Genomic DNA, 45834 nt, shown 5'->3' with positions numbered 1-45834 from the left:
CTGTGCTATTGTTAATATTTGTTTTGGATATTGATACATAAAACACCCCATAAATAAAAAAGTCCCACCGGGTTGCGCATGAAAAAATCAGAGGCGTGGTGGGTTCTGTTACTATCAGTATACAACTTTTATTGCGGCTGTCAATATTCCTTTTCGAAAAAGAATACAAGCTCCCATTATTTTTTGCAGTACATACCCCATATTTCCCAATACGTCGTTCTTCTTCCAGCAGATCCGAATGTGAAATGTAGTAGTCTCCAACCAGAACATAATCAATCTCATTTTCTCTGATTCTATCCTTCCGCGGATTATATCGGAAAGATATAGGCATCCAATTCTTTATTGAGCCCCTCCCAAAAATTTCAGTCAAAAACCGGCGGAAAATCACGGCTTCTGCACCGCCATTCCCCGCCGGCATATTTATTTACATGCAACTAAAATTCATACCTGAGCACAGCACAGTTTTCCACACCGAAAGCCGCGTACTCTGCATTGGTCATATCAAAGAAATACGACTGGACAACTCTGGCAATCCCGTTGCGGGCCACCAGGATATAGGTTTTCTCATCCGCCTCCTCCCGGATCTCATCCAGGAGATTGTAGACTCTCTGAGCCAGCTGCAGCATGGACTCACCGCCGCCATTGCGGCAGCAGAACTCTTCTTTTGCCTTCTTAAATTCTGCCCCATGACGGGAAGTGGACTCCCACTTTCCAAAATTCTGCTCCTTCAGCCGAGGCTCCATCCGGGCCGGTATTCCGGTGATCTCCGAGATATGCCGGGCCGTCTCCGCCGCTCGGACAAGAGGAGAATACAGGATTTCATCTGCCCGGATTCCCTCTGCTACTATCTTTTTTCCGGTCTCAACAGCCTGCTGATGCCCCAGCTCCGTCAGCTCGATATCCGTGGCGCCGCAGATCTTGTCCTCCACGTTCCATACGGTCTGCCCATGCCGGACAAAATACACACATCCCATACGGCTCTATTTTACCTCCACCAGTTCAATCTGGAAATTCAGCTCTTTGCCTGCCATCTCATGGTTTGCGTCAAAAGTGATCGTTGTTTCTTCTTTTGCCGTCACCTTAACCGGGAAAGGCTGTCCGTACGGGTTGGTCAGGTACACCTGCTGCCCTACAACCAGGTCCTCGGAGCCCGGCATCTGTGCTATCTCAACGGTAAAGACAGCATTGGGATCCGGCATGCCGTAGGCCTCCTCCGGCATCAGGTGAACGTCCACTACCTGTCCCACTTCCATGTCAGCCACTGCCTGGTCAAATCCGCGGATCATCTGGCCTGCGCCGCAGACAAATTCCAGCGGTTCTCCGCGGTCATAGGATGAGTCAAACTGCGTTCCGTCATTGAAAGTGCCCTTGTAGTGTGTGCGGCATGTCTTCCCCACATTGCGTCCGGTAATAGCAGGCCCAGAACCGCATCCGCCTCCACAGCTTTCTCCGCAGCCTCCGCCGCAGGAATGTCCTTCTTCATGGTCGCCGCAGCTGTGCTCCTCTCCGTGATGATGGTCACAGTTTGCTCCTGTGGAGACAAGCTCACCCTTTAAGTAGGCTTCCACCACCTGATCTGTATTGCCTTCTGCGCCGGCGCACAGCTCCACGCCCGCCTCTTTCAGAGCCGCCTGCGCACCCTCGCCAATGCCTCCGCAGATCAGCACGTCTACAGACTGCTCTGCCAGAACGCCCGCCAGAGCGCCATGTCCTACGCCATTAGAGCTGATCACCTCGCTGGAGACCACTTTGCCGTCCTCTGTCTCGTATACTTTAAAAAACTCTGTCCTTCCAAAATGCTGAAATACATTTCCGTCATCGTAAGTTACTGCAATTTTCATTTTTCATCCCCATCTTTCTTCTTGATTTCACTGGTCGTGTATGTATTAGTATAGAATATCCGAAAAAAATCTTCAATACAGGCCGGCTTTTTCTACCGGATATTTCTCTGCACTTTTACGGCAGTACTGCCGCCGGATGAAAATGCAGGTAATCTCCCGACACCAGCATGTACCGGACCCCCTGGAAATCTCCCCGGATACTGTCCCCGAACCGGCTCTCCCCATGACAGTGAGAGTACACAACAGCTGTTACATTGTACTCCTGTGCAATCTCTGTAAAGGGCGAGGTTTTCTCCAGTATGTTGGTGGGCGGGTAATGCAGAAACATGATAAATTTCTTGTACCCGGCCTCGCGAGCCTGTGAAAAAGAACTTCGCAGGCGGGCCATCTCTCTTTCCACCAGTTTTCTTGCCTGCTCTTCCTTTTGTTCATCCCACCCCACAATTCGTCCCTGATGATCCAGGTAGAAGGGGCCCTCAAATGTATAGCCTTTTGTTCCCACCAACGCGTAATCCTGATACACAGCAAAATTATTCTGGAGGAAAAACAGTTTCCCCCTGTATTCTTCATTCAGACGCTCTGTCTTTTTGGCGTCCCAGAACATATCATGGTTGCCCCGCAGGAGTATCTTACGGCCCGGGAACCTTTCAATAAACGCCAGATCCTCCCGGCAATCCGCCAGTTTTCTGCCCCAGGAATGATCGCCAGTGAGCACGAGTGTATCCTCCGGCTTCACGATCTGCCGGACATATTTCTCGATCTTTCGATCGTGATGTCTCCACACTTTCCCGAATTTATCCATTGATTTATCGCTTTGAAAGCTCAGATGCAGATCTCCCAATGCGTAAAGCGCCATGCAATCATGCCTCCTTTGCCTCTGCTTCCTGTCTCCTACAGGCCATTTCTGTAGACATCATTCATCACTGCCTGTGCCTGCTCCATCTCCTTCTTCTGCATGATCTGCTGCCTGTCGCTCAGGATAGCCAGCATCTCATCCACCAGATCCTCGATCCTGGGATTGCTGACCCTGTACAGATATGCCAGCATTCTGCCGGCAGTATAATCCGTGTTCATATGTTTATATGCGATTTCTGCGCAGAACTTTTTTGGGTATCCCTTTTCCATCAGGATCCTGTACAGTTCTTTTGTTTTCTCTGACGTCACTGTCTCACACCTCCAGTTTTTCAAACCGGTATGTCTGTTTTACATCCGGATATTTTTCCCGGTCCACCCTGCTCATGAACATGCCATAAGGCCGGGCGCAGATCTTAAACGGTGCATACAGCGCCTGATAGATCACCAGACGCTCTCCGGTCTCCGTGTGCTGCGCAAAGGCCAGCACCTTATACAGATACTCGGAGGTCTCATCAGACACCCACTCTCTCTTGAAGTGGCGCACAATATCGCCCACCTGGATATCACGCTCTTTCCCTTTCTCCTCGGTCGGTTCCGGCTCTGTGTCCAGCTCCATATATTCATCCTTATCCAGAGAAACCGGGATCCCCGATTTCCCTATAATATGCACACCCCCGTACCAGGTACCGGAAATCTCGAAGATGTCGCCAATCTCATACTCTGCATTGTATGCATCATTCTTCCTGATCACTCTGATCCTTGCCATAGCATCCTCCCTTATGTAAAATTTCTTTATTCAGCTGCACGCTGCCCGCACGCAAATACCAGGATCCGCTCCCGCACATCTCCGCCCGGAAACAGGTCCCTGCAATCAATCTCGTCCAGGAAGTCCAGTTCATCCACTGTCATCAGATAGGACACATATTCATCTGACGGGTAGTAGAAAAACAGTAGGATTTCCCTTGGCGCCTCATACCAGGACTTCCGTATGCGGCCCATGACTTTGCGCAGGATTTCCAGTGAAAAAGGATTGAAAAAATAAATCCGATCCACTTTATCCGGCACGGCAAAATGCTCTGCATCTGCCAGTACAAACTCTGTCCTGTCCGACTGGACCGCCGTCTTCTGGTTTGTCACGGCTTTTTCCAGCATCCTCCTGTCATACTCGACGCCAATGCTCCTGCACCTTGTCTGCCAGGACAGGAAAAAATCCGCCCTGCCTTTGCCGCACCCATAATCCAGCACGGTGTTCCCCTTTCGGATATAACCCGCATTTGCCAGCCTCTCCAGCACAGAGTAGGGGGTTGGCTCATAAGGATACCGGTACTGGTCCGCCTGAGAGTCATCCCGCCCTGTTGTCCGGATATGTAAAAATCTGTCCCATTTGTCTTCTTCCATGCCCATACTCTACAACTCCTGGTAGACAACTTTCCCGTTTTTTGTCTCCGACTTCATAAGAGACACGTTCTCCACTGTCATCTCCGCCCTGGGGAGGTGGACCTGGTAAGGCTTTTTAGCAGAAACTTTCCGGATCAGGGTAATGTGCGGGACAAATTTGTCATTTTCAAAAGGTACACCGTTCTCCCTGAGCGCATCCCGCAGCTCTTTTACATACGTCTTCAGCTTTTGGTTTCCTTTTACTCCCGCCCACAGGATATTTCCAAAATTCCCCTTTTCCGAAAGCGCCAGCCGGAAGCTGGGAAGGGGCACCTTACTGATGACTTCCTTCACTTTTCCCGGGTCACCATACTCCCCGATGAAAGCCAGGGTCATATGCAGGTTCCGGGCAGGGACATAATTCCCCTCCACCCCCTGCTTTTTGAGATCATGCATACAGGCAACAAGGGATTTCTGCATACCATCTGAGAGACGGATAGCGATAAACAGTCTCATAAAATGCACTTCCTTTCCGTCTGTGTTTTTTCCATGGTGCAGCCACTTTGCCTCCCCAGCTCCCAGAAAGCCACTGCGCTGGCCGCCGCCACATTCAGGGAATCCACGCCATGACTCATGGGGATCTTGATGGTGTAATCGGAGGCTGCTATGGTCGCGTCCTGCAGCCCTTCACCTTCTGTCCCCAGGATGACCGCCAGCTTGTCTTCTGACCGCAGAGCAGGCGCGTCAATGTCCACGGACTCGTCATGGAGCGCCATAGAGGCCGTAGCAAATCCAAGGCTCTTCAGATAGGCCATGCCCTCCTTGGGCCATCTCCCCGCCTCTTCTTCACTGAGGAATGTCCAGGGGATCTGAAAGACGGTGCCCATACTGACCCGGATGGCTCTGCGGTAGAGCGGGTTGCTGCATCCGGGAGTAAGAAGGACTGCATCCATGTGGAGGGCAGCGGCTGAGCGGATGATGGCTCCCACATTGGTGGGATTCATAACATTTTCCAGAACAGCGATGCGCTTTGCCTCCCGGCACAGCTCTTCCACCCGGGGCAGAGGTCTCCGGTGCATGGCGCAGAGGAGGCCCCGGGTCAGCTTGTACCCGGTGAGTTGGGTCAGCACCTCAAAGGGAGCCGTGTACACCGGTATGCCCGAACACCTGTCGATCACTTCCGCTGCTTCACCCTTTATATTCCTGTCTTCCGTCAGAATGGACACAGGTTCATACCCTGCATCCAGTGCCCGCATAACTACTTTGGGGCTCTCTGCAATAAAGAGCCCTTCTTCCGGCTTGTCTTTATTCAAAAGCTGAGCCTCTGTCAGTCTGGCATAGACATCCAGCGCCTCTGCATTAAAATCTGTGATTTCTGTCAAATTCCCCATATTTGTACATCTCCTTGCTGTCCTTTTTTTTCACTTGCCTTTCTGAACGCTCTAAAAAAAGAACAAAATGGCTGCCTGGGACACCAAAAGTATCGGAATCACTCGGAACAAGGGCTTCCTTGTCTTGTGATGAAACAGATACATGCCTGCCAGCGCACCAGCCGAGCCGCCGATAAGAGCCAGTCCCAGCAAAGTCGCTTCCGAAATCCGGTATTTGTTCCTGACAGCTCTCCTTTTATCCACTCCAAATGCTACAAATGTAACAAAATTGACCAGGACGAGATAACAGACTTTCCAGTTAAAATCCTGCATAGTTTCTTCCCTTTCTGTATAAGCGAAAGGCCCGGAAATGCACGGACATTCCGGACCATTTTGTTTTTCTTATTTTGTTGGTCATCATCCCAGCAGGTCACGCACCATGGAAGCGTCAAATGTCACAGACTTTACATGATCCACTTCGATCTGATACAGCGCATTGGCGGCAATGTGCTCAGCAGCCTGCTCCAGATCACGGATCCCGCTGGTGTTTCTGTGCAGGTCAATGACAGCCTCCAGTCCGTCCGGTGTCAGGCTGCATTCACTTTTCTCCATTCCGATCCTGCGCAGGACTTTCGGGAGTGCGTACTCCGAGAAAATGACTTTCTTCTCCTCCGGAGTATAGTCCGGTATCTCAATAACGGCAAACCTGGACATGAGAGGTGCGCTGATCTGATCTTTCTCATTGGCAGTGGCAATAGGATACACGCCCACTGTCGGGATCATACACTCAATATAGTTATCCGTAAATCCCAGATTATCCAGCAGCGTCAAAAGTACATCTGCAGGATTTCCATTTCCCTTTCCCGCTGCCGCCTTATCCAGCTCGTTGATAATGAAGACCAGATTGGACTCGCCAGCCATGGAAAAGGCATCCATAATAATTCCCGGCTTTGCATTGGCATAGATCCTGGAACTTCCGGTGAGCTGCTCCGGATCGTTGATCGAACTCATATCCAGGGTCGTCCATGGCAGTTTTAAGATCCGCGCTACAGCGTAGGCGATCTGGGATTTTCCGGTTCCTGCGGGCCCGATCAGCAGAAGGCCGTAAGCTGGCAGTGTGTGGGTCCGGTTGATCTGGATAATCGTCTCAATGATCCGCTGTTTCACCTGCTCCATGCCGTAGAGCTCCTCGTCCAGGATCCGGCGGGCCTCCACGGGATCGATAGACTCAAAATAGTTTCCCTTCCACTGGATGTTCATCATAATAGAGAGCGCTCTCTGGGCGTGCCGCCGCTCCTCTGCAGACACTTCATTGGACCGCGCGACAGCCAGGTTTCTCCTGGCCCAGAGGCGAATATTATCCGGCAGTGTCCGGCCTGCGCAGTTCATAAAATCCGTAATGCTCTGGATGCTGGTCAGCTTCATGCTGTCACCTGCCTCCTCCTCGTCCTCTCCGGGTTCTTCTTCTGAGGGAGCGTCGCTGGAGAGCAGCCGCTCGATCATAAACTGCAGGAATCCATCTTCCGCCGAGAGCTTGGAGCCTCCTCCAAACGCGATCTCACGGATCTTGTACACCGCATAAGTGCCCTCCTTGATCACACCGGAGAGACGCACGTTAATATGATTTTCTCCCAGCCATTTCAGCAGGCTCACAAAGCGGGCATCGATCCGCAGGATGTCTGCGCTGACTGTGCCTTCCTCCGTCTTAAACTCAAAGGCGGTCTTTCTCACCGGGTTGGTAAAGGCCCCATTTGAATGGTGCTTCAGCTGCCCGGCCCTGTTGTCCAGCACGAGCATGGGGTGATCCGGTCCCGCCTGAGAGTGACTGGAATAAAAAACTGTATAAGTACACTGGGGAGCTTTTGACTCCTCCGGCGTGTTATTAAAATCAAATACTGGCATAGTGTCCCCCTGTCTTTTCTGTTGATTTTCTTACAGTTTACCATATCGAACTGCAGAGCACAATCTGACATTGTCAATAAAAAGCATCTGTATTTTAGCTTTCTATTTTGCCGGCGCAGCGCCTTCCGAGATCCATTCCTGGACAAGGCTGACACTCTCTTTAAGCGCCCTTGCAATCTGTTCCACCGGCATCCCCATCTCAGCCAGAGAACATGCACTTTCGTGCTTCGCCTCCATTTTCCCCTCTATCCTTCCTTCTTCTCTTCCGCGCTGCTCAATTCTGTCTGTAATATCACACATAAGCTCCAATCCTCCTTCTTCACATTTCAGATATCTGACACGCCTGGACAGATCGTCCTGGCTGTCATCCTCTGGATCTGCTGTCCTAAAATACTGCATCAGCCCTGCAATCTCCGACTGATCATCCACTTCTGTATTCACAAAAGTAATGTGGCTGCCGTCCTCATAGACACTGCCTCCATCTCCCAGATAATTCCGAACCAGATATACAGTCTTTCCCTTCTTCCAGATATCCTTTTCACTGACATAGAAAATATCCAATTCCGGCAGTTCTGCATACTCTTTCCCCTTCTCCAGAAACTCGCCGTCTGCCATAGCCCGGTAAAACCGCACCCGGCGGGGATGATCGGGCTCTTTCTTCCTCTGGATCTCCACGGCATACAGATTGCCTTCCAGATCCTCCGCAAACACATCAAGCCTGGCCCCTCTTGAGACAGCTCTGGAAATGCTGTACTGGGTCTTCACCTGGCACAGACAAAGCTTTTGTCTCCCTGTCAGTATCCTGAGCACATGCTGGCAGGCTGGTATGTCCTTCAATACCACAGAGGCAAAGACATCACTCAGGAGCGTAAAGCTCTGAATTTCCTGCAGATGCCTTTCACGGCCAGCGAGCCTGTTCTTTTCACTCTCTGCTTGCGCCATACTTTCCTGAAAAAACCTCCTTTCTGAAATGGTGCAGGAGGCCTTACATATGAGATTTCTTTTAGATCTTCTGAGAGATATCAGATACGGCGGAAAATGCCGGGAGAAAAGCTTCCGGAAATGTAATGCTTTATGTATCTATCCTAACACAAAACCGGAAAAGTTTCCATAACATTCCGGCATTTTTTACTGTCACTCCCTCTCAGAAGCCCCGACACTTCTGTTCCACAAGCCCCTCGGGGATTGACTTGCCCCTGTCGGTGTGCTATTCTTGGGTAAGTAAATCAAATACACGCAGGTGCCCTGTCCTCTTGCAATAACAAAAAGGCAGGGATAATAGGGAAACAGGTGAAAATCCTGTACGGTCCCGCCGCTGTAAGGAGGGAGTAGCCTTTATCAGCCACTGTGTCCGCGAATGCCAGGTACATGGGAAGGCAAAGGCTGTATAGATCTCCGAGTCAGAAGACCTGCCTGCTTGTAGGGAACTGCCGTCTGTCACGGAGTATGATGTGAGGTATGGAAGCGAAAGACAGATTCCATGGATCTGCCTGTGTATTTTTAATGCCCCTGTCGTGATCCCGGCAGGGGCATTTATCGGATGCAGGCGTACAGCGCCATAGTATCACACCATACATTTGAAGGAGGATCCATATATTATGACTCGCACATCTATGACTCACCGGGAAAAGCTGCTGGTAGCTCTGTCCGGCATATTCGCCTTGTCCTTTGCGGCGGCGCCCCAGGCAAAGGCCATGCACATTATGGAGGGATATCTGCCGGGCGGTTTCTGCATCGCCTGGGGCCTCTTGTGTCTTCCCTTTTTACTGTCAGGCTTTTTCTCCATCCGAAAAACCATACAGGAAAACCGCAAGGCGCTGATCCTGCTGGCCATGTCCGGAGCTTTTATCTTCGTGATCTCCTCACTGAAGATTCCCTCTGTCACCGGAAGCTGCTCCCACATGACAGGAACCGGGCTGGGAGCTATCCTCTTCAGTCCCTCCTGCGTCAGCATACTGGGTGTCATCGTCCTTCTGTTCCAGGCCATTCTGCTGGCCCACGGGGGACTGACCACTCTGGGTGCAAACACCTTCTCCATGGCCATCGCAGGCCCTTTTCTCTCCTGGGGACTGTACGCTCTTCTGAAGAGGCTGAAAGTCAACCGGAGAGTGTCCATTTTCCTGGCGGCAGCCCTCGGCGACCTCTTCACCTACTGTGTCACCAGTCTGCAGCTTGCCCTGGCCTACCCTTCGCAGCAGGGCGGGATCGCCGCCTCTGCCGTAAAATTCCTGGGCGTCTTTGCTCCCACCCAGCTCCCGCTGGCCATCATCGAGGGAATCCTCACCGTGGTCATTGTCATCGCACTGGAATCCTACGCAGAGCCGGAACTGAAGCTGATCGGTTATTACAAGGAGGCAAAATAAGATGAAAAAAAGGCACATGAGCAAAAATACAAAAACTGTACTTATTCTCCTTGTCATCGCCGCTCTCATAGCCATCGTCCCTCTCTTTGCAAGAAAGGGAGCATCCTTTGGTGGATCTGACGACGCAGGCAGCGTCATGGTGGAAGAAGTCAGAGGGGAGGAATATGAGCCCTGGTTCACACCTGTCCTTGAGAATCTTCTGGACGGAGAACTGCCGGGTGAGGTGGAAAGCCTGCTCTTCTGCATCCAGACCGGCATCGGCGTGGGGATCATCGCCTTCTTCATGGGACGCCTTGTAGAGCGAAAAAAATGGATGAACAAGTACAAAGAAGAGGAGCAGGATAAAAAGGAGAACACGGACTATGCTGGAGATTGATAAACTCTGCTATACATCCAGACTGCGATACGTAAATGCCGGGGAAAAGTGTTTCTTTTCCCTGGCTTCTGTCATACTCTGCATTGTCAGCCGTTCCATACCAGCCGCCCTTCTCCTCCTTCTGGCCTCCACATACCTGACAGTCCAAAGAGGAGGCATTTTTCTTGGCAGATGGCTGAAATATCTGACCCTGCCCCTGTTTTTTCTCCTCCTTAGCACAGGCGCCATCCTGATCAATATTTCCCAGGTTCCCCTGGATGCCTTCGCCCTGCCGGTGGGCTCACTCTATCTGACAGGGAGCCGGGAAGGTGTGTTTCAGGCCGTGCAGCTGATCCTGACTGCCCTGGCCTGTATGTCCGCCCTTTTCTTCCTGTCTTTCAACACACCCATGACAGACATCCTGGCCGTGCTGGAGTCCTGCCGCCTGCCCCGCCTTCTCATCGAGCTTATGATGCTCACCTACCGGTTCATTTTCCTCCTTCTGGAAAACGCCTCCTCCATGCTTCTTTCCCAGAACGCCAGGCTTGGAAATAAAGATCTGCGCACAAGCCTTAAATCCCGTGGGCTCCTGGCCTCCATGCTCTTCATCCGCGCCATGAGGCAGGCCGGCTCTCTCTACGACGCCATGGAGTCCCGCTGCTACGACGGTCAGATCCGGGTACTGCGCGAACATCAGCCTCCCCGCCGGGGAGAGATCCTCTGTATCGCAGCCTTTGAGCTGCTGCTCCTCCTTCTGGCCCTGCTGCCCTCCGCAGCCCCAGCCGGTTGGATGATGTAGAAAGGAAGATTATGAGCGATTTTATTCTTGAAGCGAGACATGTATCTTACTCTTATGGAAGCGGGGAAGAGCCTTCCCTGAAAGACCTGTCCCTGTCCATCCGACGGGGCAGCCGCACGGCAGTCATGGGATCCAACGGCTCCGGGAAATCCACCTTCTTCCTATGCTGCAACGGCATCCTGCGGCCAGATGAGGGACAGATATACTATGACGGCCAGCCTGTCTCCTACCGGAAAAAGGAACTGCTGGACCTGCGCAAAAAGGTAGGGATCGTATTCCAGAACCCGGACATGCAGCTCTTTTCTGCCAGCGTGTACCAGGAGATCTCCTTTGGTCCTCTCAATCTGGGACTTTCTGAGACGGAAGCCAAAAGAGAGGTGGAGGAGGTCATCCAGAAGTTGGGCATCGCCCCCTTCCGCCATCGTCCCGCCCACGCCCTGAGCGGAGGACAGAAAAAGCAGGTGGCCCTGGCGGACATCCTGGTCATGCACCCGGAGCTTCTCATCCTTGACGAGCCCTTTGCCGCCCTGGACCCAAGCCACGTCCGAATCATCCGGGATATGATCCAGTCCCTGGGCGAGGACCGGTCCATGACAGTCGTCACCGCCACCCACGACACGGGCTTCGCCCTCTCCTGGGCCGACGAAGTCATCCTCTTCAGGGAGGGACAGGTGCTGGCCCAGGGGACGCCCGCCCGAATTCTGACAGATAGGGAACTGCTGTCTAAGACCAGCCTGGAGGTACCCGCCGTCATACAGGTCTTTGAGACCCTGCAGGCCGCAGGGATTCTTTCGAAGGGTCTGCCCTCCCCGAAAAGTTTTGAACAGCTTAACATGTATATAAAAAGAACTGCACATAAGGAGAATACACATGGAACATAAAGGACTTCTTGTAGTCAGCTTCGGCACCAGCTACCCGGAGACAAGAAAAAAGAATATCGAACATCTGGAAACACTGCTTGCGGAGGCATTTCCGGACCGCACCTTCTACCGCGCCTACACAAGCGGCATGATCCGCAAGAAACTGTGGGAGCGGGACCAGATCCTGATCCCCAGCGTAAAGGAAGCTGCCCAGGCAGCGCTGGAAGATGGGATCACAGACCTTCTTGTCCAGCCCACACACATCATGAACGGCATTGAAAATGACCAGATGAAGGAGGATATCTTAAGTCTGGAGAGCCATTTTGATAAGATCTCTTTCGGCGATCCTCTCATTTCCAGCACAGAGGATCAATTTGCAGTCATTGAGGCTCTCATGGAAGAGCTGCCCTGCCTCTCAGACCAGGAGGCCCTCGTCTTTATGGGCCACGGCAGCACGCACCACGCCAACACTCTCTACGCCGCCCTGGACTACGCTTTCAAGCAGGCAGGCTACCCGGGCGTATATGTGGGCACTGTGGAGGCTTACCCGGATGTGCAGGCTGTGCTGGCGCAGCTGAGAGAAAAGGACATCCGCCGGGTCTACCTGACACCTTTCATGCTGGTGGCAGGCGACCATGCCAGCAACGACCTGGCAGGTGAGGAGACGGACTCCTGGAACAGTCTTTTCAGGGCAGAGGGGTACGAGACTTCCTGCATTTTAAAAGGCCTGGGCGAGTATGACGGCATCTGTGATCTCTATGTCCGCCACGCCCGCCAGGCCCTTCTTTGATGTCAAACCTGTTGGCAAAACTATCTTTGCTCTATTTCTTTTTTATTCCACGCCATCCCGTGCCATGTACAGGATGGCATTGCAGATAGCGGCGGCAATATTGCTGCCGCCTTTTCTTCCCCTTGCCACAATGGATGGCACGTCTTTTTCCAGGAGCATCTCTTTTGCAGCTACCACATTAACAAATCCAACCGGCACGCCGATCACCAGGACCGGATCAATCTTTCCCTGATCCAGCAGGGCGCAGATCTCCACCAGGGCTGTGGGCGCATTGCCTACTGCCAGGATGAGGGGCCGGTCTGTCTCCTCCGCCAGAGCTGCCGCCTTCTTCATGCTGGCCACAGCCCGGGTCGTTCCTTCTTCTTTGGCAGCCTTTGCCACGTCCGGGTCCGCCATAAAGCAGACTGTCTCCCCGCCGAAGGAGGCGAGAACCTTCTTGTTGACCCCTGCTTTTCCCATGTTGGTGTCGGTGACGATGAGGGCGCCGGACCGGACCGCCTCCAGAGCTCTCCTCACAGCTCCGGGCGAGAAGACAAGCGTATCTGCATAGTCAAAATCTGCGCTGGTGTGGATGCACCTTTTTATGACAGGCTCCTCCAGAGGATCAAAAGACCTCTCCCCCAGCTCCTGGCTGATGATCTCAAAGCTTCTCTTTTCTATATTTTCCGGCAGCACCTGCTCCAGTTTCTCTGTCATAGTTATCCTGTCTCCTTCCCTCTGTGTGCACTCTACAGCCCCTCCCCGATGATGCGGTACACCGCCTCCATATCCAGGGAGGCCCGAAGTCCCTCCGCCAGCAGGCGGTACTGGTCCTCCTTGTATGTTTTAAAATCCATTCCTTCTCCCAGGTCCTCCAGGGCAATGCCCTTTGCCGCAGCCAGTTTCTCCAGGATAGCGCCGGAGATCTCCCGGCTGTCAAAGATCCCGTGGATGTACGTTCCGGCCGCATGTCCCCGGCATATGCCCAGGATACGGTCCTCCTTCCGGGCCAGGATCTGCACATCCCCCCGGTCTGTGTCAACTTCCGTGTCGCCCATGTGGATCTCATACCCCTCGTATGTCCGGCCGGACAGGGCTGCCCAGGGCCCTGTCAGCTCTTCCATCCTGCCCTTGGCCTGCGTAGTCACTTTGGACCGCCCGAAAATCGTCCGCACCGGGAGCAGCCCCATGCCCCTCATAGAGCCGCCGGCTTCCACACCGTGGGGGTCTGCGATCTCCTCTCCCATCATCTGGTAGCCGCCGCAGATACCAAAGACAGGCACCCCTTTTTCTGCCAGCTTCAAGATGGAAGCCTCCAGCCCTGACATCCGCAGCCACCGCAGATCTTCCATCGTATTTTTGCTTCCAGGCAGAAGGATCAGATCCGGCTCCTTCAGCTGCCGCACGCCGGAGACGTAGCGGACCGAGACACCGGCGCGGCTCTCCAGCGGAGCCAGATCTGTGTAGTTGGAAATCTTGGGTAGCCGAATGACAGCAATGTCCAAAAGCCCGGGCTTTCCCTTTTCTCCGCCATCCCGCAGTCTCTCCGAGATGCTGTCCTCCTCCTCTATGTCCACCTGCATCATGGGCACCACGCCCACCACAGGGATGCAGGTCTTCTCCTCTAACATGGCAATACCCGGGTCCAGAATGGTCTTGTCTCCCCGGAATTTATTGATGATGAGCCCTTTGATCCGGGATCTCTCCTCCTCTTCTAAAAGGGCTGCTGTGCCGTAGAGCTGGGCAAAGACGCCCCCTCTGTCAATATCTCCCGCCAGCAGTACAGGCGCATCCAGCATCCGGGCCAGCCCCATGTTGACAATGTCGTTTTCCTTCAGATTGATCTCCGCCGGGCTGCCGGCTCCCTCCACCACGATGACATCGTACTGGTCCGCCAGCCTCCGGTAAGATTCCAGGATCACCGGGACAAGCTCCTTTTTGTAGGAAAAATACTCTCTGGCGCTCATATTGCCAAGCACCTTCCCGTTTACAATGACCTGGGAGCCTGTGTCCGTGGTAGGTTTCAAAAGGACCGGATTCATAAGGACAGAAGGCTCGGTCCCGGCCGCCTCTGCCTGAACCACCTGGGCCCTTCCCATCTCCAGCCCCTCCGCTGTGATATAGGAATTGAGGGCCATGTTCTGGGATTTGAAGGGAGCGGCCCGCAGCCCGTCCTCCTTCAGGATCCGGCACAGCCCTGCCACAAGGAGGCTCTTTCCCGCCCCGGACATGGTCCCCTGTATCATGATCACTTTTGCCATCTGTCTGTCTCCTTCTCTTTCATGGTCTTCCCGAGGACTTCCAAAAGGACCTGGTTCTCCTTGCGCGTCCGCACACCGATCCGCCAGGTTCCTGCCCTAAGACCGGGAAAGCTTGCTCCGTCCCGTATATAGATCCCCTCCGCCAGACATGCTTCCTGGAGATCTTCCGGCCCTTCAAATAAAAGAAATGTGGTGTCAGAGGGCCTCACACGAAGTCCCAGCTCCCCAAGTCTGCAGGACAGCCACTCCCGCTCTCGCAGGAGATACTCCCCTGACTTCCGGGCAAATTCCTCTTCCTTCAGTGCAGCGCACCCGGCCATCTGGGCCGGCCAGGACACGTTCCAGGGAGGCAGCATCTGCCGGATCGTCTCCGCCTTCTCCCTGCTGCCTGCCGCCAGCCAGCCCAGCCGCAGCCCCGGCATGGCATACATCTTCGTAAAGGCCCGCAGCACCAGAAGCTCCGGACAGTCCCGCTGCAGGGGCAGGGCAGAGGCCGCCTCCCCCTCCCGGGTCAGATCCAGGAAACACTCGTCCACCACCAGCGTGATCTGCCTATCATGGCAGGCGCGGGCCAGCTCCTTCAAAATATCCGCGGGGACCAGCCTGCCGGTAGGATTGTTTGGATGGCACAGAAAGACCATCTCCAGTCCCGGTTCTTCCCACACCCTGCGGACCAGCTCCCGGGATACCAGCCAGTCATCCTCCTCTCTTAGAAAGAAGCGCTGCACCTGACATCCACGGGCGGCAAGGGCCCGCTCATACTCCCCGAAGGAGGGGGCGCAGACAAGCGCTTTTTTCGGCTGCAGAGCCGCCGTGATCCCCCAGATCAGCTCCGCCGCCCCGCTGCCTGCCACAATCTGCCCGGCCGGTATGAGGAAGGCGGAAGCGATTGCCTGCCGAAGCTTCCTCTGCTCTGGGTCCGGGTAGCGGAAAGACTCCTCCACCCCCCGGGCAGCCGCCTCCCTGACCGCCGCCGGCATGCCAAAGGGATTGACATTGACTGAGAAGTCGATCCGTATATCTTTGTCGTAAATATTTCCTCCGTGTTCTTCCATCGCATCCTACCTCAATCTTCTACAGTATCCAGATGACCGCCGCCTTCAAAGCTCCCAGCACGAGGAGCTGCAGGAGGGCAGTGGCATATTCCAGGCGGCAGGCCCTGGCGATATCCTGTCTCTCTACAGGCCGGATGTCATCTCCGATAAAGGGCTTTTTAAAGAGCTTCCCAAAGTACCAGGCATCCCCCGCCAGGCGCACGTTCAGGGCCCCGGCCATGACCGCCTCGGTGTGGGCCGCGTTGGGGCTCTTGTGCTTCTTCCGATCCCGCTTGAAGATCCGCCAGGCATTCTTCCCGTCGTACCCGGCAAGGAAGGCAGCGGCGATCATAAAAAGAGCACTCAGACGGGCGGGGATAAAGTTTGCCGCATCGTCCAGCCGGGCAGCGCAGGTGCCGAAATACTGGTATGTTTCATTCTTATATCCCACCATGGAGTCCATGGTGTTCACCGCCTTGTAGGCGATTCCTCCCAGGGGGCCTGCCAGGATCATATAGAAGAGAGGCGCTGTGACGCCGTCGGATGTGTTCTCCGCCACCGTCTCCACTGCCGCCTTTATGACCCCCTCTTCTGTCAGATCCCGGGTGTCCCTGCCCACGATCATGGAGACGGCCCGGCGGCCCGCCTCAAGCCCTTCTTGTTCCAGTGCCTCCTGGACTTTCATGCTCTCCACCCGCAGAGATTTTGCCGCCAGCATCTGCCAGCAGAATATGCAGGAGAGCAAAAAAGAAAGAAGGGGATGAATGGAGGACAGAAGAAAGAGGAGCAGGGCCGGCAGGCCCACCGAGATAAGAAGAGTCAGGATGACCAGAAGGCCACCCGCCCATCTCTCCCCTGTCTTACCCGACGGAAAAATCCGCCGGAGAATTCTCTCCAGCCTGCTGATGACCCAGCCGATCCCCTGTACCGGGTGCCAGAGCCCCCTTGGGTCCCCCAGGATAAAATCAAGTATAGATCCGATGATCAATGCCGCAAGTGACTGTACCATCCAGCTGTCCTTCCTTCCATTTCGTCTCGTCGATCTCCAGTATGTACCCCTCTCCGTTCTTTACATTCCAGCCATAGTAGCTGCTGCCCTCTATGACCTGCGAGAGGACTGCCATGATAACGCCCCCGTGGACGCAGCATGCAATGGAGCGGTAGCCTCTCTGTCTGCTTGTCTCCACTGTTTCCCGCAGTGTCTCCAGACACCGGGCATTAAAAGCAGGGATGCTCTCCCCTCCGGGAAAGGTATCCGCCCCTTCCGTTCCGATAAAGGCATCGTAAGCCGGATCTCCCAGCAGCTCCTCATGGGTCTTCCCTTCCAGTATGCCAAAATCACACTCCCGGAATCCTTCCGCCAGTTCCGGCCTGCATCCCCCAAAAATGGTCTCCGCCGTCTGGATGCAGCGCAGCATGGGGCTGGAGAAAACGTGGTCCGGCTGGGGATAGGTCCGCCCTCTCAGCGCCTCTAATCCCTCCCGGGACACAGGCTCATCTGTCCTGCCCCCGATAAACTTATGTACTTTGTTTCCCTCTGTCTGTCCGTGACGGACCAGTATGATCTTCATCTTCTCTATCCTGTCACCGCCATGGCCAGCAGGATGGCCAGCTCACAGAGCTGGACAAAATAGCCTGCCAGATCCCCGGTGATCCCTCCGAATTGTTTTCTGCTCATGTGATAGTACCAGCCAAAGACTGCCGCCGCCGCTACCGCTGTCACCCCGCCTCTCCAGCCGCCGAGGCACAAAAGAAGCGCGCCCTCCAGGATAAGGAGAAGGGCAAGGAAAAGGACGGCTCGCCGTTTCCTGGCTTTTTCGGCAAACATTGTCACATAGGAACCGCTCTTCTTTGCCTTGGGGAAGCAGAGCACCGACAGGCCGCTCAACGTCCGGCTCACCATGTATCCCATGCAGACGCAGGCAAGCCCCCTTCCCGGCTCCAGCGCACACCAGGCGCCAAAGGAGAGGACCAGATACAGACCGCACCCCATGACCGCAAAGGCGCCTGTGTGGCTGTCCTTTAAGATGTCCAGTTTTTTCTCCCTGTCTCCGCAGGAAGCCAGGGCATCCTTTGTGTCCATGTACCCGTCCATGTGGATGCCGCCGGAGATCCAAAGGGGCAGGGCCGTCAGGATGGCCGCCAGCAAAAAGGCGGACAGTCCAAGGACATGTCCTCCCTGGCAGCAGGCCCAGGCAAGAACCCCCATGACCGTTCCCACAAAGGGAAAATAGCACATGACGTAATCCATGGAAGAATGCTCCCAGTCCGGCTGGGGCACCGGGATGCGGGAGTACATGCTGAAGGCAATGAGAAAGCTGTTGACCTGTTTCATCGGCTCTCCACCTCACTTAAGATCTCCCCGCCCTTGAGCACCAGGGGCAGGCTGAACTTCACTTCCACCACCACGTCCGCCTCCTTAGCCAGCATCTGGTTCACCCGGCCGGAGGCCTTTACATACCTGCGCATCTCCGGGTCCATGGGCACTTCCGAGAAGGCATCCTGGGCGATGATGATAAGGTCTTCCGCCTGCTCTTTCAGGTGCCGGATGCCCTCCATGATATAGGCCGGTACATCCTCCGCCTGTTTCGCCTCGGGGCTGTACATCTCATTGGCCAGCAGGTTGGTCATGCACTCCAGAAGCACAAGCCGCTCCCCGGATATATCCAGGCTCTCCAGGGCCAGTCCCTGCTCCACAGTGCGGAAATTCTTTCCCTCCCGCATTTTCCTGTGATCCCGGATTCTCTGTTCCATCTCCGCGTCAATATCTGTCAGAGTAGCCAGGTAAACCTTCTCCCCCGGGCACAGCTTCACAGCCAGGTCTTCCGCATAGGCGGATTTTCCACTGCCGCTCCCTCCAAAAATCATGTACAGCATTTTTCTGTCTCCTCTCTCTTCCTATGCTTCTCCTCCCAGGGGCGTGTACGCCTCGATCTGGATGCCGTCAAAATCCGGCATCTTGCGGTAGACCTCCAGTGTCATGTCCAGAAGGGGCATCAGGGCCACAGCCCCGGTTCCCTCTCCCAGCTTCATGTGACATCCAATGAAGGCCTCCTTCCCCAGCTCCTTCAAGATCCGCTCCATGCCCGGCTCCCCGGACATGTGGGAGGGAAGGATATAATCCCTGACTCCCGGCGCGATCCGGCAGGCCAGGAGCGCTGCCGCCGCCGAGATAAATCCGTCCATCACCACCGGGAGATGCTCCATGGCTCCGCCCAGGAACACGCCTGCCAGACCTCCGATGTCAAATCCTCCCACCTTGGAGAGCACATCGATGGGGTCTGCCGGATCCGGCCGGTGCAGACTGATGGCCCGGCGGATCACTTCCCGCTTTCTTTGAAGTCCTGCATCGGACAGACCTGCTCCCCTTCCGGAGAGCCCTTCCGGGTCCTCCTCCAGAAGAGCCGCGGCCACTGCGCTGCTGGTGGTGGTGTTGCCGATTCCCATCTCGCCTGTCAGGAGGATCTGGTATCCCTCCCTCTTCAGTCTCTTTGCCGCCCGGATGCCGGCACAGATAGAGTTGATGGCTTCCTCCCTGGTCATGGCAGGCTCTTTTGCCATGTTTTTTGTTCCATATGCCACCTTATCTGTGTACACCATGGTGTCCGCTGCCACGCCAACGTCGATAGGGAACACATCCACCCCGGCTGCCCGGCTCATCAAGCAGGCAGAGGTGAGTCCCCTGGCAAAATTGTCCGTGACCACGGCTGTGACGCTGCTGTCTGTCTGGGAGATACCCTCCTCCACCACACCGTTGTCCGCACACATGACGATGAGGCCTTTTTTGTCAATGGAGACATCCGCCGTTCCGGTAATACCTGCCATCTGTATGACAGCGTCCTCCAAAGTTCCCAGGCCAAAGAGAGGCTTGGCGATGGAGAGCCACCTCTTCCGGCACTTTTCCCTGGCCGCCTCGTCGGGAGAGGGGATCTCGCTCTCTCCCGGTATTTTGATCTCACTGTCTCTTTCTTCCATATTCTTCCGCCTTTCTGACAAATCTCCCGGCCGCCTCCACGCAGGAGTAAAAATACAGGTGTGGAAAACCGGCATAGAAGATGTCTGATGTATGTCCGCATGTCCAGGCCCTGTCTGTGACCGGTTTTCTGGCCAGGAGGTCCTCCCCGTTGCCGTTCGTGTCCATATAGTGGAACTCATGACCCCGGATGCTCTCCTCCGGCTTTAGAAGATCCCCGCCGCCTTCCGGCGTTAGAGTGATGTAGCCAAACCTGGATAATTTCCCCGTATAATGGCTTCTCCCCTCCAGGACCCCGGCCATCTGATACGGTTTTCCCTTCCTGTCTTCCAGCTCTTCCAGAAGATAGAGAAAGCCCCCGCACTCCGCTATGCAGGGCATGCCTTCACCAAGCCTGTCCTGGATGGACCGCCGCATAGAGACATTGTCCTCCAGCTCGCCGCCGTGGAGCTCGGGGTAGCCGCCCCCCAGGAGAAGGGCGTCCGCCTCCTCAGGGATTCTGCTGTCTTTCATCGGGGAAAAGGGGATAAGGACAGCGCCCAGCTTTTCAAGAAGGCGCAGATTATCTTTGTAATAGAAGGTAAAGGCCGGATCCCGGGCCACTGCGATCACCGGCTGACCGGCAGAAACTCTCCCGGGGATCCACGCCTCCGCCGCCTCCATCTGGGGCGCCTCCGCTCCGATCTTCTCCAGCAGGTCCAGATCCAGCGTCTCCAGGCAGGTCTGCCCCAGCCGCTCCATCTGTTCTTTCATGTCCCGGATCTCGCCGGGCATGACAAGCCCCAGATGCCGGCTTTCCATGTGGATTTCCTCCATCTTGGGCAGGTAGCCGCAGACAGCGATGCCAAGCTGTTCCTCTGTCATGGCCTTCAGGACCGGGTAGCGCATGGGGGAGACTCTGTTGAAGATCACACCCCGGACACGCCTGTCCTCCATAAAATCAGCAAAGCCCCGGATCAGTGCCAGCACAGACACGCTGGACTTTGCCCCGTCCACCACAAGAATGACCGGCGCTTCCAGCGTCCGGGCCACATCCCAGGTGCTGGCCTGGGTGGTACATCCTCCCAGACCGTCGTATAGTCCCATAACCCCCTCCACAATGGAGAGGTCCGCCTGAGCCGCATCCTCCAGGAAGAGCTGACGGGTCAGCTCCTGCCCGGCAAAGAAGGTGTCCAGATTCTTGGAGGGCGTCCCCAGAACCGTCTCATGGAACATGGGATCAATGTAGTCCGGGCCGCACTTGAAGGCCGCCGCCCGGCGCCCCGCCTTTTTCATGGCTGCCAGTATCCCGCAGGTCACCAGCGTCTTGCCGCTTCCGCTGGCGGGAGCCGCAATGACCAGTCTCGGCACGTTCCGTCTCATTCCGCTTCTTCTCCTTCAAATGTGATAATATAGACCGGATTCTGTCCCTCCATCATCTGGTAGGATCCCGCCTTCTTTCCTCTGGCCACCTGCACCTGCAGGATCTGGGCCGGATGTTCTGCAAATGCCTGCATGCAGGCCATGCACTCTGCCACTGTGTTGATCGTGATAGCTGAGATCACAACTCTGGCCCGGGGATTTTTCCCCCAGACTGTCTCCAGGATCTGGCGCAGATTCCCGCCGCTGCCGCCGATAAATGCCAGGTCCGGCGCAGGCAGGTCCCGGAGCGCCTCCGGTGCCTCCCCGTGGACGGGCCGGATGTTGGACACGTGAAAGCGGATCTTGTTTTTGTGGATCAGGGCAAGGCCCTCTGCATTTTTCTCCACAGCGTACACCATGCCATCTATGGCCTTTTTAGCCAGCTGGACAGACACGGATCCAGTGCCTGCCCCCACATCGTAGATGACTGCGTCCTTCGGTGGCGCCATCTTGGAAAGAATAACGCTGCGCACCTCACTCTTGGTCATGGGCACCTTTCCGCGGACAAAATCCTCATCCTTCCCGTCGGATGCTTCCGGAAGCCGGGTGGCAGGCAGCTCGATGTAGACTACGCTCAGCCCCTCCCACTGCATCTCCTTCCTGGCCAGCCTCTCGGCAGATCCCTGGATGATCCTCTCCTTGGGATAGGAGAGACGGCTGCCCACACACACTCGGGCTTTTTTCCAGCCATACTTGCAGAGCCTGACCAGCACAGACTGGATCTCTTTCCCGGTGCTCACCAGCAGGAAGACGCGCCTGTACTCCCGCAGATAATCCAGATAATTACAGCTTCTCCCGTGGATGCTCAGAAGGGGCACGCCCTCCATCCCCACACCGATGCGGGCCGCCATGCAGGAGACCGAGGAGATACCCGGCAGCACCGTCACATCGTACTCCTTCAGCTCCTCTTTCAGTCCGGCCGCCCCGCTGTAAAATCCTGTATCCCCGGACAGTAGGATGGCGATCCTGCGGTATCTGGAATTCATCTGTATGAACTCGCGGATCTTCTCCGCCCGGTACTCCTCATAATGCTCCACCGGGATGTTCTCCGCCACTTTCAGCATCCGCTCCGCCCCGATCAGCACATCGGCACTCTCCATGGCCTCCCGGGCCTCCCCGGTGAGGCATTTCTCCCCGCCCGGACCCACGCCGATAAGTGTGATCTTCCTTGGGGCCCTGAAACCATATTTCTCCGCCAGCATGAGAAAGACTTCCTTCAGGGGAAGCCCTCTCTCCTGGGGTCTGCCGATGACCACGGGAACGGCTCCGGCCTTTCTGGCCGCCTCCATCTTCTCCTGAAAACCGCCGATCTTGCCGGAGTCCTTTGTCACCAGATAGCGCGCTTTCACGTGGGACAGAAGCTGCTCGTTCATGCCCTCCGAAAAAGGCCCCTGCATGGCAATGAGGTGCTTTCCCTCAAATCCTTTCTCCACCGCGTGCTCCACCGCCTCTTTTGTGGAGAGCACTCGCAAGAAACATCTCCTCCTGTAATCCGGGATCTGGGTGTAGGGGTCCAGCTCTTTGCTGCCTGTGGTGATCAGGATATTGCCCTTCTTGTCCGCCAGGTAAGCAGCGGCCTCCCGGATATTCTTCACCCACACGGCATTCTCGCCGCCGGCGGCTCCTTCCCGCAGTACCCGCACACAGGGAATGTCCGCCTTCTCACACATGGTCCGGATATTCTTGGACACCTCCATGGCAAATGGGTGGGTGGCGTCAATGACAAGCTCCGCCTGGCATCCTCTTGCCAGCTCGCCCATGCCTGCCACATCCAGCCGGCCGGCCAGGACATGGATGTTTTCCCCATCCTCCACAAGTTCTTTGCCATACTCAGTGGCCGTACACACATACACCTCCGGCGCATGCCCCCGGAGGTATTCCGCGATCTTTCTCCCCTCAGTCGTACCTGCAAAAATTAAAATACTAGCCATTTTCATACCCTCTTGGTGTTATCATGTGTCCTTTGAGTTCTCTTGTCTGTGAGTTGCCGATGAACACTGTTGTAAACATATCCGTCCGGGCATCTTCAAGCTCCCTCAGGGTACAGATATGGTAGGTCTCTCCCTCGCGGCCGATATTGGCCGCATAACCGCAGACCGTATCGCCGCTCTGATACTCCTCTATGATCCGGCAGGCTTTTTTCAGGTAGTCCGCCCTCTTCCTGCTGGATGGATTGTAAAGGCAGATCACAAAATCCGCCTGGGCCGCACAGCGCAGCCGCTTCTCGATCTTCTCCCAGGGCGTCAGAAGATCACTCAGGCTGATGAGGACAAAGTCGTGGATCAGAGGCGCACCCAGAAGGGCCGCCCCGGACAGAGCTGCCGTCACACCGGGGATCACTTCCACCTCCACCTGGGGGTAGTCCTTCCCCATGGAGAAGATCAGCCCCGCCATACCGTAGACTCCGGCATCTCCGCTGCACACCATAGCTGTGGTCTTTCCTGCAGACGCTGTCTCCAGAGCCAGCCGGCAGCGCTCCTCCTCCTTCGTCATGGGTGTCGTAAGAAATTCTTTATCTGAATAATAGTCTCTGATCAGGTCCACATACACGGTGTAGCCTGCGATCACATCACAGGAAGCAAGGGCCTTTACCGCCCGCATTGTCATATCTTCATAGCTGCCCGGCCCCAGGCCGATCACATACAGTTTTGTCAAAATCCACACTCCAATCTTCCGCAGCCAGGGCAAGTGTCATGCCCTGCTCTGCCGTCTTTTCCAGCACGAGCCGTCCCCCGCCGCTGCCAAGGATGGCAGCTCTCTCGCACACATTTCCAACGCCCACGGTCTCCTTCACAAAGGCGGACTCGCTTGTAACCGTTCCCACCGCCGCAAGCTGGTCAGCTGTCCAGGTCTCAAATGGGATCTGCCAGGTTTCCGCCAGAGCCTTAAGTCCCTCTTCCTCCGCCTTCCTGTCAATGCTGGCAAGGCGCTTCACCTGGCCGGGATGGAAGCCCGACTCTGCCAGTTTCTCCATAAGGAAGTCTTCCAGCTGCCTGCGGGGAACGCCCTTTTTGCAGCCCACCCCGGCGGTCAGGTTCCGGGGCAGAAGGCAGAGGACTTGCTCCCCGGTCTCCCCCTTCTTTCTCTCCTCCACCGCAATGGACATTGAAAACAGTCCCAGCTGCTGCCGGCTCTCCACCTGTACCAGCTCCTGCGGCACCCTGCCAAGGACCGGGAATTCACTGTAGAATCCCACCTTCTCCCCCTTCAGGATGCGGGCGGAAATGTCTTTTGCCTTCGCCCGGTCTGTCAGCACAAGGCCGCATTTTTTTGCAAACACATCCACCGCGAAGCGGCCGTTTACATCTGTGGCTGTTGTGATCACAGCCTCCGCCCCTGTCGCCTCTGCCAGAAACAGGGCCAGATCATTGGCTCCCCCCACATGCCCGGAGAGGAGAGGGATGACAAACTTCCCCTTCTCATCCAGGACCAGCACAGCGGGGTCTGTAAACTTGTCCCGGATAAAGGGGGCACAGAGACGGACGGCAATGCCTGCTGCACCGACAAAAATGATCTCCTGCACCTGGCGCCAGTACTCCCCGAGGAAGTCGCCTCCTCTGGGCCGCTCCAGTCCAAAGACCGTGCGCCCGCTATCCTCAAGCAGGCCGCGGATCTCTTCCATCTTCTTTTTTCCCTGGTCTGTGTAGCTTACGAGAAGCGTTTTATTTTCCATCCTCTGCCTGCCCATTTCCTTTCCGGAATTCTGTGGTAAAAGCGGGATCATACAGGCAGGAGCGCTGGTACGCCTCTCCTGAGAGCACCTTACCCACAATGATGAGGGCGGTCTTTTTGATCCCCTCCCGCTCTGCCGTCTCCGCCAGATCCGACACCTGGCAGAGTACTTTTTTCTCATCCGGCCATGTGGCCTTGTACACAATGGCTGCCGGCGTGTCCGGCGGGTAGCCCCCCTCCACCAGCGCCTGGGACAGTTTCCCGAGAAGTCCTGTACTCAAGAAGAGGACCATGGTAGACTGGTGGGCCGCAAAGGACTGGATCTTCTCCTTTTCCGGCACAGGCGTGCGCCCCTCCATGCGTGTGATAACCACGCTCTGTGAAATGCCCGGCAGGGTGTACTCCAGCCCCAGGGCGGCAGCCGCTCCGGAGAAAGCGCTGACGCCGGGGCACACCTGGTAGGGGATAGACAGCTCATCCAGCCGGTCCATCTGCTCCTTTATAGCCCCGTAGAGGCTGGGGTCTCCTGTGTGAAGTCTCACTACATCCTGTCCTGCCTCATGGCACGCCTCCATGACCCGTATCACTTCCTCCAGGGTCATCCGGGCGCTGTCGTAGATCCTGCATCCCTCAGGGCAGAAGGAAAGAAGCGCCGGGTTTACCAGAGATCCCGCATATATCACGGTCTGCGCGTGTTCAAGAAGTCTTTTTCCTTTTACTGTGATCAGGTCCGGATCGCCGGGACCGGCCCCCACAAAATGTACCATCTGCTACTCACCTGCCTCTTTTGCCACTATAATAGAATAATAACTCAGATCATCGGGAATTTCATCAAGGGAGTGGAAAATACGCTCTCCCTCCATGCCGCATCTCTCCACAGCCCAGCCCTGTGCTCCCCGCAGGATCAGCTCATCCCGCACCCGGGCAGCCGCTTTTCCCGCCTTCATCAGAACCCTGGTGCCGGGAAGTGCCATGCCTTCTTCTGCCGGGTAGGAGGCGGGGATCACATGGAGCATCTGGGAATTTTCTGCAAGACCATCTCCCACTGCCGCCGCAGCCGCGATAAAAGAGGGAATGCCGCTGATGATCTCTGCCTGGTATCCGGCCTCCTGCACTCTCCTGTGGACATAGAGGTATGTGGAGTAGATGCAGGGATCCCCCAGGGTGAGAAAGGCCGCCTTCTTCCCTTTTTCCAGCTCCGCCTTGATCCTATCTACAGCCTCCTGATGGGCTTTCTGAAGTATATCCGGGTCCTTGGTCATGGGCATGTGGATCCCCACAGCCTCCTTTTCCGCCAGCTCCGGCACAGCTCCCGCCGCGATCTTCCAGGCCACTGTCTCCTTCGGCTCCCTGCCCGGCGCCAGGATCACATCACACGCACGGATGACGCGCACTGCCTGCAGTGTCATAAGTTCTGGGTCGCCGGGGCCCACCCCGACGCCGTACAAAATTCCTGCCATAACTGCTCCTCTCTATGTCTCTTTATCATTTCTCCCGGCCTCTGGCCAGAAGCTCCTCCCCGTACCGGGTCATCCCCAGCACGCCGTACACATTGGAAAACAGGACGGCTCCCGTCTTCATATCCCTCTGCGCGCTGCTCTGGGCGCGGATATTCAGATAGGTGTGGATCTTCTCAAGGAGACAGTCCATCACCTTCCTGCGCTCTTTCTCTGTCAGGATCTGAAGGGCATCCTCCGTGGTATTGCAGCCAAGCAGAGCCGCCGCTCTGTCCCCGGAGAGCCCGGCCCTGAGGGCGGCCGATGCCAGCAGCTCCATCCGGCAGTCTCCCCACCGGGAGTGGGTGTTCATGATCCCTCCGGCGATCTTCACCAGCTTGCCTATATGTCCCACAAAGAGCATCCCCTCTGCCCCATGCTCTGCGGCCAGATCTATGGTCTCACCGATATAGTTGCTGCACTTGACTGTATCCTGCGCCAGGATTCCCCACCTGTCACGCAGAAAGTCCAGACCGTAGTTGCCAGGCGCGGCGATGAGGCACCGCCTTCCTTCCGCCAGCTTCACTTTGATCTCCACCTCTATGGTGTCGATGAGGGCCTTCTCGCTCATAGGTTCCACAATGCCGCTGGTACCCAGGACCGAGAGACCGCCCACAATGCCGATCCTTGGATTAAACGTCCGCTGCGCCAGCTTCTCTCCGCCGGGGATCTCCACAAGGACCTGAAAGCCCCCTTCCCATCCGGCCGCCTCCTTCAGGCGGAGCAGTTCTTTTTGGATCATCTGCCTTGGGACAGGGTTAATAGCCGCGCTGCCCACAGGTTGGGCAAGCCCCGGCTTTGTCACTCTCCCGATCCCCTGCCCGCCGTCGATCTCGATCCTGTCCTCTGAAAAAAAGGAGACCGTGGCGCAGACCGTGACGCCGTCTGTCACATCCGGGTCATCTCCGCTGTCCTTCTTCACCTTGCAGGTCACAGCCAGGGGACATCCCTGGCTGTCTCTCTTCTCTATTTTGCCGGACTGTACCGGCAGGGTGAAGGGCTGTCCATCCGGCAGGTGGACTGTGACCGTCCAGTCTGTCCCCTCCCGGGGGAGACTTCCGGCAAGAAGCGCCTGGGCCGCAGCCGCGGCCGCAGCCTGGGCGCAGGTCCCGGTGGTCCATCCTCTTCGGAGGCCGGCTTTATTTTTCTCCATCCGGCTGCCTCTGTCCTTCTCCATCTTCTCTCTCCTTTGCCGCCATTTTCACGGCCAGATCCACCAGATCCCGGAGGGTGGCCCGGGCAGCTGTAAAAGTCTGCATGCCCGCCCGCTCTGCCTCCCCTGCGGTCATCTCACCGATACAAAGAGCCGTCACTTTTGACAGGTCCATGTCTCCGGCGCTCTTTACAAATCCCCGCACTGTGGAAGCGCTTGTAAACATGGCCAAGCAGTCTTTGGAGGTAAACTCTCTGTCATACTCCACCCATGGGAAGGACTCGTACTCTGTATCGTAGACAGGCAGGTCTGTCACCCGGGCTCCCGCCTCCTCCAGTCTTCTTACCAGTGTCTGATTGCCTATCCTGGCCCGGGGGATGAGTATTTTCTCCCCGGCTTTCACGCAGCCAGCCAGCGCTTCTCCCAGGTGGTCGCCATCATACTGTTCCGGCATCAGATCCGGGTAAAGTCCCCAGTTTTCCAGCTCTCCGGCTGTCCCCTCACCTATAACTGCAATCTTAAGATGAGCCAGGCTGCGCATGTCCTGCCTTCTCTTCCTAAGTTCTTCCCGAAAGATCCGCACACCGGAGGGGCTGGTAAAGACGATCCAGGAAAAGGTTCCGATCCCGTCCAGCGCCCGGGACAGGCCTTCCCCGTCCTCCACCGGCGCAATGCGGATCGTGGGAAGCTCCAGCACCTCCGCCCCCTCCTCCCGGAGCAGGGCGGCAAGGCGCAGACTGCGCTCCCTGGGTCTTGTGACCAGGATCTTTTTTCCCGCCAGAGGACGATTTCCATACCAGTCCATGTCCTGAAAAGCAGATACATGCCCCACCAGGATGATGGCCGGGGACTGCACCTGTTCCCGGACGGCCTTTTGGGCTATATCTCCCACAGTGCCGATGATCTTTCTCTGGGCAGAGGTAGTCCCTCTCTCCAGCACAGCGGCGGGCATATCCGGGGCCATTCCCTCCTCCAGCAGCCCTGCCATGACATTTCCTATGGTGCTCACTCCCATAAGAAACACGATCGTGCCGCCCCCCTCAGCCAGAGACCGGTAGTGGATATCCGGCAGGCTTCCATCCTTTTTGTGGGCTGTCACAATGTGCACAGAGGACGCCATATCCCGGTGTGTTACAGGAATCCCCAGATAGGAGGGCACCCCGATAGCAGAGGTGATGCCGGGCACGATCTCAAAGGGGACGCCGGCCTTTTTCAAAGCCGCAGCCTCCTCGCCTCCTCGCCCAAACACAAGGGGATCCCCCCCCTTCAGACGGACCACCTTCTGCCCTTTCCGGGCTTCTCTCACCAGGATCTGGTTGATCTCCTCCTGGGGAATGGGGTGATGGCCGGACCGCTTGCCCACATCGATATACCGGGCATGTCTGCTGCCCCACATGAGGATGCCGTTTCCCACCAGCCTGTCGTACACGATCACTTCCGCCTCCTCAAGAAGGCGTTTCCCCTTTACTGTGATCAGCTCCACATCTGAGGGGCCGGCCCCCACAAGGTACACTTTTCCCGTCTTATCGCTTTTCTGTGTATCTGTCTCTAAGCTCATGTGCAAGCTCCCTTCCCATCCTCGCCCCCTGGGCCGGATCATTTTCTTCTATATAAAAGGTCTTTTCCCCGATACTGTATCCGCCGGATCCCTCGTCATAGTAGAGCCCCCGCAGGCGGCATGTATCTCCCTCCACCTGGGCAAAGGCAGCCACAGGCGAGGAACATCCCCCCTCCAGCTCCCGGACAAAAGCTCGCTCTGCCCCGGCCGCCAGGGCTGCCTCCCTATCGTTCACACAGGCTGTGACCTCTCTCATGGACGGACTTCCCTGTACAGCCATAATGCCCTGTCCTGCCGATGGAAGGATCTCTTCCACGCTGAAAAAACGGCTGATCCGCTCTTCCAGGCCCAGCCTGATCAGCCCGGCAGCTGCCAGGACCAGGGCGTCATACTCTCCCGCGTCCAGCTTTTCCAACCGGGTCAGTACATTACCGCGGATATTCCTGATCTCTGCTTCCGGGTACAGGGATCCAAGCTGCAATTTTCTCCGGAGACTGGAGCAGCCGATGACGCTGTCCTTTTCCAGACGATCCAGGCCCTTTCGCAGCACCAGCACGTCCCTCGGATCCTCTCTCCTGGTACATGCCAGGACAGGGAAGTCCTCCGGCACCTCCATAGGCATATCCTTCAGACTGTGGACAGCCAGATCGATCCGCCCCTCCTGCAGAGCCAGATCCAGCTCCTTGATAAAAAGGCCTTTCCCCCCGATCTGATCCAGTGTCTTGTGAAGGATGCGGTCTCCTGTCGTCTTCATGGTGACCAGACTGACCTCTGCCTCCGGGTGATATTTTTCTAATTCTTCCATGACGATCTGCGCCTGCCGCACAGCCAGGCGGCTCTGTCTGCTTCCCACTGTGATCCTCATGCTCTGTCTCCTTTGTCCTTTTTTGTCTCCTCAGACCGGGCCAGGCACCTGCGGATCAGAGCCGCTGCTCTGGCTGTCTTCCCGTGGTCTGTCCCGTCCCCGGCGATACCCACCGCAAGGTCCTCCCCAGTCACCACGGCCGGAAAATAGAAGTCGCTCATCTTCCGATCCGAAGCGATATTCACCGGAATGTCCAGCTCCCGGCACCTCTCCCAGGCCATGCGGTCCGCCTCCGGGTCGTCTGCGGCGCAGACCACAAAGAGGTAGTTTTGCGTGATATCTGCCTTTTCAAGACATTTTCGGACCAGACGGACTTTTCCCGTCTCCAGAAATTCTTCCATCTCCTGCCTCTGTTCTTCAGGCACCTCTCTTGCCACCACCGTGATGTCCGCTCCGAACAGAAGAAGGGTGCGGATCCGGCGTACCGCCACATACCCGGCTCCCACCACCAGTATAGATTTATCTTCTATATCAAGAAATACCGGAAAACGAAGTCCCATTGTTCCCTCCATCCAAAGCAAAATCTTCCCAATTAAACAAATGAGACTGCGCATGACGCGCAATCTCCCGCACTCCTGGAACCTGCCATCCGGCGTTTTACCGGATATCAGGCATCACAAAGCAGGCCCGCCCCGGGCCATGCCATCACCATGGTGCGATCTTAAATCCTCACCGAAAGATCACGTTCCTGTATATACAGGTATCCTGGCTCGGAACTAAAACCTACTCCCCTGCCTTCCCACCCGGCAGCCGGCAGATCTTCTCCGCCGGCCCGGGCAGTGGCATATGTCGGGTTTCGTCATTCCTCACAGTAGAGTGAGCTGCTGCGGATTTTCACCGCATTCCCTGTCTTATCTGTAAATAACATTCTATATTCTATACTGTTTGGAGCTGTCCGTCAACCGCCTTTCCCGGCTCCCCCTCTCCCTGGCTCTCTCCTGGATATCAAACTCCTGGTCAAAGCACAAAGGAAAGCAAGATCCCCAGGGCCGCAAGCCCCAGCCCGGTCCATACAAAGACCCATCCCACAATAGAGCCTTTGACCGGAAGCTTTTCCACGTAGGCCCGCTGGGGCTTCTCCGGGTCATACCACACTGGGATGGATGATCCCAAAGGGTACAGCCTCTCGGCCATAGCCCTCAGATTCAGGGCAGCCCCGCCCCGGATATGGACCACATCGTTCTCGCTGATATAGCAGCTCTGATTCTCCCCTGTCAGATCCTTCGGAGAAATCCCGGTGCGCACTTCCACCACGCCCCGGAACCTGCGTTTTTTCTCATAGGAGACGCCGCCCACTGTGTAGGACGCCACAGGGCTCGGCGTTCCATTAACAAAACTGTATCGGACCACAGTACCTGTTGTCATAGCTGTGCAGCGGCTCTTTTTCCTGTTTTCCAGCGTAAGGATCAAAATCCCCGCCAGCATGAATGCCAGCCCAGGAGCCGCCAGTGTAAGAAACACCACCAGTCCCACGTTTACTCCCTTGTCCATCGGGCAGCCTCCTTTATCTTTCTTCTATGCCGTATATTTTCCGGCAATCTCAAGAAGTTTTTCTCTGTTTTCCTTCTCCCATGAAGCGTAGGGAAGGCCGGAGGCCGCTGCTTCTCTTCCCACTTCCACAAGGAAGGCGGGAATATCGTCCTGCAGCATGGTCCCTGCACTCTGACCCAGGCGTTCCTCCCCCTGTCTGTCGCAGCCAAAGAAGCACACTTCAAAAGCCGGACAGGCTGTCTTATCGATCATCTTCACACCGCCCCGGAAGCCGATCTGCCCGATCTGATGCGTGCCGCAGGATGAGGGACATCCGGAAATGTGAACTCTCGGAAGGGCAGATGCCGGGAGGTCTGCCTCTCTAACCGCCTTTACTGCCGCCGCAAGAAGACTCTGGGAATCCCGCACGCCTGCCTGGCAGACCGCGGAGCCGATGCAGGCCACCGAGGACTCAAAAGGAGTCTGCGCCCCGTCCTGGGTCGCTTCCAATACTTTTTCCGCCTCCGTACCGGTCAGATTGACAATATACAGTGTCTCATCCGGCGCAATGCGCAGCTCCACCTCTTCCATGTTTTCGATCACATTGTAGAGTCTGCCAAAGACAGCCGGGTCCGGACATCCTCCCAGTGGATGGTAGAGGACAGAATAGAGCCCCTCCTGCTTTTGCTCCAGGATGCGGCTGCCGGACACTCTTGTCCCGTCCGCCTTTTTACGGATCTCCTCTGGCTCCACGCTGACAGTCAGGTCTTCCCCCGCTTCTGCCTGGGCCAGTTTCTCCAGGTAGGCCTGCTTGTAGCCTTCATCCCCCAGCTTGTCCCTCATAAAGCGGGTGCGCGCTTTTCCTCTCTGCTCATAGTTGCCGTGCTCCAGGAACACTTCCCTCATAGCCAGGATATAGTAGAGGATCCGGGACGGGTCCACGGCCTCTGCCATCAGCATGCCGATCTTAGGCTGGTTGCCCAGCCCTCCTGCGCTGTACACATCAAACTTCCCGTCCGGCCTGGCTACAAATCCCAGGTCGCGGAATGTGGCGTGGGTCACATTGTCCGGGCTGTTGGAAAAGCAGACTTTCAGCTTTCTTGGCATCTTCTTCGCGTCCAGGAAGGACAGGAGAAATTCTTCCGCCTTCGTGGCATAGGGAAGCACGTCAAAACACTCCCCTCTCTGGGTTCCAGACAGAGGCGGAGCCATAACATTCCGCGGAAAATCTCCCCCGCCGCCCAGGGTAATGATCCCGTGCTCCATGGCTCCCTCCATGATGCCGCACACTGCGTCCGCGTCCAGGTCGTGAAGCTGGATGGTCTGGCAGGTGGTGAGATGCGCCTTCTTGACATGGTATTTCTCAATGCTCTGCGCAATATACAAAAGCTTGTCCTTTGTGAGCCGGCCGCCCGCCATGCGCAGGCGGATCATACTGCATTTTCCTCCTCTCTGGGCATAGCTGCCGTATCTTCCCGAATATCCTTTATAATCCTTTTTTGTGATCTTACCCTCGTAAAAATCCTTCGTCTTCTGTCTGAACTCTTCCAGCTCTTCTTTCCCCAGTACAGGTGCTTTTCTTTCCATTCTCCAAATCCTCCTTCTTTTTTATTCTTCTACTTCCACAACCAGATAAAATCCTTTCTGGGTATGCTCTATCTTTGCGATCTTTCCTTTTCTCGCCTTGATCCTGTCATTTGTCCTGTAGATGCCGGACATGGCCACCGACGGCTCTACAAGATAGGTATATCGGCCTGTGCTTGGACTTCTCTCGCTGATCTCCACTTCCTGTCCTTCCTCCACAAGTCCTTCTCTCTCCATTTTAAACCGTTCCTGCCTCATGGCTGTCTTCCTCTCTTTTTCATTCTCTGTTTCCGGATGCTTCCACTGTGCTTACATTTCTATTATACCCCCAGACGGTGCGAAAGTCATTGTAAACGGCAGGATAAATGTAAGAAATGAAAGCGCAATTTTAAAAGGGTGTCCGCGAACCGGTTACTGCCGCCATGGCAGCACCTGCGCAGACACCCTTATCTACAAAATTTATAAAGCAGATTTTTAAGATAATCCTATCTTTCTTCCGCAAACTCTGAGAATATTTCAGCCGCCGACTCCTCGTCATCTCCGCTGACCTGTAGAATAAACGGCACATCAAGCTCCAGAGTCATAAGACCGATAATGGACTTTCCGTCAATCCTGTCGTAGGGATTCTCCACATTCACCACATCAATATCTGATGTCATTTTCTGACATACAGAGCAGAAGCTCTTAATCTGCCCCGGTGTAGCAAATCTCACTTTCATTTCAAACATACTTTTGTACCTCCGACATTAAAAATGCTACTTTCGTAATATACACTATTTCGAATGATTTTGGTACAGTTTTTTGAAAAAATCCAGCAAATTTCCCACAAGCAATTTACATATGTTATTTAATGAACATAGCATCGCCAAAGGAGAAAAACCTGTATCTCTCCTTTACCGCCTCCTCGTAGGCGGCCAGCACATGCTCCCTCCCCGCCAGGGCAGAGACAAGCATCAGCAGAGTGGACTCAGGCAAGTGGAAATTGGTGATCAGGCAGTCCAGTATCTTGAACTTGTAGCCGGGGTAGATGAAAATATCCGTCCACCCGCTGCCTGCCCGCAGATATCCATTTTCATCCGCCGCGGACTCAATGGTCCTGCAGCTGGTGGTTCCCACACAGATGATCCGTCCGCCATTTGCTTTTGCCCGGTTGATCTTTGCGGCCTCGTTCTCCTCGATCTGATAGAATTCCGAGTGCATGTGGTGCTCCAGAATATTGTCCACCTTCACCGGGCGGAAAGTACCAAGACCCACGTGAAGGGTAACACTGGCGATCTCCACTCCTTCCGCCTTGATCTCCTCCAGGAGCTGGGGCGTGAAATGAAGCCCCGCCGTGGGAGCTGCCGCCGATCCGCTGTGCTTTGCGTAGACAGTCTGGTAGCGGTCCTTGTCCTCCAGCTGGTGGGTAATGTAGGGCGGCAGAGGCATCTGTCCAAGCTGGTCCAGTATCTCCTCAAAAATCCCGTCGTAGGTGAATTTGACAAGGCGGTTCCCCTCATCCACCACATCCAGGACCTCCCCCACGAGAAGGCCGCCGCCAAAGCTGATCCTGGCACCCGGCTTTGCCTTTTTTCCCGGCTTCACAAGAGTCTCCCACACCTGATCGTCTTTTCTTTTCAGCAATAAAATTTCTATCTTTGCATCTGTCCCGATTTTGGAGCCGATCAGCCTTGCAGGAATAACCTTCGTGTCGTTGACCACAAGGCAGTCCCCGGGATGCAGATACTCTTTGATCTCCCGGAACACATGGTGGGAAGTCTCCCCGGTCTCCTTGTCCAGAACAAGGAGCCTGGAGCTGGCCCGGTCCTTTAGAGGATCCTGGGCAATGAGCTCCTGAGGCAGATCAAAACTGAAATCCTGTCGTCTCATTTCCATATATCTGTCGTTCCTTTCTCCACAGCATGATTCATAACATAGTAATACAGGGAGCCGGATAGGTCCCCCTGTATCTTATCACATCTGTCCTTTCTGTAACAGCTTTATTTACGAAGCTCGATACCCATCTCTTCCAGGGCTCCAAGGATAGCATCCATGGCCTTGGACACATCCGCCTCCGCAAGCGTTCTGTCTTTTGCCCGGAACACAATGGAGTAGGCAACGGACTTAAATCCTTCTTTGATCTGCGCGCCCTCGTACAGGTCAAAGAGGGCATAGCTCTCCAGGTACTGTCCGCCTTTGTTCTCAATGACTTCCTCTACCTGTCCTACCATGATCTCCTTGGGCATCACCATGCTGATGTCCCTGGTCACAGCCGGGAACCTGGCAATTCCTTCGTATTTGCGGTCGAAGTTTGCGCGGGACACAACCTCCGGCATGTCAATAACAGCCACATAAGCTCTCTCGCCAATTCCGTAAGTATCCGCCACGTCCGGATGCACCTCGCCCAGATAGCCGATCACGGTGCCGTCGTAGATGATATTTGCCTGGCGTCCCGGATGCAGGAAGGATTTTCCTGCTTTCGGATCATAGCTCTCCTTCTTGGAGAGCCCAGCCTTCTCAAGGAACTCCTCCACAACGCCTTTCATGCTGAAGAAATCGCCCTCACCATACATACCGAGAGTGAACTGCATCCTCTCCTCAGGCAGTTCTGTAAGGGGCAGGGTCTTGGGAAGGTAAATATTTCCAAGCTCATAGAGTCTTACGTTTTTATTTCTGCGGTTGTAGTTTGTGGCCAAGGATGTGAGCATACCGTTTAAAGACGTGGTCCTCATGATGCTGTAATCCTCGCCAAGGGGATTCATAATGCTGATAGCCTTTCTCTCCGGTGCATCCACAGGGAACAGAAGTCTGTCAAACACTTTCGGGCTCTCAAAAGAGTAGGTCATACCCTGGCTGAAGCCGCAGTACTCTGCCACGTTTCTCGCCACTTCCTCGATGCGCAGTTTGAAAGAGAGCTTTCCTGTAGTGGCCTCTCCTTTAGGAAGCGTGGTAGGGATATTGTCATAGCCGTAGAATCTTGCCACTTCCTCTGCCAGATCCGCAATACGGAACAGGTCATGACGGAAGGTGGGCGCGATTACCTCATTTGTATCTTCATCGTACTCCAGATCGATCATGCGGAAGTAGGAAAGCATGTCTTCCCTGGAAATGTCTGTTCCAAGAATGGCATTGATCTCGTCCGCGTCAAAAGGCACGCGGACAGGCTCTTTTTTCTTCCCGTACACATCTACCATGCCGCCAACCACTTCTCCGGCGCCCAGCTCTTCCACCAGCTGGCAGGCGCGGTCAATGGCCGCCTGGGCATTGTTTGGATCAAGGCCCTTTTCAAATTTGCCGGAAGCGTCTGTGCGCAGGCCGACTTTCTTGCTGGATTTGCGGATGTTTGTACCGTCAAAGCAGGCAGCCTCGAAGAGCATAGTCTTCACATCGTCCGTGATCATGGAGTTCTCGCCTCCCATGATACCTGCAATACCTACAGATTTCTCGCCGTCGCAGATCATCAGCACAGAAGAGTCCATCTGTCTTTCCTGGCCGTCCAGTGTGGTAAATTTCTCACCGTCCTCAGCCCGCTTTACGATGATCTCACGGCCTGCAATGGTGTCAAGATCGTAGGCGTGCATGGGCTGTCCGTACTCCTCCATCACATAGTTGGTGATATCCACCAGGTTGTTGATGGGACGGATGCCCACAGAGGCGAGCCTTCTCTGCATCCACTTGGGTGAAGGGCCGATCTTGATATTCTTCACAACTCTGGCACAGTATCTGGGGCACAGATCTGTGTCCTTCACTGTCACCTTGATATAGTCATTTACATCCTCGTCATTTCCTGTAGGTGTCACCTGCGGCGGGCAAAATGTCTTGCGGAATGTGGCAGCCGCCTCTCTGGCAATGCCGACAACACTGTAGCAGTCCACACGGTTTGATGTGATCTCGTACTCAAAGACTACATCGTCAAGTCCCAGCAGTTTCACCACATCTGCGCCGACTTCTGTGTCTTCGGGCAGGATGTAAATACCGTTCTCCGGGGCGTCCGGGTACATGTCCCGGCTGGAGCCCAGCTCCTCGATGGAGCACATCATTCCATTGCTCCCAATGCCTCTTAACTTGCCCTTCTTGATCTTGATGCCGCCTGCCACACGGCTTCCGGGCTCGTGTCCTCCCGCCACGCGGCCCCCTGCCAGAACTACCGGCACCTTGTCTCCCTCATGTACGTTGGGAGCTCCTGTCACGATCTGTATGGACTCTGTGCCAATATTTACCTGGCACACGATCAGCTTGTCCGCGTCCGGATGCTTCTCTATCTTGTCGATCTGGCCCACCACGATCTTGTCCAGATCTGCATCCATCTCCTCATAATTCTCCACTTTTGTCCCGGAAAGAGTCATGGCGTCTGTATACTCCTGCGCAGTGACATCCAGATCCGGCACATATGCTTTTATCCATGATAATGATGTATTCATTGTATTCTCCTTTGACTATTTTTTAACAGGTAACGTAATACTTTTTAAAAGTATTACGTCCGGAATTCCACTAACTGGTGCGTTATTGTGTCTATTGTACTAGAATTGTTTCAGGAACCGGATATCGTTCTCGTACAGAAGACGCATATCATCGATCTCGTATTTCAAAAGAGCGATACGCTCCAGACCTACGCCGAAGGCAAAGCCTGTGTACTCCTCCGGGTCAATGCCGCACATCTCAAACACGTGGGGATGCACCATGCCGCAGCCAAGGATCTCGATCCAGCCGGAGCCCTTGCAGAAGCGGCAGCCTTTTCCGCCGCACTTGAAACAGGTCACGTCCATCTCCGCACTTGGCTCTGTGAAGGGGAAGTGGTGCGGACGGAATTTTGTCTTTGTCTCCGGACCGAACAGCTCTTTTGCAAACACTTCCAGCGTTCCCTTCAGGTCAGAGAAGGAGATCTTCTTATCCACTACCAGTCCCTCGATCTGATGGAAGGATGGGGAGTGGGTGGCATCTACCTCGTCAGAGCGGAACACACGTCCCGGTGAGATCATGCGAATGGGAAGCTTGCCCTCCTCCATGATACGGGCCTGTACAGGGGATGTCTGGGTACGCAGCACAATATCTTTGTTGATATAGAACGTATCCTGCTCATCCTTGGCGGGATGATCGGCAGGAATGTTCAGTTTCTCGAAGTTGTAGAGGTCATACTCAATCTCCGGGCCTTCCACCACCTCATAGCCCATTCCGATGAAAATGCGCTCCACTTCCTCCTGCGCAATGGTATTGGGATGGCTGTGCCCCACCATATTCTTCTTGGAAGGAAGAGTGACATCAATGACTTCCTGTTTCAGTCTCTCCTCCCGGATCTTTCTCTCCATGTTCTGCTTTGTCTCCTCCAGCAGCTTCTCAATGGCGGCCCTTGTCTCATTGACCATCTGGCCTACCTTGGGACGCTCCTCCGGAGCCACATCCTTCATGGCTTTCAGGACAGCGGTCAGCTCTCCTTTTTTGCCCAGAAACTTCACCCGCACTTCGTTGAGCTTTTCAGGCACATCGGAAGCTTCAATCTGGCGGATCGCTTCTTCTTTAATGCTTTGTAATTTCTCTTTCATCACTTTTCTCCTTTTCTTTATGAAATGTAATACAGGGACTTTCCTATAGAATAAAAAAAGTCTCCTCCCTGAAAAGGGACGAGACATACTAACCCGCGGTACCACCCTGCTTCCCACCGCACTTCCTGCGGCAGACTCTCAGACATGCGTAACGTGCATGAAACGTCACAACCTACTCGCCGGCCACGGGCCTGTTCAGATGTGCGGCTCGCGTGGGAAATTCGATCCTCATCTGAACCCGGGGAAACTTTCAGCCAGTGATCTCCCCTCTCTGCCGGAAAATGATTCTCTACTTACACGGTCAACGCCTTTACAATATTTCAATCGCTTTTTTCATTTTAACACAAGAAAATCGGATGTCAAGGTTTTCCCTGGATATCAGGAAAACATCTTGTCCGCCGTCAGCTTGTTCAGCTCTCCTCCCAGCAGGATACTGTACATACAACAGTACAACCAAAGCATGATCAACACAATGGTTGTCAGACTCCCGTACATATCCGAAAATCCTCTGAAAATATCCACATACACGGAGAACACCCAGGAAATCACCATCCAGGCCACTGCCGTGAACACAGAGCCCGGGATCTGTCTGCGGAACGTGTCCTTCCGGTTGGGAAGGAACTTGTAGATCAGAAGGGAAAAGCCCATCATCACCACCGGCGTGATGACTGCCCGCCGCTCGATCAGCCAGTCCGCCACCGGCTTCAGAAATTTCACATGGCCCGTAATGAAAATATTCAGGGTATTTCCAAAGACAGACACCACCAGAAGCAGCAGGATCACGACAATGAACAGCACCGTGTAGATTGTGGAGCGGATCCGCAGAAAGACATAATTTCGCGTCTCGTGGCAGCCGTAAATACAGTTCAGTCCGCTTGTCATGGCCAGCACGCCCTTGCCCGCCGACCACAGAGCCACCAGCGCCGTCACAGGGATGATACCCATGGACTGGTTATAGACCTGATTGACGATGGAGACGATCAGAGAGTCCACGGATGATGGAAACACCTGCACCACCGCCGTCATCACATCCGCTTTTGTGACCGGTGTAAACTGCACCAGTGTGAGAAGCAACAGAATGATAGGGATCATACAGAGCATAAAAAAGTAGGCGGACTGGGCCGCGTAAGCCCCCACATGGTCTTTTCCCACTTCCTCAGATACGTCTATTGCTTTATGAAAAATCTTCCTGATCATATTCCTCCCCCGCTGTCATTTTGCAGGCAGGCAGCGGTTCTCCTGCCATTTTTATAGGGAAATCATACCATCTGCCCGAAAATTATGCAAGCTGGTTTCTCTATCCGATCTCCACGTCCTTATAGAACGTCTGCAGGATCTGCCTGTAATCCGCCCCCTGTTCTGCCATCTCGTTGGCACCATTCTGGCTCATGCCAATGCCGTGCCCGAACCCTCCGCCGCTGATGACAAAGGTATCGTCGCTCTTCTCAATGGTAAAAAATGCGCTGGGCAGAAGGGCGCTGCTCTGGGACGTGCTGCCGTCATTTTTCGTGATGGTGTAGCCACTTCCCCCAAGGGCTGAGCGGATCTTGTTCTCTGTGTCCACCGTGACACTCCCGGCATCACCTGTGGCCACGATCTGCAGAGCCACATCCCCCGGGCCCCTTTTCGTCACTTCCACACTGGAAAGGGTTCCTACCTGTACACCCGTATTTGCACTTACAAGGGCAGACAGGGTCTGGACCGGCACCTGGGCCGTCCATCTGTACCAGGGCAGGTCCTTCTCATAATCCCCCTGTTCCCCGCAGACCTCCACGCTCTGCAGATATCCTCCTCCGCCGCCCGGATCCGTCCCCCAGGCCTCCAGGCTGGTTGTCTTTCCACAGGATGTTGAATAATAGTATGTGGTGGCGATCTCCCCTTTATACCTGACAACCTGTCCCTCTGTTTCAGCCACGGCCCGGGTACTGCTCTCCTGCCTCTGGCTGTTGTTGTACACCTGGAAATCCGTGCTGTCATTGACGTGTGCCTCATACTCCGGATAGCCGTAAGATGTCATCTGACGGAAAGCATAGCTCCTGGCGCACACAGCCTGGGCCTTCAGAGACTCCAGCTCGTAGGAGGCCGGCATCTCGCTTGGCACCACGCCGCACAGATAGGTCTCCACAGGGAGTTCATTGATGACCACTATACCGCCTGAGACCGCCCTGAGTTCCAGCACCCCTGCATAGGAGGGCGTCCCGCAGCCTCTCTCAACACTCTCCAGCCGTATCTCCCCTCCTTCTTCCAGAGGCTCGATCCGTATGTTTCCATTCTGAAAACGGGTATCATCCGGAAGGATCTGATATGTATCCGCCTTATTCCACTCAATACTCTCTCCCTGACAGCTCACCCTTAATCCTGCATCCGATGAAACCCGCACCTCCCCGTGAAGTTCCGATCCGTATCCTGTCGTCATAAGAAGAACACGGATGGTACTGCCGGATGTGGGCTCCGGCAGTGTCCCGTCGGGCAGTTCCAGCTCACTTTCCGTATCCGTCCCTCCAGGGCTGCCTCCGTCCCGGGACATCATATGCACAATTCCTGTAATCATAAGCAGCCAGATGAAAATGGCTGCCATATATCTCCCATAAATTCTTTTTGTTTTTCTCTTCCTTCTTTTTCTCAAACCTGTCTCTTCTTCCGCCTTTTTCTTAAATGTATGAAAAAAGACAGCTGCATATACGCAGCTGCCTTTCATCTTTTGTACATCCCCAAAATGCCGGTTCCTGTATTTTGACTCCTAGCCGCAGCCAGGTGGGTGTCCGCATCTGTTTTTCTGTCTTCCACTGCAAGTACGGAGGCCTGACATATTACAGAGATAATAAGATTCCCGTTTAAAGTTTTGTAGGTTCAAAATTACAGGAATTGTCGAGCATCCCAGGTTTCCTAAAGACATTATACTCTATTGTACCCATCTTTTCAACCATAATATACTTCCTGTATTTACCTGCTCTTTACACAGATTTTCCTTTTCTCTCCTCCGCCTGTAAAAAGGAGACCCAGATCACAAATTCTTCGTCTTCCCTGTAAGCCCCTATAGATCCTTCCATCTGCTCCGTCAGGGTGCGGGCAATGGAAAGTCCCAGGCCCGTGCTCTCTCTGCCGCTCTCCACTGTGTAAAACCGTTCAAACAGTTTTGCCGCCTCCACCTCGTCCAGACGTCCGGCATGGTTTGCAAAGGTCACCCGCCCCTCCGGGTACAGAGTGATCCGAAGATCGCCGTCACTGTATTTCACAGCATTGCTGATGATATTTCCAAAGACACGGGAAAGTGCGTCCCGGCTGGCAAGGACAACTATCTTCTCCTCCGGGATATGGATCTGTGGCGTGATCTTCTTCTCCACCAGAACGCCGTAAAACCCGGCAATGGATTCCGTCAGCACATCCCCCAGACAGACCGCCTCCCTCTCCTTTCTTTTGTCCGGAGAGACAATGACCGAATACTGGAACAGCTCCTCTGTCAGCCTTGTCATGGTCAGGATCCGGTCATCCATGATATCCAGATACTCCCGCACCCGGGGCGGTACTTCCTCCTTTTCCAGAAGCTGCATGTATCCGCTTAAGGCTGTGAGGGGCGTGCGCAGGTCGTGGGAAATATTGGTGACTGCCCTCTTCAGCTCTGCATCTCCCTCTTCATACTTAAGCCGGGTTCTCCTCAGTTTTTTCATCTGCCTGTCAAGATCCGCGGCAAGAGCCAGCATTTTCCCATCCCGGCTGCTGATATCAATGCCCACATTGGTGTCCTCCTCAAGGCGCAGGGCGCACTGACGGCGGATCTCATCCGCCGCTTTTCTCATAAAATAAATCTTCAGTCCCATTCCCCCGCAGACAAGCAGAAGAAGGATACAGGCCGCGCCTGGCAGATACATATGCTTTCCTCCGGTTCTTATAACAGACAGTTCTGTCTTCTATTTCAGATCTTTTTTTCTAAATCCCAGCAGACCGGCTGCTGTACTGAGGCCTCCGATGATCACAGAGTACAGACCTAAAAGTGCAGGATGAGCCGAGTCAAGGCCTGCGATCGTATACCCCTGGGCCATGGGGATAAAATCAGTCAGGAACTCATAGATCTGTCTCTTGTGTCCTGTCAGATAGCTCTCATTGCGGACTGTCTCCATGATAATGCTCCCGTCCGCCGCTTTCGTGGCGACATCATAAAATTCCGGCGCGGAGAGAGCGCTCATCAGCCAGGAGCCGTACATGATCAATGCAAAGGTCACCACCTGGCAGAGCACAGCCACCGCAGCCTTATTCTGGCAGAGCATGGAAACCATGGTGTAGATGGCGATCTCACAGCAGATCAGAAGCACGCCCACCAGGGTGTAGGTCCCGACAGGTCTGAGGAATTCTGTTTTAAATCCGAACATGGGCACTCCCATAACCGTGACTACCAGCATAAAGGCTGCCTGCATCAGAAGTCCTCCCACCACACAGGTTATATAGCCGGACAGATAGATGCTGCTTCTTGAGCACCCTGTCACCAGCTTGTTCCGGATGGTACCGTCACTATATTCTGTTCCAAGAAACAGATTTGTGAACGCCGCCAGGGCGATACAGAGCATTAAGTAAGAATTCATATACAGTCTGGGCAGCTCCTCTGACATATCCACATCATAGTTTACCATGGCATTATACTGCGACAGACAGATGATCACACCGAAGAGCGCTGCCACAGCCACGGCCAGCCAGAGAGCTTTGTCTTTCCACAGCCTTGCAAAATCTGCATGCAGAAGCTTACGCATGGCTCTCACCTCCCATCAGATTGATGTAGTAGCTTTCAAGACTCTCATCTCTCTCCGTCATGCCAAGAACCCTGCAGCCCTCTGCTTCCAGCGCCAGCACCATCTCTGTCACATCCCACCTGCCAAACACGTCAGCCTCCGTGTCAGATGTGACCTTGTACTCCATCTTTTTCTGATCCAGCACCCGGACAAGGGCATGGATATCCGACACCTGTACATGGGTACATTTCCGGCAGGTCTCCTCCAGCTCCTTTGCACTCACTTCCCGGACCATGTGCCCTCTGTCGATAAAGCCGTAGTGGGTGGCCAGCCTGGACAGCTCATCCAGAATATGGCTGGAGATAAGGAACGTGATCTTCTTCTCCCGGTTCAGTTTTAAAATCAGCTCACGGATCTCTATGATCCCCTGGGGATCCAGGCCGTTCACCGGCTCATCCAGCACAAGGAAATCCGGATCCCCAGAAAGGGCAACGGCAATGCCAAGTCTCTGCTTCATGCCAAGGGAAAAATTTTTTACCTTTTTCTTCCCTGTGTCTGCCAGTCCTACCAGCTCCAGAAGTTCCCGGATCCCGTCAAAGGATGGTCGTCCCAGCACACGGTACTGCTGCTTCAGATTCTCCTCCGCCGTCATGCTGCCATAGATGGACGGGGTCTCCACCACAGCGCCCATCCGCCGTCTCTCCCGGGCCATATTTCCTTCTGTATTCTTCTTCCCATACAGAGTATATGTCCCGGAAGTCGGTGTCTGCAGCCCGCAGATCAGGCGGATCAGCGTGGTCTTTCCGGCGCCGTTTCTTCCTACAAATCCATAGATGGCTCCTTTTTCCACATGCATGGACAGTCCGCCAAGAGCCTTGAAATTCCGGTACTGCTTGGTCAGACCTTCTGTTGTCAGTACATATTCCATGAAAATACCTCCCTGTGTTCTTTCATCTGACAGCTCTTTCGAGCTCTGAAACTATGATAGCACAGGGCCGGTAAGTTTCCGGTTAAGGAAAAGGTAAAGAAACAGTTAACATTCCTCCTGTTCCTTATGCATCTTAAATCCGATCCCCCACACTGCCTCTATATAATCTCTGTCCGTATCTCTCTTTAATTTCCGTCTGAGATGACTGATATGGATCTTGAGAGACCCTTCCGTACAGTCCGGCGTGTCCATGCTGATGGCATCCAGAAGCCTGGCTTTTGTGATCACTTGGGATGGGTGCATCATAAGCTGCCTTAGAATGGCGAACTCAGTGGGCGTCAGATGCAGCTCCTCCTCCCCGGCCCACACACGATACGCTGCTGTGTCCATCTTGAGATCACGGAACACCAGCGCCTGCCCGCCTTCCGCCCCGTCCTGTTTCTTTGCCCGCCGCAGATGCACCGCGATCCTGGCCAGGAGCTCCCTTATATCAAAAGGCTTAGTCACATAGTCCACCGCACCTCCAAGGAGAAGCTCCACCTTGTCTTCCACATCCGCCCTGGCGCTGACTACGATCACCGGAATTCCCTCGATCCTTTTCAGCACTTCCTCCCCTGCAAGCCCGGGCATCATCAGATCCAGCAGCACCAGATCCGGCCTGTTTTTTTCAAAGAGAAGAAGGGCCTCTGTTCCCGAGTAAGCCCGCACCACCTGGTAGCCCTCACTCACAAGCGCCCTCTTCAGCATATCGCCTATATATTCATCGTCGTCAATCACTGCGATCAGACTCATCTCTTACGTCTCCTTTTCCGCAGATATTCCGGCCGGCGTCCGCACTTCGATCAGATTGCCGTCGGGATCATAGAACCGGAGCATTTTCTGTCCTCCCGGCAGCTCCCGCAGCCTGTCTGTGTACCGGATCACCTCTTCGTATGCCTGCAGCTTTCCGGCAAAGCCCTCCAGGTCCGTCTCCTCAAAATAAAGCTCCGAGGCACTGCTGTAAGACGCCGCCTTCTCTCCCAGGCTGTCCTCCCACACCTTTCGGTCCTGGAGCACGAGCCCTTCCGTCAGCATCACATTCGCATCCCCGTCCAGTATCACATCCAGACCAAACAGATCTTTATAAAACTTTTTAGCCCGCTTTGTATCCTGCACTGTGATGAGTACATTTTTCAGCCTCATATAAAGTCCTCCCTTTTCCATGGCAAGCCGTCTCTGTGTTTGCACAAAGCCCGGCTGTCCGTCTGACTTTCCATAGAAAAAGTATAACCCATGTCCTCGCCCGGGACAACAGTTTCCGTGTTTCCATTCCGGTAACAGGAAAGGACGGACCGCCGGCAGATGCACAAATTAAAAAACTCCCCGGCATAAACCGGGGAGTCATATTTACATTTCTGATTACTCTTCGATCTGAGGACCAGCTGCAACCAGTTCTTTTCCAAGTTCGTTGCTCTCGTATTTCTTGAAGTTTTTGACAAATCTCTGTGCCAGATCTTTTGCCTTTGCATCCCACTCAGAAGCGTCTGCATATGTGTCGCGGGGATCCAAGATAGCCGGATCAACGCCCGGAAGCTCTGTGGGAACTTCAAAGTTGAAGTACGGGATCTGCTTTGTCGGTGCTGTCAGAATAGAGCCGTCCAGGATCGCATCGATGATACCACGTGTATCTTTGATGGAGATACGTTTTCCTGTTCCGTTCCATCCTGTA

General features: G+C 54.8%; 49 protein-coding genes, 1 other RNA gene and 2 riboswitches. Of the genes, 5 read left to right on the top strand and 45 right to left on the bottom strand.

The features are described from left to right. Positions 1 to 434: 434 nt before the first annotated feature. The 11 genes from Q5911_RS10605 to Q5911_RS10555 all read right to left on the bottom strand — a co-directional run bounded on the left by Q5911_RS10605 (position 435) and on the right by Q5911_RS10555 (position 8287). Complete coding sequence (locus tag Q5911_RS10605; protein WP_303182668.1) at positions 435 to 974, bottom strand: histidine phosphatase family protein; 540 nt, start codon at positions 972 to 974, stop codon at positions 435 to 437. A gap of 6 nt (positions 975 to 980) precedes the next feature. Continuing rightward, a complete protein-coding gene (locus Q5911_RS10600) occupies positions 981 to 1841 on the bottom strand; it encodes an FKBP-type peptidyl-prolyl cis-trans isomerase (RefSeq protein WP_303182667.1) in 861 nt (286 codons plus the stop codon). A gap of 115 nt (positions 1842 to 1956) precedes the next feature. After that, complete coding sequence (locus Q5911_RS10595) at positions 1957 to 2697, bottom strand: metallophosphoesterase (protein ID WP_303182666.1); 741 nt, start codon at positions 2695 to 2697, stop codon at positions 1957 to 1959. A gap of 35 nt (positions 2698 to 2732) precedes the next feature. Beyond that, positions 2733 to 3005, bottom strand: a complete 273-nt coding sequence (locus Q5911_RS10590) for a hypothetical protein (RefSeq protein WP_303182665.1) — start codon at positions 3003 to 3005, stop codon at positions 2733 to 2735. Between the two features lie 4 nt (positions 3006 to 3009). Further along, positions 3010 to 3462 (bottom strand): DUF1653 domain-containing protein, encoded by a 453-nt coding sequence (locus Q5911_RS10585; RefSeq protein ID WP_303182664.1) that lies wholly within the window; start codon positions 3460 to 3462, stop codon positions 3010 to 3012. A 26-nt stretch (positions 3463 to 3488) separates the two neighbouring features. Then, on the bottom strand, positions 3489 to 4100 hold the full coding sequence (locus Q5911_RS10580; protein WP_303182663.1) for a class I SAM-dependent methyltransferase: 612 nt from the start codon (positions 4098 to 4100) through the stop codon (positions 3489 to 3491). Positions 4101 to 4103: 3 nt separating this feature from the next. After that, positions 4104 to 4589, bottom strand: coding sequence for an RNA 2',3'-cyclic phosphodiesterase (gene thpR, locus Q5911_RS10575; RefSeq protein WP_303182662.1), 486 nt, complete (start codon positions 4587 to 4589; stop codon positions 4104 to 4106). After that, positions 4586 to 5464 carry a TrmH family RNA methyltransferase gene (locus Q5911_RS10570; RefSeq protein ID WP_303182661.1) on the bottom strand — a complete coding sequence of 293 codons (879 nt, stop codon included), beginning with the start codon at positions 5462 to 5464 and terminating at the stop codon, positions 4586 to 4588. The genes thpR and Q5911_RS10570 overlap by 4 nt, the downstream gene beginning before the upstream one ends. A gap of 51 nt (positions 5465 to 5515) precedes the next feature. Further along, positions 5516 to 5776 (bottom strand): DUF1294 domain-containing protein, encoded by a 261-nt coding sequence (locus tag Q5911_RS10565; protein ID WP_303182660.1) that lies wholly within the window; start codon positions 5774 to 5776, stop codon positions 5516 to 5518. 84 nt (positions 5777 to 5860) lie between these two features. Then, positions 5861 to 7345: an AAA family ATPase gene (locus tag Q5911_RS10560; protein ID WP_303182659.1), complete on the bottom strand. Its 1485-nt coding sequence runs from the start codon at positions 7343 to 7345 to the stop codon at positions 5861 to 5863. A gap of 102 nt (positions 7346 to 7447) precedes the next feature. Further along, positions 7448 to 8287, bottom strand: a complete 840-nt coding sequence (locus Q5911_RS10555; protein ID WP_303182658.1) for a PD-(D/E)XK nuclease family transposase — start codon at positions 8285 to 8287, stop codon at positions 7448 to 7450. Positions 8288 to 8566: 279 nt separating this feature from the next. Continuing rightward, positions 8567 to 8776, top strand: a riboswitch (cobalamin riboswitch). A 182-nt stretch (positions 8777 to 8958) separates the two neighbouring features. Between Q5911_RS10555 and Q5911_RS10550 the strand changes: the two genes are divergently transcribed. The 5 genes from Q5911_RS10550 to Q5911_RS10530 are packed head-to-tail and all read left to right on the top strand — an operon-like array spanning position 8959 to position 12512. Continuing rightward, a complete protein-coding gene (locus tag Q5911_RS10550) occupies positions 8959 to 9708 on the top strand; it encodes an energy-coupling factor ABC transporter permease (RefSeq protein ID WP_303182671.1) in 750 nt (249 codons plus the stop codon). A 16-nt stretch (positions 9709 to 9724) separates the two neighbouring features. Next, positions 9725 to 10084, top strand: a complete 360-nt coding sequence (locus Q5911_RS10545; protein WP_303182670.1) for an energy-coupling factor ABC transporter substrate-binding protein — start codon at positions 9725 to 9727, stop codon at positions 10082 to 10084. Further along, the gene (gene cbiQ, locus Q5911_RS10540) at positions 10071 to 10862 is read left to right on the top strand and encodes a cobalt ECF transporter T component CbiQ (protein ID WP_303182657.1); all 792 of its coding nucleotides are present in this window, start codon (positions 10071 to 10073) and stop codon (positions 10860 to 10862) included. The genes Q5911_RS10545 and cbiQ overlap by 14 nt, the downstream gene beginning before the upstream one ends. A gap of 11 nt (positions 10863 to 10873) precedes the next feature. Next, positions 10874 to 11743 carry an energy-coupling factor ABC transporter ATP-binding protein gene (locus tag Q5911_RS10535; RefSeq protein WP_303182656.1) on the top strand — a complete coding sequence of 290 codons (870 nt, stop codon included), beginning with the start codon at positions 10874 to 10876 and terminating at the stop codon, positions 11741 to 11743. Continuing rightward, complete coding sequence (locus Q5911_RS10530; RefSeq protein WP_226394237.1) at positions 11733 to 12512, top strand: sirohydrochlorin cobaltochelatase; 780 nt, start codon at positions 11733 to 11735, stop codon at positions 12510 to 12512. The genes Q5911_RS10535 and Q5911_RS10530 overlap by 11 nt, the downstream gene beginning before the upstream one ends. A gap of 42 nt (positions 12513 to 12554) precedes the next feature. Here Q5911_RS10530 and Q5911_RS10525 read toward each other — a convergent pair whose 3' ends face one another. The 34 genes from Q5911_RS10525 to Q5911_RS10360 all read right to left on the bottom strand — a co-directional run. Further along, positions 12555 to 13208: a precorrin-8X methylmutase gene (locus Q5911_RS10525; protein WP_303182655.1), complete on the bottom strand. Its 654-nt coding sequence runs from the start codon at positions 13206 to 13208 to the stop codon at positions 12555 to 12557. 32 nt (positions 13209 to 13240) lie between these two features. After that, positions 13241 to 14752, bottom strand: coding sequence for a cobyric acid synthase (locus Q5911_RS10520; protein ID WP_303182654.1), 1512 nt, complete (start codon positions 14750 to 14752; stop codon positions 13241 to 13243). Then, positions 14740 to 15807 carry a pyridoxal phosphate-dependent aminotransferase gene (locus Q5911_RS10515; RefSeq protein WP_076776379.1) on the bottom strand — a complete coding sequence of 356 codons (1068 nt, stop codon included), beginning with the start codon at positions 15805 to 15807 and terminating at the stop codon, positions 14740 to 14742. The genes Q5911_RS10520 and Q5911_RS10515 overlap by 13 nt, the downstream gene beginning before the upstream one ends. 19 nt (positions 15808 to 15826) lie before the next feature. Continuing rightward, entirely contained in the window at positions 15827 to 16795 is a 969-nt protein-coding gene (gene cbiB, locus Q5911_RS10510) for an adenosylcobinamide-phosphate synthase CbiB (RefSeq protein ID WP_076776377.1), read from the bottom strand. Next, on the bottom strand, positions 16752 to 17357 hold the full coding sequence (locus Q5911_RS10505; RefSeq protein WP_303182653.1) for a histidine phosphatase family protein: 606 nt from the start codon (positions 17355 to 17357) through the stop codon (positions 16752 to 16754). Before Q5911_RS10505 ends, cbiB begins: the two co-directional genes overlap by 44 nt. A 5-nt stretch (positions 17358 to 17362) precedes the next feature. Then, complete coding sequence (locus Q5911_RS10500; RefSeq protein ID WP_303182652.1) at positions 17363 to 18121, bottom strand: adenosylcobinamide-GDP ribazoletransferase; 759 nt, start codon at positions 18119 to 18121, stop codon at positions 17363 to 17365. Continuing rightward, positions 18118 to 18663, bottom strand: a complete 546-nt coding sequence (locus Q5911_RS10495; protein ID WP_303182651.1) for a bifunctional adenosylcobinamide kinase/adenosylcobinamide-phosphate guanylyltransferase — start codon at positions 18661 to 18663, stop codon at positions 18118 to 18120. Before Q5911_RS10495 ends, Q5911_RS10500 begins: the two co-directional genes overlap by 4 nt. 21 nt (positions 18664 to 18684) lie before the next feature. Continuing rightward, positions 18685 to 19761, bottom strand: coding sequence for a nicotinate-nucleotide--dimethylbenzimidazole phosphoribosyltransferase (cobT, locus tag Q5911_RS10490; RefSeq protein WP_303182650.1), 1077 nt, complete (start codon positions 19759 to 19761; stop codon positions 18685 to 18687). Beyond that, positions 19742 to 21121: a cobyrinate a,c-diamide synthase gene (locus Q5911_RS10485; RefSeq protein WP_076776369.1), complete on the bottom strand. Its 1380-nt coding sequence runs from the start codon at positions 21119 to 21121 to the stop codon at positions 19742 to 19744. Before Q5911_RS10485 ends, cobT begins: the two co-directional genes overlap by 20 nt. Beyond that, a complete protein-coding gene (gene cobK / locus Q5911_RS10480) occupies positions 21118 to 23091 on the bottom strand; it encodes a precorrin-6A reductase (protein ID WP_303182649.1) in 1974 nt (657 codons plus the stop codon). The genes Q5911_RS10485 and cobK overlap by 4 nt, the downstream gene beginning before the upstream one ends. Further along, on the bottom strand, positions 23084 to 23815 hold the full coding sequence (gene cobJ / locus Q5911_RS10475) for a precorrin-3B C(17)-methyltransferase (protein WP_303182648.1): 732 nt from the start codon (positions 23813 to 23815) through the stop codon (positions 23084 to 23086). The genes cobK and cobJ overlap by 8 nt, the downstream gene beginning before the upstream one ends. Further along, positions 23772 to 24833, bottom strand: coding sequence for a cobalt-precorrin 5A hydrolase (locus Q5911_RS10470; protein WP_303182647.1), 1062 nt, complete (start codon positions 24831 to 24833; stop codon positions 23772 to 23774). Before Q5911_RS10470 ends, cobJ begins: the two co-directional genes overlap by 44 nt. Then, positions 24823 to 25599 (bottom strand): precorrin-4 C(11)-methyltransferase, encoded by a 777-nt coding sequence (cobM, locus tag Q5911_RS10465; protein WP_076776361.1) that lies wholly within the window; start codon positions 25597 to 25599, stop codon positions 24823 to 24825. Before cobM ends, Q5911_RS10470 begins: the two co-directional genes overlap by 11 nt. A gap of 3 nt (positions 25600 to 25602) precedes the next feature. Next, positions 25603 to 26292 carry a precorrin-2 C(20)-methyltransferase gene (gene cobI / locus Q5911_RS10460; RefSeq protein ID WP_303182646.1) on the bottom strand — a complete coding sequence of 230 codons (690 nt, stop codon included), beginning with the start codon at positions 26290 to 26292 and terminating at the stop codon, positions 25603 to 25605. A gap of 25 nt (positions 26293 to 26317) precedes the next feature. After that, a complete protein-coding gene (cbiD, locus tag Q5911_RS10455) occupies positions 26318 to 27505 on the bottom strand; it encodes a cobalt-precorrin-5B (C(1))-methyltransferase CbiD (RefSeq protein ID WP_303182645.1) in 1188 nt (395 codons plus the stop codon). Then, complete coding sequence (cobA, locus tag Q5911_RS10450) at positions 27468 to 29039, bottom strand: uroporphyrinogen-III C-methyltransferase (protein WP_303182644.1); 1572 nt, start codon at positions 29037 to 29039, stop codon at positions 27468 to 27470. The genes cbiD and cobA overlap by 38 nt, the downstream gene beginning before the upstream one ends. Further along, a complete protein-coding gene (gene hemC, locus Q5911_RS10445; protein ID WP_303182643.1) occupies positions 29005 to 29904 on the bottom strand; it encodes a hydroxymethylbilane synthase in 900 nt (299 codons plus the stop codon). The genes cobA and hemC overlap by 35 nt, the downstream gene beginning before the upstream one ends. After that, positions 29901 to 30404 carry a precorrin-2 dehydrogenase/sirohydrochlorin ferrochelatase family protein gene (locus Q5911_RS10440; RefSeq protein WP_303182642.1) on the bottom strand — a complete coding sequence of 168 codons (504 nt, stop codon included), beginning with the start codon at positions 30402 to 30404 and terminating at the stop codon, positions 29901 to 29903. Before Q5911_RS10440 ends, hemC begins: the two co-directional genes overlap by 4 nt. Before the next feature lie 181 nt (positions 30405 to 30585). After that, a riboswitch (cobalamin riboswitch) is annotated at positions 30586 to 30791 on the bottom strand. Between the two features lie 70 nt (positions 30792 to 30861). After that, complete coding sequence (locus Q5911_RS10435) at positions 30862 to 31395, bottom strand: DUF3592 domain-containing protein (RefSeq protein WP_226394254.1); 534 nt, start codon at positions 31393 to 31395, stop codon at positions 30862 to 30864. Between the two features lie 24 nt (positions 31396 to 31419). After that, entirely contained in the window at positions 31420 to 32961 is a 1542-nt protein-coding gene (locus Q5911_RS10430) for a nitrite/sulfite reductase (RefSeq protein WP_303182641.1), read from the bottom strand. Between the two features lie 21 nt (positions 32962 to 32982). Then, the gene (locus tag Q5911_RS10425; protein WP_076776349.1) at positions 32983 to 33216 is read right to left on the bottom strand and encodes a hypothetical protein; all 234 of its coding nucleotides are present in this window, start codon (positions 33214 to 33216) and stop codon (positions 32983 to 32985) included. Positions 33217 to 33443: 227 nt separating this feature from the next. Then, positions 33444 to 33686, bottom strand: coding sequence for an HPr family phosphocarrier protein (locus Q5911_RS10420; RefSeq protein ID WP_076776347.1), 243 nt, complete (start codon positions 33684 to 33686; stop codon positions 33444 to 33446). Between the two features lie 115 nt (positions 33687 to 33801). Then, positions 33802 to 34827, bottom strand: a complete 1026-nt coding sequence (queA, locus tag Q5911_RS10415; protein ID WP_303182669.1) for a tRNA preQ1(34) S-adenosylmethionine ribosyltransferase-isomerase QueA — start codon at positions 34825 to 34827, stop codon at positions 33802 to 33804. A gap of 110 nt (positions 34828 to 34937) precedes the next feature. Further along, positions 34938 to 37358 (bottom strand): phenylalanine--tRNA ligase subunit beta, encoded by a 2421-nt coding sequence (pheT, locus tag Q5911_RS10410; RefSeq protein ID WP_303182640.1) that lies wholly within the window; start codon positions 37356 to 37358, stop codon positions 34938 to 34940. A 99-nt stretch (positions 37359 to 37457) separates the two neighbouring features. Then, a complete protein-coding gene (gene pheS / locus Q5911_RS10405; protein WP_076776344.1) occupies positions 37458 to 38477 on the bottom strand; it encodes a phenylalanine--tRNA ligase subunit alpha in 1020 nt (339 codons plus the stop codon). Positions 38478 to 38855: 378 nt separating this feature from the next. Beyond that, complete coding sequence (locus Q5911_RS10400; RefSeq protein WP_076776342.1) at positions 38856 to 39674, bottom strand: YihY/virulence factor BrkB family protein; 819 nt, start codon at positions 39672 to 39674, stop codon at positions 38856 to 38858. A gap of 100 nt (positions 39675 to 39774) precedes the next feature. After that, on the bottom strand, positions 39775 to 41055 hold the full coding sequence (locus tag Q5911_RS10395) for a SpoIID/LytB domain-containing protein (protein WP_303182639.1): 1281 nt from the start codon (positions 41053 to 41055) through the stop codon (positions 39775 to 39777). A 126-nt stretch (positions 41056 to 41181) separates the two neighbouring features. Then, a non-coding RNA gene (gene ssrS / locus Q5911_RS10390) (6S RNA) lies at positions 41182 to 41364 on the bottom strand. 67 nt (positions 41365 to 41431) lie between these two features. Further along, positions 41432 to 42346 (bottom strand): sensor histidine kinase, encoded by a 915-nt coding sequence (locus tag Q5911_RS10385; protein WP_303182638.1) that lies wholly within the window; start codon positions 42344 to 42346, stop codon positions 41432 to 41434. Positions 42347 to 42385: 39 nt separating this feature from the next. Beyond that, the gene (locus Q5911_RS10380; RefSeq protein ID WP_303182637.1) at positions 42386 to 43219 is read right to left on the bottom strand and encodes an ABC transporter permease subunit; all 834 of its coding nucleotides are present in this window, start codon (positions 43217 to 43219) and stop codon (positions 42386 to 42388) included. Beyond that, positions 43212 to 44126: an ABC transporter ATP-binding protein gene (locus Q5911_RS10375; protein WP_303182636.1), complete on the bottom strand. Its 915-nt coding sequence runs from the start codon at positions 44124 to 44126 to the stop codon at positions 43212 to 43214. The genes Q5911_RS10380 and Q5911_RS10375 overlap by 8 nt, the downstream gene beginning before the upstream one ends. A gap of 105 nt (positions 44127 to 44231) precedes the next feature. Further along, positions 44232 to 44918, bottom strand: a complete 687-nt coding sequence (locus Q5911_RS10370) for a response regulator transcription factor (RefSeq protein WP_303182635.1) — start codon at positions 44916 to 44918, stop codon at positions 44232 to 44234. 3 nt (positions 44919 to 44921) lie between these two features. After that, positions 44922 to 45308, bottom strand: a complete 387-nt coding sequence (locus Q5911_RS10365) for a VOC family protein (RefSeq protein ID WP_303182634.1) — start codon at positions 45306 to 45308, stop codon at positions 44922 to 44924. 216 nt (positions 45309 to 45524) lie between these two features. Further along, positions 45525 to 45834: phosphoenolpyruvate carboxykinase (ATP) (locus Q5911_RS10360; protein ID WP_303182633.1), on the bottom strand; the 310-nt coding region annotated here is incomplete at its 5' end.

The organism is Lachnoclostridium phocaeense, from assembly GCF_959599685.1.
GTDB classification, from domain to species: Bacteria; Bacillota; Clostridia; order Lachnospirales; family Lachnospiraceae; genus Claveliimonas; species Claveliimonas monacensis.
Note: the sequence above shows the minus strand (reverse complement) of the source record. Positions and strands in the feature narration are given on the sequence as shown.

Excerpts from the sequence above, each read along its gene's own strand:
- Q5911_RS10605 (WP_303182668.1), bottom strand. The coding sequence starts at position 974 with ATGGGATGTGTGTATTTTGTCCGGCATGGGCAGACCGTATGGAACGTG.
- Q5911_RS10600 (WP_303182667.1), bottom strand. The coding sequence starts at position 1,841 with ATGAAAATTGCAGTAACTTACGATGACGGAAATGTATTTCAGCATTTT.
- Q5911_RS10595 (WP_303182666.1), bottom strand. The coding sequence starts at position 2,697 with ATGGCGCTTTACGCATTGGGAGATCTGCATCTGAGCTTTCAAAGCGAT.
- Q5911_RS10585 (WP_303182664.1), bottom strand. The coding sequence starts at position 3,462 with ATGGCAAGGATCAGAGTGATCAGGAAGAATGATGCATACAATGCAGAG.
- Q5911_RS10580 (WP_303182663.1), bottom strand. The coding sequence starts at position 4,100 with ATGGGCATGGAAGAAGACAAATGGGACAGATTTTTACATATCCGGACA.
- thpR (WP_303182662.1), bottom strand. The coding sequence starts at position 4,589 with ATGAGACTGTTTATCGCTATCCGTCTCTCAGATGGTATGCAGAAATCC.
- Q5911_RS10570 (WP_303182661.1), bottom strand. The coding sequence starts at position 5,464 with ATGGGGAATTTGACAGAAATCACAGATTTTAATGCAGAGGCGCTGGAT.
- Q5911_RS10565 (WP_303182660.1), bottom strand. The coding sequence starts at position 5,776 with ATGCAGGATTTTAACTGGAAAGTCTGTTATCTCGTCCTGGTCAATTTT.
- Q5911_RS10560 (WP_303182659.1), bottom strand. The coding sequence starts at position 7,345 with ATGCCAGTATTTGATTTTAATAACACGCCGGAGGAGTCAAAAGCTCCC.
- Q5911_RS10555 (WP_303182658.1), bottom strand. The coding sequence starts at position 8,287 with ATGGCGCAAGCAGAGAGTGAAAAGAACAGGCTCGCTGGCCGTGAAAGG.
- Q5911_RS10550 (WP_303182671.1), top strand. The coding sequence starts at position 8,959 with ATGACTCACCGGGAAAAGCTGCTGGTAGCTCTGTCCGGCATATTCGCC.
- Q5911_RS10545 (WP_303182670.1), top strand. The coding sequence starts at position 9,725 with ATGAGCAAAAATACAAAAACTGTACTTATTCTCCTTGTCATCGCCGCT.
- cbiQ (WP_303182657.1), top strand. The coding sequence starts at position 10,071 with ATGCTGGAGATTGATAAACTCTGCTATACATCCAGACTGCGATACGTA.
- Q5911_RS10535 (WP_303182656.1), top strand. The coding sequence starts at position 10,874 with ATGAGCGATTTTATTCTTGAAGCGAGACATGTATCTTACTCTTATGGA.
- Q5911_RS10530 (WP_226394237.1), top strand. The coding sequence starts at position 11,733 with ATGGAACATAAAGGACTTCTTGTAGTCAGCTTCGGCACCAGCTACCCG.
- Q5911_RS10525 (WP_303182655.1), bottom strand. The coding sequence starts at position 13,208 with ATGACAGAGAAACTGGAGCAGGTGCTGCCGGAAAATATAGAAAAGAGA.
- Q5911_RS10520 (WP_303182654.1), bottom strand. The coding sequence starts at position 14,752 with ATGGCAAAAGTGATCATGATACAGGGGACCATGTCCGGGGCGGGAAAG.
- Q5911_RS10515 (WP_076776379.1), bottom strand. The coding sequence starts at position 15,807 with ATGGAAGAACACGGAGGAAATATTTACGACAAAGATATACGGATCGAC.
- cbiB (WP_076776377.1), bottom strand. The coding sequence starts at position 16,795 with ATGGTACAGTCACTTGCGGCATTGATCATCGGATCTATACTTGATTTT.
- Q5911_RS10505 (WP_303182653.1), bottom strand. The coding sequence starts at position 17,357 with ATGAAGATCATACTGGTCCGTCACGGACAGACAGAGGGAAACAAAGTA.
- Q5911_RS10500 (WP_303182652.1), bottom strand. The coding sequence starts at position 18,121 with ATGAAACAGGTCAACAGCTTTCTCATTGCCTTCAGCATGTACTCCCGC.
- Q5911_RS10495 (WP_303182651.1), bottom strand. The coding sequence starts at position 18,663 with ATGCTGTACATGATTTTTGGAGGGAGCGGCAGTGGAAAATCCGCCTAT.
- cobT (WP_303182650.1), bottom strand. The coding sequence starts at position 19,761 with ATGGAAGAAAGAGACAGTGAGATCAAAATACCGGGAGAGAGCGAGATC.
- Q5911_RS10485 (WP_076776369.1), bottom strand. The coding sequence starts at position 21,121 with ATGAGACGGAACGTGCCGAGACTGGTCATTGCGGCTCCCGCCAGCGGA.
- cobK (WP_303182649.1), bottom strand. The coding sequence starts at position 23,091 with ATGGCTAGTATTTTAATTTTTGCAGGTACGACTGAGGGGAGAAAGATC.
- Q5911_RS10470 (WP_303182647.1), bottom strand. The coding sequence starts at position 24,833 with ATGGAAAATAAAACGCTTCTCGTAAGCTACACAGACCAGGGAAAAAAG.
- cobM (WP_076776361.1), bottom strand. The coding sequence starts at position 25,599 with ATGGTACATTTTGTGGGGGCCGGTCCCGGCGATCCGGACCTGATCACA.
- cobI (WP_303182646.1), bottom strand. The coding sequence starts at position 26,292 with ATGGCAGGAATTTTGTACGGCGTCGGGGTGGGCCCCGGCGACCCAGAA.
- cbiD (WP_303182645.1), bottom strand. The coding sequence starts at position 27,505 with ATGGAGAAGGACAGAGGCAGCCGGATGGAGAAAAATAAAGCCGGCCTC.
- cobA (WP_303182644.1), bottom strand. The coding sequence starts at position 29,039 with ATGAGCTTAGAGACAGATACACAGAAAAGCGATAAGACGGGAAAAGTG.
- hemC (WP_303182643.1), bottom strand. The coding sequence starts at position 29,904 with ATGAGGATCACAGTGGGAAGCAGACAGAGCCGCCTGGCTGTGCGGCAG.
- Q5911_RS10440 (WP_303182642.1), bottom strand. The coding sequence starts at position 30,404 with ATGGGACTTCGTTTTCCGGTATTTCTTGATATAGAAGATAAATCTATA.
- Q5911_RS10435 (WP_226394254.1), bottom strand. The coding sequence starts at position 31,395 with ATGGACAAGGGAGTAAACGTGGGACTGGTGGTGTTTCTTACACTGGCG.
- Q5911_RS10430 (WP_303182641.1), bottom strand. The coding sequence starts at position 32,961 with ATGGAAAGAAAAGCACCTGTACTGGGGAAAGAAGAGCTGGAAGAGTTC.
- Q5911_RS10425 (WP_076776349.1), bottom strand. The coding sequence starts at position 33,216 with ATGAGGCAGGAACGGTTTAAAATGGAGAGAGAAGGACTTGTGGAGGAA.
- Q5911_RS10420 (WP_076776347.1), bottom strand. The coding sequence starts at position 33,686 with ATGTTTGAAATGAAAGTGAGATTTGCTACACCGGGGCAGATTAAGAGC.
- queA (WP_303182669.1), bottom strand. The coding sequence starts at position 34,827 with ATGAGACGACAGGATTTCAGTTTTGATCTGCCTCAGGAGCTCATTGCC.
- pheT (WP_303182640.1), bottom strand. The coding sequence starts at position 37,358 with ATGAATACATCATTATCATGGATAAAAGCATATGTGCCGGATCTGGAT.
- pheS (WP_076776344.1), bottom strand. The coding sequence starts at position 38,477 with ATGAAAGAGAAATTACAAAGCATTAAAGAAGAAGCGATCCGCCAGATT.
- Q5911_RS10400 (WP_076776342.1), bottom strand. The coding sequence starts at position 39,674 with ATGATCAGGAAGATTTTTCATAAAGCAATAGACGTATCTGAGGAAGTG.
- Q5911_RS10395 (WP_303182639.1), bottom strand. The coding sequence starts at position 41,055 with ATGGCAGCCATTTTCATCTGGCTGCTTATGATTACAGGAATTGTGCAT.
- Q5911_RS10385 (WP_303182638.1), bottom strand. The coding sequence starts at position 42,346 with ATGTATCTGCCAGGCGCGGCCTGTATCCTTCTTCTGCTTGTCTGCGGG.
- Q5911_RS10380 (WP_303182637.1), bottom strand. The coding sequence starts at position 43,219 with ATGCGTAAGCTTCTGCATGCAGATTTTGCAAGGCTGTGGAAAGACAAA.
- Q5911_RS10375 (WP_303182636.1), bottom strand. The coding sequence starts at position 44,126 with ATGGAATATGTACTGACAACAGAAGGTCTGACCAAGCAGTACCGGAAT.
- Q5911_RS10370 (WP_303182635.1), bottom strand. The coding sequence starts at position 44,918 with ATGAGTCTGATCGCAGTGATTGACGACGATGAATATATAGGCGATATG.
- Q5911_RS10365 (WP_303182634.1), bottom strand. The coding sequence starts at position 45,308 with ATGAGGCTGAAAAATGTACTCATCACAGTGCAGGATACAAAGCGGGCT.